We start from the raw sequence: 57671 nt of genomic DNA on the forward strand, positions 1-57671 counted from the left end.
ATTTCCCAGTATGTAAGACCCCTTGTAGACGACGAGGTTGATAGGTTCGAGGTGGAAGTGCAGCAATGCATGCAGCTGACGAATACTAATCGGTCGAGGGCTTAACCAAAACAATCCCAAGCAAGTGAAGCAGAAGCTGACGAAGCGATTGCCGAATACTTGATTGGAAGCCAGAACAAAACTGGAATACCAAATACCCACTTTACGCAAGTTTCGTATCTAGTTTTCAGGGTGCAACAACATGCACTTTGACTGTTTGGTGATGATGGCGGAGGGGACCCACGCGTTCCCATCTCGAACACGACCGTTAAGCCCTCCAGCGTCGATGGTACTTGAACCGCAGGGTTCTGGGAGAGTAGAACGTTGCCAAGCACTATGAAAAGCCTTTTTGAGAGCAATCTCAGGAAGGCTTTTTGTCTGTTTACTAGAAAATGTTGAGAACTGATTTAAAGAAAACAACCAAGAGATCGATAATTATTTGTGATATTCACAAAAAATAGCGTAGAATCGAAAAAGACAATCGAAAATATGAGACAATTAGCATAGTTAAATTTTCAGGGTGCCAATGGGCGTAGGAACCTAGCAGCAAGTTGATGTTACAGAGACTGGAGTGGGAATATGGGAAATGCATATGCTCAAATAGGGGCTGCGATGTTTCGGACGGGGATTTTAGGGTATGGGGGAGGTCCTTCGATTGTGCCATTAATCCGCTATGAAGCAGTGACGCGGTTTCAATGGATGACAGACGAGGAGTTCGTTGAGGTTCTGGCGATTGCGAATGCGCTGCCTGGACCGATTGCGACGAAGCTGGCTGGGTATCTGGGTTATCGGTTAAAAGGGACGTGGGGGGCGGCGCTTGGCGTCTTCGCGCACATAGCTCCGACGTGCATAGCCATGGTGGGATTGTTCTCCTTTATTCAGTTTTTCAGCACCTCGTTGGTGATTAAGGGGATGATAGCGGCGGTTGTACCGGTGGTTGCCGTTATGCTCGGAGTAATGGCCTATGAGTTCGGGGAAAAGGCGATCAAAGGATTGGGCTGGTATGCCGGGATTGCTTTTTTCATAATCGCGTTCCTGCTGCTACAAACATTTTCGGTACATCCGGCAATTGTGATTTTTCTTTTCCTGCTATACGGGGCTTTCGATCATAAAATGAGGATCAAATGGAAGGGCAGGCAGCAAAAGAAAGGTGAGGGCGCATGATGGAGTGGTTGCAATTACTCATCAGTTTCTTTTTGTCGAATGTGTTTGGTTATGGGGGTGGTCCATCCTCTATCCCGCTTATGTATCAGGAAATTGTTCCGAACCATGCTTGGATGACAAGCAGCGGTTTCTCCAATATGTTGGCGCTCGGGAATGCTTTACCGGGCCCTATTGCCACTAAAATAGCCGCTTATGTCGGATACCAGGTAGCTGGTTGGGTTGGCGTCTTGGTCGCAGTAATGGCCACGGTGGTTCCTTCGATTGTTGCACTGATTATCTTGCTTAACATTTTGCAAAAGTATAAGCAATCGCCCGTCATTAAAGGCATGACGCTGCTTGTACAGCCTGTCATTGCAATGATGATGGTTCTGGTTACTTGGAGCAGTGTTGTGGAATCGACAAAGGCGATTGGCTATTTGCAGTTCATTGGCATTGCAGCTGTGGCCTTTTATTTGATACAAAAGCGGAAGATTCACCCTGCTTTTGTTATTGTGGCTGCTTTTATATATGGTGGTGTGTTTCTATCGTAGTATAAAGCGTGAGATAGCCGCATATAACGGAAGAAGGAACCGTGATGAGTGAGCTTTCAATCATGGCGGAGGGGAGCAGGGAATACGCCGTTTGGCGCTTTGTTGGCGGGGCCGAACGTGGGGCGTGTTGTCTCCGGCATTTCAGGGAAATTGTTAGCCGCGTTGACCGGGAATGATGAGCAGAATCCGAGATTGGATCTGCCGTGTCGTGAAGTTTTTGCAAGAGGGAACAAGGCGATTGAAGTGATCGGCCCTTTCCCGGAGGTGGAAGCGGAGGCTGTGGCCGCGCACGCCGGATTTTGGTCTTAAGTGCTCGATAAGAACCGTCAGGATGATATCCTGGCGGTTTTTTTGCCCTTAGGGTACCCATTCGTTAATGTCAAGGTGCAAGGTTACAAAAATAGGAGTTCATGTTATGAAAGTTTACAAATATACTACATATAAATTGACCCTTAGCGGGGACGGATTTACAATGAAACAAATTCTTACTAAGAAATTGGATGGAAGCAGGGGTGGCATGTCAATGAAACTGACATTTCAAGAAGTAAACAAACTGGATCAGGGTGGTTTTGTTTCGGTTTTCGGCCCTCTTTTTGAGCATTCGCCTTGGATCGCGGAGCGTGCATGGCAAGGGAAGCCATTTGCGGTTCGTCAAGATGTGATAAGCGCTTTGGAACGAGAAGTTTGGAGTGCCAGCAGGGATGAGCAGTTAGCGCTGCTTCGGGCGCATCCTGATTTGGGTACACGGGTGCGAATGACGGAGCACTCGGTGCAGGAGCAGTCGGGAGCGGGGCTCGATCAGTTGTCAGCTGAAGAATATGAGCAGTTTCTCGCATTGAACCAAGCTTATACGGAGAAGTTCAAGTTTCCTTTTATCATGGCTGTAAAAGGGCAGACGAAAGATACGATTCGCGAAGCGATTCAGCTTCGGATCGGGCGGGATGTTGAAGATGAGTTGGGAAAAGCGCTGCAGGAAGTATGCAAAATTGGACGTTTTCGTTTGGAATCTATACTACCCCATGGAGCGGAGGAAAGAGCGATGAACAAAGTGAACAGCTCAGAAAGAATCATGTACTACGGGAAAGGTGATGTATGGGTGTACCGCTCCTATGCGAAGCCGCTGACGAATCTAACTTTAATTCCGGAATCTGGTTTTACGGGACGAGATAATATTCTTTTTGGGATGAACATCAAGGTTGCCGTGAGTGGCGAAAAGTTTTTCACTTCGTTCTCGGAAGGCGATAACTCATTAGTTGTGGCGACGGATTCTATGAAGAATTTCATCCTGCGTAAAGCGGGCGAATATGAAGGGGCGACAGCAGAAGGGTTCCTGGAATTCGCGGCGCGCAAGTTTCTGGAGACGTACCCGCAGATGACGGGCGTGAAAATGACGGCGGATCAAGTCTCTTTCGAGGTGCTGCCGGTGCCGGGGGAAACAGGTTTTCAGAATGGGGAGCTTGTGTACCGGTATTCGCAAAATGAACATCCGACGGCTTTGGTTGAAGTAGTTCGGACAGAGAATGGGATCTCTGTTATGGAACATGCTGGCGGTGTTGCCGACTTGAAGCTTATTAAAGTGAAAGGGAGTTCTTTCTCCGGCTTTGTCCGTGATGCGTATACGACGCTGCCGGAAACTTCTGATCGTCCTTTATTTATTTTCCTGGATATTGCTTGGAGCTATGAAGAGGTGGCAGACGCGCTTGATTCCGATCTTGGACGTTATGTGGCAGCTGAGCAAATTCGCGATATTGCGCATACCGTATTCAATGAACAGCATTCGCCGTCTATTCAAAATCTAATCTTCAGAATCGGTCAGCGCTCGCTTACGCGTTTCCCGCAATTGAAGGAAATTCGCTTTGAGTCGAACAACCGCACATGGGAAACGATTCTGGAGGAAGTCTCAACAGGAGAAGGGAAAGTATTTACAGAGCCGCGTCCGCCTTATGGATTCCAAGGATTTTCCATGACGAAGCGTGATCTGGAGGGGCTATGAGCGCAGGATTGACGACGCATGTACTCGATATAAGCAACGGGAGTCCGGCAAGCGGCGTGCGCATTGAGCTATTTCGTCTTCAGGATGCGGGGGCGGAATTGCTAAGAACAACTTATACGAATGCAGACGGGCGTGTTGCAGAGGCGATACTGAGCGGAGAAGCTTTCAAGACCGGCGTTTATGAGCTTGTCTTCCATGTAGGCGATTATTTCAAGCAGCGTGGGATTGATCTGGCGGAGCCCGCATTTTTGGATCAGGTGCCGATCCGCTTTGGTATTTCGAATAGAGAGGCGCATTATCATGTGCCGTTGTTGATAGCGCCTTGGGGATATAACACGTATCGGGGCAGTTAGCGCGGAGGAGGGTTTTTCGTGAATAATCAGTTTGACTTGGTTATCAAAAAAGGAATGGTTGTCCTGAAGGATCAAGTATGCCGGTTAGACGTGGGGATTCTGGGCGGCAAGATTGCCGCGCTGGGCGAGAACCTGATTGTCTCCGAGCAAACGACTATCTATGATGCGGAAAACCTGCATATCATGCCTGGCATGGTCGATGCGCACGTTCATTTCAATGAGCCGGCGCTTGGTCACTGGGAAGGCTTCGCTTCCGGTTCATCTTCGCTGGCAGCCGGCGGCTGCACGACGTACATCGATATGCCGCTGAACGGTGTGCCGCCGACAGTTCGATTGCGCGCGTTAGAGATGAAGCTGGAGGCGGCCGAAGGTGCTTCGGTTGTAGACTATGCGCTATGGGGCGGACTCGTTCCCGGCAACATAGCCGAGCTGCAGGCGCTTGCGGAAGCAGGCGTTATCGGCTTCAAAGCGTTCATGTCTTGTCCGGGCGGAGAGGGCGATGATATTTTCGCTGAGGTGGACGACCTGACCTTGTATGAAGGGATGAAAGAGATAGCCCGCTTGGGCAAGGTGCTGGCCCTTCATGCGGAAAGCGAAGCGATCGTGTCCAAGCTTGCTGCACAGGCGATAGCTGAGGGTAAACGGGGGGCGCTCGACTTTGTGGCGACCAGACCCATTTTAGCTGAGTTAGAAGCTGTGAACCGTGCGCTCTTCTATGCATGGCAAACGGGCTGCAAGCTGCATTTCGTGCACATTAGCAGTGCGGAAGCGGTGCAGATCATCGCGGAAGCGAAGGCCCAAGGAATGGACGTCACGGTAGAGACGTGCCCGCATTATTTGGCGCTTACTTCAGAGGATCTGGAAGAGCTCGGCGCGGTTGCAAAATGCGCTCCGCCTCTTCGCGGGGCAGAAGACCAAAAGCGCCTATGGCGGAAGGTGGCGGAAGGCGCGCTGGATGTGATCGCATCTGACCATTCACCCTGTCCGGCTGATCTAAAGGCGGGATCATTCTTCGATGCTTGGGGGGGCATTTCGGGCGCGCAAAGCTCCCTTGAGCTCATGCTGAGCGAGGGGTACCTGCGCAGAGGGATTCCGCTGCCGCAATTAACGCGCATGCTTTCGTTAGAGCCTGCGAAACGCTTCGGATTGCACCCGCGAAAAGGTGAAATTGCGATTGGCGCAGACGCCGATCTGGCACTCGTCGATATGGAGCAAGCTTACATGCTGGAACAGAGCGATCTTTTATATCGGCATAAGATTAGTCCCTATGTGGGCAGAACCTTTGACTGTCGCGTGAAGGCGACCTTTTTGAGGGGAAGCAAGGTTTATGAGCTTGGAGAAGGAGTTGGGAAGGCAGCGAATGGCGAATGGGTTCGTCATGTAGAATCGGTTTCTGTCTTCTCGGCAGTAGCCGCTGCTTCTGGTCAAGGAGGCGATGCAGATGAATAAAGCGGCACCGGACGCTTTGGGACTTCTTTCACAATTTTCACAGCAAGTGCCTGATATGTTGGAGTGGCTCGGAGCGATTGGCGCCGACTCAGGAGGCGGGGTGACTCGGTTGCTCTATACAGATGTGTGGCTGCAAGCACAGCAAGCTTTGGCAGAGCGGATGCAGCATTTGGGGCTTGCGCCGCGTTTTGATGAGGTTGGCAATCTGTATGGGAAATTGCAAGGGATTCAGGCTGAGTTGAAGCCAGTGCTTACAGGCTCGCATGTGGACACTGTAAAAAACGGCGGGAAATATGATGGCGCATACGGTGTGATCGCTAGTATGTTAGCTTTGGGTTATTTAAAAGCGGCTTACGGTGCGCCGAAGAGGACGTTAGAGGTGGTGTCCTTTTGTGAAGAAGAGGGAAGCCGGTTCCCGTTGGCCTACTGGGGTTCCGGGCATGTAACCGGTGTCCGGACTATGGAGCAGGCGACTCATGTAGCGGAACCCAATGGCCTGACATTGCTAGAGGCCATGCAGCAAGCGGGTTTTGGCGAAGATAACCGTCATCTTGTTAGCGCCAGACGCAATGATATAGGGGCATATGTAGAGATTCATATTGAACAAGGGTCTGTGCTTGAATACAAAAAGAAACAAATTGGCGTAGTGACGGCGATTGTTGGTCAAATCAGGCGGACGATCCGTGTGCTTGGCATGGCGAATCATGCCGGGACGACCCCGATGACGATGCGTAAGGACGCTCTTGCGGGGGCTGCGGAAATGGTGGCGCTGACGGAACAGTTGGCGCTGGAAGAAGGCGATCCCCTCGTAGCGACTGTAGGGAGACTTCAAGTGATACAAGGAACATCGAATGTGGTGCCTGGAGAAGTTGAGTTCACGCTGGACATCCGGCATACAGATGAAGTCAGGATGAATGAATTTTGCGCAAAATTGCTTACAAGGCTCGAAGAAATCGCGCAGCGAAGAGGGCTTCATATACAATCGATTGAAAATTTATATGTTTCACCTGTAGCAATGGATAACGGGATTTCGGGAGAAATTGAGCGAATTTGCGCATGCAGCGGTTTTCCCAGCATGAATCTTCCGAGCGGGGCCGGGCATGATGCGCAGTTGTTCGGGGCGATAGGCAAGGCGGCGCTTATTTTTGTACCGAGTCGTGCGGGAATCAGCCACAATCCGGAAGAGTTTACGTCTTCGGAGGACCTTATAGCCGGGTTCCAGACGCTGGTGCAGTTGTTATATCAATACGGGTATGGGGGAAAAGCGGATGAAACCCTATAAAGACTTATCGCCATCGCTGCGCACCATTATGACCCCGGGGCCTGTAGAGGTCGATCCGCGGGTGCTGCGGGCGATGTCCTATCCGATACTCGGTCAGTTCGACCCGGAGTTTACAACGCTTATGAATGAGACGATGGAGATGCTTCGCGACATTTTTCAAACGAAAAATGAGTGGTGCTTTCCCGTCGATGGCACTTCCCGTTCCGGTATTGAAGCGGTGCTGGTGAGCGTAATCGAGCCGGGGGACAAAGTATTTGTTCCCATCTTTGGTCGTTTCGGTCATCTGCTCGTAGAAATTGCTGAACGTTGCGGGGCTGAGGTTGTTATGTTAGAGAGAGACTGGGGAACTGTGTTCGAGCCCGAGGAAATTATCGAAGTGATTCACCGCGAGAAGCCGCAAATCGTCGCTATGGTGCATGGCGAGACCTCGACAGGCTGTATTCAGCCATTCGGAGGGATTGGCGCTGCATGCCGTGAAGTAGACGCTTTGCTGGTCGTAGACGCAGTGGCGACGATCGGCGGTGTATCGGTGGAAACCGATGCGTGGCAGCTCGATGCCGTGATTGGAGGCACGCAGAAGTGTCTGTCCGTTCCTTCCGGGATGTCGCCGATCACGTACAATGAACGCGTGGAAGCGAAGGTGCTGCGGCGCAAGACGATTGAGCGGGGCCTTCGCGAGAAGGGAGCTTCGGCGCCCCTTGGTCGGACGGTCGCGAGCAATTATTTTGACCTGGGTCAGCTGCAGGATTATTGGAGCCCGAAGCGGCTCAATCATCATACAGAGGCGACCTCGATGCTGTACGCACTGCGCGAGGGGCTCCGAATCGTGCTGCAGGAAGGTTTGGAAGAGCGATTCACGAGGCATAAGCGTCATGAGGCAGCGTTAGTCGCCGGATTGTGTGCGATGGGATTGTCGCTCTATGGCGACCCGGATTGCAAGCTGCCGGTGGTGACGTGTATAAGGATTCCAAGCGGTGTGGACGGTGAGTCGGTTCGCGCCATGCTGCTGAACAGCTTTGGTATTGAGATTGCCAGCTCATTTGGACCGCTGAAAGGACAAATCTGGCGGATTGGAACGATGGGTTTTAGCTGCAATCAGAAAAATGTGCTGCATGTGCTCGGCGCGCTTGAAGCTGTACTGCTGTGGCATGGCGTGGATATTTCGAGCGGCAAAGCGCTGCAGGCGGCCTTGGCCTTTTATGCCCATAAAGAGGAGGAGCTGCCATGTTGAACATTATGCCGCGAGCGGAGCGAGCGATGATAGCAACGCCTCATTATTTGGCCAGCAGTGTAGGAAGCGTTATTCTTCAACAGGGTGGAAATGCTTTCGATGCCGCCGTTGCGATCAGCGCTGCTCTTGGCGTTGTATATCCGCATATGACGGGGCTTGGCGGGGATGCCTTTTTCCTCATGCACCATCCGGCAACGGGGGAATTTATTGGTTTTAACGGAAGCGGAAAGTCTGCTGCGAAGGCTGTTCCTGGTTTTTATCAATCATTAGGGATGGAGGCAATTCCGCAAAGAGGAGTTCTTAGCGCCATTACGGTGCCCGGCATGGTAGATGCATGGTGGCAGGTTTGGAAGAAGTACGGCAGGTTGCCTTGGGAAAAGCTGCTGGCTCCAGCTATTGCTTATGCGGAGAATGGCTTTCCGATTTCGCGGAATTTAGCTTTTTGGATGCGCAAGGATGAAACTTATATTCGGGCGTCTTCTCCGCTAAGCGCTTTGTTCATGGCGGATGGCGAGCTTTTGAAAGAAGGCGATCGTCTTGTTCAGAAAAATATGGCTCAGACGCTACGCATCATTCAGCAAGAGGGTAGAGAAGCTTTTTACGACGGTTCTGTGATGCAAGAGATTGTGGCAAGCGTTGAGCGGGATGGCGGTTTGCTGCAGGGAGAAGATTTCCGGACATTTACGGGAGAATGGGTAACTCCGCTCTCGACGACGTATCGTGGGTATGAAATTTACCAGATGCCTCCTAACTCGCAAGGGTTCACGGCGCTTCTGATGATGAATATGCTGGAAAATATAGAGGTAAGCGCGGTGCCGAGGGCGTCGGCGAACTTTTATCATTTGATGACCGAAGTGATTAAGAAGGCGTTTCGCGATCGTGATCTTTACTTGACGGACCCCCGATTCCGGGAAATTCCGCTGGATCGTCTGCTGTCCAAGGAATATGCGAAGCAACTGTGGGATGACATTCAGGCTGAGCCTTTGAAGGCGAGCCCGCACTTATCTCCCGCCATCGGACAGGACACGGCTTATGCGGCTGTTGTTGACGAAGAAGGCAATTCCGTTTCGTTTATACAAAGCTTGTATTTTGACTTTGGCGCAGCCTATGTGCCCGGGAATACAGGCGTCATTTTGCAAAATAGAGGCTCGTTTTTCTCGCTAGACCCGGAGTGCGCTAACGTGTTGGAGGCGGGAAAACGATCCTTCCATACCTTAATACCGGCAATGGTGGCCAAAGAGGGCAAGCCTTACATGCTGTTCGGCACGCAAGGCGGGGAAGGTCAGCCGCAAACGCAGCTTTCCATCATGACGGGAGTGCTGGACTACGGATTGTCGATTCAAGAGGCGCTTTCGCTTCCGCGCTGGGTCTATGGGCGTACGTGGGGGGAAGATGGCGATGCGCTAAAGATGGAACATCGGCTGGACGCTGACGTATACGCCTGTTTGAAGAAGTGGGGGCATCGTGTAGAACTCGTAAATGGCTGGGATGGCATCATGGGGCAAGCGCAGGGCATCGTCATTGATGATAAGGGCATTATGAGCGGCGCTGCCGATCCGCGCGGGGATGGTTTGGCGATAGGTTGGTAAATTTGTTAATGATATTAAATTTATATAAGTGAGGTGCGATAAGTGATGGAGGCTTATGACATTTTGGCGGCAGTGGAAGAAGGCATTCAGGATGCGGTGTTGGTGACGGTCATTTATGTGGAAGGCCACGCTTATCGCAAACAAGGGGCAATGATGCTCCTCATGGAAGATGGCTGTTCACTCGGCAGCATTAGTCCGGGCTGCTTGGAAGCCGATTTGGCTGAGTACGGGGCGGCGGTAAGGGGGTCTGGAAAGCCACAGATGGTGGAATATGATATGAGGCCGTCTGACGATTTTGGTTGGGGGGAAACGATTGGCTGTGGCGGATTGCTGCGAATCTTACTGGAGCCGGTCGCAGGTGCGCTGAAGGATAAGCTGCTGTCGGTAAAGGCGGGAGTGGACAATGGAGCAGCTGTGGGGCTTGCTCGTTCATTTGCTGACTCCTATGCGACGATTCGGTATGAGCTGTTTAGCGTAAAGGAAGCTGGCTCTTCGGCTGATTCGACTGATTCGACTCGTCTGACAGAGTTATCCACATATACTTCGTATTTTAAGCCTAAGCCGAGAGTCGTTGTGTTTGGGGCGAATCAGGATGCAATGCCGCTCGTTCAGCTGGCGCTCCATGCAGGATTCCGGGTTATTGTTGCCGATTGGCGGGAAACGCTTTGTACACCGGAGCGTTTCCCTGGCGCTCAGTTGGCGGTTGCGTTTCCGGATTGCTTGTTCGATGAGCTGAACCTTAATGAGCGTGACTATGTGGTGGTGATGAGCCATCAATATCAGAAGGATGCGGCATTCGTTCAAAGAGCGCTGACTTCGAAATTGCGTTATCTCGGTATCATGGGTTCAACGGAAAGAACGGAGAACATGCTCGAAGGGTTGGAGCGTCCGACATGGCTTCATTATCCGGTTGGCTTAAGAATTGGTTCGGAAGGTCCGATCGAGAATGCGATTAGCATCGTTGCGGAGCTGATTAGTATTCGGAGAGCCGCTTCTGCTTCTGCAAGCGGGGAATGGTGTTCAGCAGCTAGGGGCGGCGATGTCCATCGTTTGGGTGTGGGGAGTTCGAAGTTCGATAAGTGAATAACGTTTCTATTTGTGGTTAGAGAAGCCGGATTAAGGGTAGTGGTAACTGGAAAACCTGCTGTTAATTGTACGCATATCAGGGTGTGTGGAACAATATAACTGGATTTTCTGTTGCTAATCCGGGTTGTTTTCGGTGAAAGTCCCGAAATCGTTGATTTAGCAGGAGGAAATCCATTTAAATTTGCAAATGGGGAAAAAGTAGCTCGATTAACGGGAGGAAATCCATTTAAATGGGGAAACCGAGTGTGGATTTCATTTGATGTTGGGCGTGTGGGTGCGGGGAGTTCGATAAGTGAATAACGTTTCTATTTGTGGTTAGAGAAGCCGGATTAAGGGTAGTGGCAACTGGAAAACCTGCTGTTAATTGTACGTATGCCAGGGCGTGTGGAACAATATAACTGGATTTTCTGTTGCTAATCCGGGTTGTTTTCGGTGAAAGTCCCGAAATCGTTGATTTAGCAGGAGGAATTCCATGTAAATGTGCAAACGGGGAAAAAGTAGCTTGATTAACGGGAGGAAATCCATTTAAATGGGGAACCGAGTGTGGATTTCATTTTAGTGGATGGATAGTTACTTGAAATATAAATCGTTCTACTTGAAGTAGGTGATCGTAGTGGAGCTGACTAGGCTTAAAAACTCGGTGGGGTTCGGTGGGCTTGAAGGGGTTGATGGAACCGAAAGGGTTGAAAGAGCCGAAAGAGCCGAAAGAGCCGAAAGAGCCGAAGGAATCGAGGGGATCGAAGAAACCCCGGGAGCTGAAGTAGTCAAAAGAACTGAAAGAACCGAAAGAGCCGAAGGAGTCGAGGGGACCGCAGAAACCGCAGAAACCGTAGAAACCCCAGAAACCCCAGGAGCTGAAGTAGTCAAAAGAACCGAAAGAGCCGAAGGAATCGCACGAGTCGAATGAGCTGAAAGAACTGAAGGAACCAAAAGAACCAAAAGAACCAAAAGAACCAAAAGAACCAAAAGAACGAAAAGAACAAGAGGATCCAGAAGTGGAAGGGTCGCGTAATCTATTGAATCGGAAGGAGTCAAAGAGCCGGATGGAATCCACGAAGGTGAAGATCGTCGGCGTTTATTTGGCGGCGGGCAGCAGTAAGCGAATGGGGACATCAAAGCTGTCACTCGAACTGGCGGCAGGTATGCGCTTGGGCGGCATAGCGTTGCTGCAAGCACTGCGTTCCGATTTGGATGCTATCGTGATCGTTACGAATGAAGCTAACTCTCTGGATTGGTTGCCAGAGGAAGCACATCTGCATCTTCAAAAGGGGAGATGCCGGATCGAGGTCTGTGAGGACGCGGCGCTTGGCATGGCGCTGTCGCTTCGCAAAGGCATTCATGCAGCTAAAGCGTTAGGGGCAGAGGCGGTGCTTGTGATGCTCGCGGATCAGCCGTTTGTGACAACAGAAATGTTGGCTGGGCTCGTGGATAGGTATCGCCGGGAAGCGGGTTGCGATTACATGGCGTACGGGGATGAGGGTGTGCCGAAGCCTCCAGTTGTTCTAGGAAGCGGGATGTGGGCCCATGCTGCTTCATTGGAGGGAGATGCCGGAGCGCGCTCCTTGTTCCGATTGCCTGAATTCAGAGGTCGCGTCATCAAGGAATCTAATAAAGTGCGTTTTATGGATGTGGACACTCCAGAGCTTTATGAGGAGGCGAAAAAGCAGTTCGCGCACTTTTTGTGTCAATTTAAATAACATAATCCAAAGAGAAAGTGCATTTTCACTAATGATGCGCTGTTTTTTATATGAAAATCTGAAATTATGTTAATTAAGTTGACATAAATTTGACGTGTGATTATAGTGAAGCTAATTATTTGATTATAAGCAGGTTTGGAAAATGTACGGATAGATCATGGAGAACAGCATGAAAACAGCATGAAAAGAACATTCAAGCACCAAAAGAGGAGGGTTGTCCATGTCGCTTCCGATGCAGCAGATGCCTCAGCAACAGCCTTCGGTATGGCTGCCTACCAGCGTGGCAGAAGCTTGGCAATTAAAACATAAGTGGGGAAATGAAGCTGTGTTTGTCGCCGGGGGAACTTGGCTGCGCACGCGCTGGGAGAACGGGCAGTCACAGATGCCTGATCATTTGATCAGTCTTGGACGAATCCCTGCCTTATCCGGAATAACGATGGATACGAGCGGCCATATTCACATAGGTCCGGCCTTGAATTTAGCGGATCTCATGCAGAACCCCCTTGTTCGGCAATCATGCGAACTGCTGATAAGGGCCTCCGCAGAAATAGCAGCGCCATCTGTGCGGAATTTAGCTACCATCGGAGGCAATGTCATGACTCGAACGGGGGACTTGATTCCAGCGCTGCTTGTGATGGACGCGCAGGTACGAGGTTCGGACGGCAGCACGGATCGTCTCTTATCGCTAGCTGAGTGGTTGAGTAGTCCGGCAGCGCCGCATGAAGTGATGACAGGAATCGTCATCCCGAAGGTGAATGGGGAGGAGCAGCCCGTTTCTACACAATTTTACCATAAGGTAGGACGCCGGGAGGCCTTCACCCCTTCGGTAGTTACGGTGGCGGGACGCCTTTCATTGAACAAAGACCGCACCATTAGCTCTCTCGCGCTTGCGGCAGGCGGGGGAACCGCAATCCCTGCAAGGTTTAAGGAGATTGAGGCTGCAGCTGTCGGCCAGCCCTTATCCAAGGCACTGCTGCAATCGCTGCACGCAGGCGTGTTAGCTCAGTTTCGCGCAGTGGGTGACGACTATGCAGGAGTCTCTTATCGCAAACAAACAGCGGCTAATTTAATCGTCTCGGAATTATATAAAGCTTGGCGCAAAGGAGGCGGTGCAGATGCTGTTAAACCGTGAAACTTATGCGAAGAAATGGATTGTAAGGCCTGATGGCGAAGAAAAAGTAAACGGCAAGCTGAAATATTTAACGGACTTAACGAGTCCGGGCATGCTGCACGGCAAAGTGCTGCGAAGCCAATATCCCCATGCTTGGGTGCTATCTATCGATACAAGCAAAGCGAAGCTTGTTCCCGGCGTGCGTGCCGTGTTGACGGCGGAAGATGTGCCAGGGATGAATTTGTTCGGCATTGCTTTTCCACATCAGCCTGTATTTTGCAGCGACCGCGTCCGTTACATCGGTGATGCGGTAGCGGCTGTGGCGGCGGACACGGAGGAGATCGCCGAGCATGCGCTGAGCTTGATCGAGGTGGTCTACGAGCCGCTGCCGGTCGTGGACGATCCTGAGACTGCGCTGGATGAAGGGACAGTGAAGCTGCATCCGGAGGGCAATTTGCTGCACCGAACATGCATAGCACGTGGGGACGCGGAATCAGCCTTCGCGGAATGCGTGCACATCGTTGAGGAGACTTATTCGACACCGCGCCAAATGCATACTTATATGGAGACGGAAGGCGGTCTATTCATTCCTGAAGAGGATGGGAGATTGACTGTCTGCTCGCCGACTCAGCATGGATATAAGGACCGCATGCAGCTTTCGCGCATTTTGGCGATTCCGGAGGAGCGAATTCGCGTTGTATCCAGTCCGATCGGCGGATCGTTCGGCGGGAAGGATGAACTTAATGTGCAGCCTTTCGGCGCGCTGCTGGCGCTTACGACTGGAGCGCCGATCAAAATGCACAATTCGCGCCGGGAGTCGGTCATTTCTGGCATTAAGCGCCATCCAATGCGCATTACAATGAAGACGGGCGTCGATGCGGAAGGACATCTTCTGGCGCATCAAGTCCGTATTCTTGCGGATACAGGCGCTTATGCGACACTTGGATGCGAGGTGCTGAATTTCGCAACCGAGCATGCGACGGGACCTTATGTCATCCCGAATGTGGATATCCAAGGCACGAGTGTATACACAAATAACGGAGTCTCCGGCGAGTTCCGTGGCTTCGGCGGCAATCAGGTCATATTTGCGGTGGAAAGCCAAATCGAGCGCTTGGCCGATAAACTCGGCATGGACGCATGGGCGTTCCGCAAGCTGAATATGCGCGCTCCCGGTGACCCGGGTCCGATGGGACAGCTTATCGTCGCGACCGATGGCGCAGAACAAGTGTGGCACAAAGCGATGGAGTCGCCCCTCTGGGCGAAACGGGGAAGCGTGGCGCAAGGCGAAGAACCATGGATCCGCCGAGGTGTTGGCGCAGCGATGGTGATGCATGGCGCCGGTCTCGGCTTCGGCATCCCTGATCACTCGGGCGGCCGTATCGAACTGACCGCTGATGGCAAGATCCAGGCCTCCTTCGGCTTCGAGGAGTTCGGCCAAGGCTTGTACGCAGCATTAACGTTAATGCTGCAAGATGTTTTCGGCTGCACCGCAGGCGATATCCGCATCGTCATCGGCGATACGGACCGCGTTCCGGTCAGCGGCTCCAGCACGGCTTCGCGTGCAACGACGATGATGTGGCGCGCGCTGCAGCGCCTGAAGCCGTCGTTCGTGCAGGCGCTGCTGGAGCGGGCAGCGCAGCTGACCGGCATTCCAGCGGGGGAGCTCGCGACTGGCGAAGGCGGCATCCGCCGGCGTGAAAACGGCAGATTGGCGGCGACGTACGAGCAGGTCGCCGCAGCAGCGGAGACGGCTGCCCAGCCGATCAGCGCGCAGACGGAATTTGATTACCCGACGACGCCGGAAGGCCTGGTCGGCGCACATTATTTGTATTCTTACGCATCGGTCATCGTCGAGGTGGAAGTAAACCTCCTCACGGGCCGTGTGAAGGTGATGCAAACGGATCATTGCATCGCCGCAGGGCCTGTGGTTAATCCGATGGGCTTCCTCGGTCAGATTGAGGGCGGAAGCGTAATGGCGCTAGGGTTTACACTAACCGAAGACGCTGTGATGCAAGAGAGTCGTTACCTTCGGCATAATTTGGACACGTATCTCGTTCCCACCTTCAAGGACAGTCCGCAAACCATTCGCGTTGAGGCGATTGAGGCACTGCCTGATGGGGATACGTTTGGCCCGCGAGGTGTGGGTGAAATTGGCTCCGTGGGGCAGGCTCCGGCGATTACCGCAGCGGTGAAGCACGCAACCGGCATCTGGGTGAATTCTCTCCCGATTTCACCGGAGGACATCGTGCAGTCCATCGACTGGTTGGAAGGGGTGGAGACAGAATGATACAGACGTCATTTATGCTGCAATGCACGATCAACGGTAAGGCTATTGCAATGCCTGTCCCGGCATCCAAACGGATGTCTGATATTCTACGTGATGACTTACAGCTAACGGGAACGAAAGTGTCGTGTGAAATCGGACGATGCGGCGCTTGTATGGTGCTTCTTGACGGTAAACCGGTTAATTCCTGTCTGCTCATGGCTTATCAAGCCGCTGGGAAAGAAGTAACAACGATCGAAGGCATATCTTCAGGAGAAGAGCTGCATCCGGTTCAGAAAGCAATGTTGGAGGAAGGCGGGCTGCAATGCGGATATTGTACAGCAGGCATGGTGGTCTCTCTAACTGCGTTGTGGGCGAATAATCCCTGTCCAACGAGAACGGAAGCGGAAGAGGCGCTTTGCGGCAATATTTGCCGCTGCACGGGTTATGAAGGTATTTTCAGGGCTGTAGAGAAATGTGGTTTTGTCCGCAAAGAATAAAAAACCGGCTCCGCGCAACAAGTGCGGAGTCGGTCCCTAGTTTCGTTCAGCAATTATTATTGATTTGTCTAGTGTAACATCCAAGCCTCTGCGGTCATGCTTGAATAAACTATGGATGCATTGACTAACCTTTTTCGAGCAGCCTTCTGTTGTTGGGGGCTGTTTTTTTTATTTCTACCCGGCGTCGATAGTCAGTCATGGCATATAGACAGTTTTTAAATGATGGATATTCCAGATCTGTTTGTTTCCGTCCGCAATGATAAGCTCCATGAATTGGCTGTTCGCCTTTTGAAGCAAGCCTATCTTATTAGGATTGTCGCCTGAGTCAAATACAACTAGATTCCCTTCCAGTCTTTTACACTGCTCAGCAAATGTACGGGATAGAGAGATGTTGGTAGGAGACAGGAATTGGGTGGCGAGAGAATAAGGCGTTGCGTCGGAACTATAGGGAACCAACCATTTCACATGGTTCATGGAGATGAACATAGCTTTATAGAGCGGAGAGTAAAAGACGAAGTAGTCATTCATAATACTGGTTAGATAGCCATGGATCGTTTTATTTCCAGTGATATAAATCTCAACAAAACTGCCTTTCGCATGCTGTAATATTTTCCGGAAAGAGAGGCTGTCTGTTTGAAAATCAATAGGAACTTCGGGAGGAAGGCCGATATCTTCATCGGACTGAAGTGTTTTTAGATTCTGTACATGGACTAAGGGGATATAAAAGAATCGCTGTTCATGAGAGAGGACCATCACATCCGAACCCGTATCAATGAATGTTCCGGTATACATATTATTTCCTGAAAGAGTTACTTCTACTTGTTTACCTATAAAGGGGTGAAGATCACTCATCGAATATAACCTCCAATTTGTCAGTTTAATGAACTAAAATAACCAGGATACCCAGTATGACAATATAATTAATGTGAAAATGACGGTGATCGGGATCACGATAGAAGTCACTTTCAAGTAGTCGCCCCAAGTGATTTTGACCTTGCCTTTCTTCAAAATGTGCATCCACATTAAGGTGGCAAGCGTTCCGATGGGCAGAAGCAAGGAACCGACATCACTACCTATAACACTTGCCAGGTAAGAGATTTTTAGCGTAAGAGGATCGAGTCCCATGTTCGTTAAAGTAAGAGTTCCTACCATTAGAGCAGGATGATTATTGAACAAGTTGGATAGGACGGAGACGAGGATGCCCATCATGACACTCGCATGAAGCAAGTCGCCGGATATAATCGGTTGGAAAAAGTAGATAAGCAATTGGGTCAGGCCGATATTGTGGAGTCCATAAATAATGACGTACATACTGAAGGCAAACACGAGGATATACCAAGGCGTCTTCTTCAACATATCGGCGGGAGATATTTTTAGATAAATCCAACGCCAAGCGAGCAAGAAGATAGAGCCGATTACAGCCATTAGCGGAACGGGGAAGTGGATGTAGGAAGCTGCGAATAGACTGATCCGTACACAAAATACAAAGATCAGGATATTGCGCATGAACTTGGTTTGGTTCTCTTTAGGAATGAGAGGGACGGATTCTTTTAGAGGATGTTTCCCCTTTTCGTGGAAATGACCGGTTAATCCTAGCCTAGGCGGAGGGAGTTTGCGCGGCAATATTCGATAGAAGCAAGCAAACAAGAGGATTGAAAGGAGACCAAGTCCGAGTGAAGCGGGAATGAACATCATCGCCGTGTGCATGTACAGATCCATATGAACAATTTTTAAGGCAATTAAATTGACGATATTGCTAACTCCGATAGGGGCGCTGGAAGCTGTTGCGACTAAGGCCCCTGATAGCAAATAAGGAATTTTCTGATGGTTTTTGAGCCCCAGGTTATGAAGCAGCATTAATAGAATAGGTGTTGTTATTAAGATGCTGCCATCGTTGTTAACGAAGAGCGTCATTAGAAAACAAAGGAGATTCGTGTACCAGTAAAGGCGGATCCCGGATCCCTTTGCCTTTTTCACCAATATTTCGGCGGTCCAATTGAAGAATCCAAAGCTTTCTAATACGATAGCCATGACAATTGTTGCTATGATGGTGACGGCTGCGCCCCCTATCGTTTCGGTAATGACGCCTAAATCCTTTATCGAAACGCTGCCGCTAAGAAAAACGAATATCGCACCTACCGTAGCCGGTATAGCCTCGTTCACATGGGGACGCCAGAAAATGAAAGTGATGGTGCATAAAAAGGCAGCAATCGTGAGAAGTATCATTACATCATGCATTTGACTTCAGCCTCTCTTCGAATGGATAATCTACTCTCTGTTTTCTCTAGTAATTGAGTGACTCTACTTCCGTAAGTCATAATACGAAACTACGCATAGTTGTCATCCTCCCTCTTTACTTGTCCTGTGTACTCATTTGTATTGTATGTATACGTAACCTAGCAGGAACTAAACGATAGTCCTATTTCTATCAATTTCAACTAACAGCTATCATTGATAGATATCATGAATAGCTAACTATCATTGGTAGCCACATATCCTCGTTGTTTGCCTGAAATCGGGAAAGAAAGAATTGACAATCATTATCATTTAAAATAAAATAAATACTATATAATAATAATTATAAATAAATATTTATAATAAAAAGGAGAATAATTATGTCCCATCATCATTTAACTACGAATCAAGGAGCGCCTGTTGGCGACAATCAACACTCACGGACAGCCGGGCAGCATGGCCCGACGCTTCTGGAAGACTATCATTTGCTGGAGAAGATCGCCCATTTTGATCGGGAGCGCATTCCGGAGCGGGTCGTACATGCGCGCGGGGCGGGCGCTTTCGGTACGTTCACGGTAGAAAACGCAATGAAACGCTACACGAAGGCGGCATTTCTTAGCGAAGCGGGGAAAGAAACGCCGGTATTTGTTCGGTTTTCCACAGTCATTCATGGCCAAGGTTCCCCCGAAACAGCACGCGATCCGCGCGGCTTCGCCGTAAAGTTTTATACGGAAGAGGGCAATTATGATGTAGTCGGCAATCATCTTCCTGTGTTTTTTATTCGCGATGCGATGAAGTTTCCTGATATGGTGCATTCGCTCAAGCCAGCTCCGGATACGAATGTTCAGACGCCTGACCGTTACTGGGATTTCATGTCACTGACACCGGAATCGACGCATATGCTGACTTGGGTGTTCTCGGATTACGGGACGCCGGCCAATTACCGAGAAATGAACGGATTTGGCGTGCATGCCTTTAAGTGGATTAACCATACCGGCAACTATGTGTATGTCAAATATCAATGGAAGCCTCAACAGGGCGTTCGTAATTTGAGCAAAGCTGAAGCGAAGGCCGTTCAAGGCGAAGATTTTAGCCATGCGACAAGAGATTTGTACGATCACATCGCCAGCGGGGACTTCCCGAAGTGGGATCTCTATGTACAGCTGCTGCAGCCTGAGGATTTGGATGCTTATGACTTCGATCCGCTTGACCCGACGAAAGTGTGGCCGGAGGGGCTTATTCCTCTGCACAAAGTTGGCACGATGACGCTAAACCGCAATCCTCAGAACTTTTTCGCGGAGGTGGAGCAGGCGGCTTTTGCCCCTAGTGTTCTCGTGAACGGTATCGAACCTTCTGAAGATAAATTGCTGCAAGGCCGCCTATTCTCTTATCCGGATACGCAAAGATACCGCTTGGGCGCGAATTACTTGCAGATTCCTGTGAACTGCCCGTATGCAACGGTGCAGAACAATCAACGGGATGGGGCTATGCAGATGAAACAGCAGCCATCCAGTGTAAATTATGAACCAACCCGGCACGCGGATGCGCCGAAAGAAGCGCCTGAATATCGCGATAGCAGTGTGCCGCTGCAAGGTTCGGCCGGTAGACAAAAAATCGCTAAAACCAATGATTTCGCACAGGCAGGGGATACATTCCGCAGCTTCAGCGAACAGGAACAGGCGAATTTGATTTCCAATCTGATCGGCGACCTCGCTTCTGTTCACGAGAAATCGCAGCTGATGGCGATATGTAACTTCTATAGAGCGGATGCTGGGCTGGGTGAGCGGCTTGCGGACGGTTTAGGGGTAGATATTTCGGGATATGTGCAGCCGAAAAAAAGCAATTAACCAGACGAGGAGGTTTTTGGTATGGCGCAAACGGATTTGAATCAAGCGCTGCAGCGGATTCGATCCAAAAATATTACCCTGACTCCGCAGCGATATGCGCTGCTGGAATACTTGTATTCACAAGGAAGTTATACAACCGTGAGAGGCATGTGCGACGCGCTGTCTGCCAAATATCCGCATATCAATCCGACATCGGTCTACTCTACGATGCGTGTGTTTAAGCAGTTAGGATTAGTTAGAGAGCTGGCCGTTATCGATGATTCCAACCGGTATGAAGCCGCAATTGGATCGTAAAGCGACAAATAAATCCCCTTCAAGTCGACTTTTCTCAGAAATACTGAGAAGGTGCGTCGTTGAGGGGGTTTTTGCGTTCCAAACGCGCGATCGATGCCAGTAGATTCCAGAAGTGCAGCAGAAGCTTTGAAATATGACCAAAAAGCGAACTATTAGAATACGGATAGGTAAAAACGTTCGTTTTTTAAAATTGACACGATGCGTGAGTTGGTAGTAAACTAGGAAGGCGGGAAAACGGCCCGTCTTAATTGAAAATGTCGAATCAACTCGTATAAAGTCAGGGATAAGGCCTGAAAGTATCTACCCAAAAACCATGAATTTTTGGACTACGAGGAAGCGAATGAGGGGAACCATAGGAAGAGGATGGTCTTTTTGCATTCGGTTCTTTTGCTGTCCAGCGTATAGAATCGTGTATTCTAGATCTGGGCGTTTTTTTTGGTTTGAAGGGCAGATGAGAGTGCGTCTTGTTAAAAGCCTTTTGCGGCTCTTATCTATGTAATAAAAAGGAGTCAATCCCCAATAAGAGGCTCTGGGGACTCTTGTTTTAGACGAATTCACCATATTTCGGTTAAAAACTAAGATGAAGAGCCTCTAGAGACTTCTATTTTTTCGAATTAACGATTTTCTTCCTAAATAAGAGTCCCAAGAGACCTTTATTTTGGAGTGGTAATAGATGAAGTGCAGATGCGGATATTAATCGAAAAGAAAGTGGGTTTGAAATGACGGTACGTGTTGGTGTTATAATGGGAAGCCAGTCGGACTGGGAAACGATGAAGCACGCATGCGAGATGCTGGAAGAGCTGGGAGTGCCTTATGAGAAAAAGGTTGTCTCCGCGCACAGAACGCCGGATCTCATGTTTGAATATGCGGCATCAGCTGCAAGTAGGGGCATCCAAGTGATTATTGCCGGAGCAGGCGGTGCGGCGCATCTACCAGGCATGGTAGCGGCCAAAACGGAGCTACCGGTTATTGGCGTTCCCGTGAAAACGTCTACGCTGAACGGTATGGACTCGCTGCTCTCCATCGTGCAAATGCCGGGCGGCATTCCTGTCGCGACTGTGGCGATCGGGCATGCAGGCGCGACGAATGCGGGTCTCCTGGCCGCGCAAATTCTTGGCGCATTCGAGCCTGAGCTGCAAGCGAAGGTGAAAGCTCGCCGCGAGCGCATCGCGCAAACGGTAATTGAAAGCAGTGATCTCCTATGACAGAAGCGGGCGGTAAAGTCATCAAGCCCGGCGGCACCATCGGCATCTTGGGCGGCGGGCAATTAGGCCGCATGCTGGCTTTGGCCGGTCGCAACATGGGCTACCGCTTCATCACGCTGGATCCGACGGAGGATGCGCCATGCGGTCAAGTGGCCGATGAGCAAATCAAGGCGAACTTCGATGATGTCGAAGCGGCAAGAAAGCTGGCTGCCCGGTCGGACGTGATCACGTATGAGTTTGAAAACGTCGACGCCCACGTAACGGACATATTAATGAAAGAGTCCTATGTTCCCCAAGGGAGCGGACTTTTATATACAACTCAACATCGTCTTCGTGAAAAAAGAGCGATCGAGGCGGCAGGCGTGCCTGTTGCGCCTTACGCGGAGATTGGGAGCAGCGCAGAGCTGCGCAAAGCCGTAGAACGCTTCGGAACACCGTGTGTGCTCAAAACGGCAACCGGCGGCTACGACGGCAAAGGGCAATGGGTGATCCGCTCTTTGGATGAGGTAGAGGAAGCCTATGAGACTCTTAGCCGCGCGAATACAGAGCTAGTGCTCGAACAATTTATTCATTTCGACAAAGAATTATCTGTCATTGCTGCAAGAAGTCCCCGCGGTGAGGTGAAAGCTTTCCCTGCTGCGGAAAACATACATGTACATAACATCCTGCATCAATCCATCGTACCGGCGCGCATTGCTAAGGACGTGCAGCAGGAGGCTGAGAAACTGGCGATTCGCATCGCCGATTCGCTCGGCGTGATCGGATTGATCGCCGTAGAGCTGTTCCTGACCAAGGACGGTCAGCTCTATGTCAACGAGCTTGCGCCGCGTCCGCACAACTCCGGCCACTACACGATGGAAGCGTGCCGTACGTCGCAATTTGAGCAGCATATTCGTGCCATTTGCAACCTGCCGCTCGGCTCGACAGAGCTGATGTCGCCCGTTGTTATGGTCAATTTGCTGGGTGAGCATATCGAACCGCTCCAGCAGCAAGTTGATCAACCGGGCTTCCTGGAAAGCGAAGAGCTTGGGGTGAGTGCGAAGGTTCATCTGTACGGCAAGCTGGAAGCGAAAGAGAAACGCAAAATGGGACACATCAACGTACTCACAGACGATGTCACGAAAGCACTAACTTGGATAGAACGCACAGACATTTGGGAAAGTAAGTAAATCAGATAAAACGGAGGAACGGCAAAATGATCGAACGTTACACACGCCCCGAAATGGCGCGCATTTGGACAGAGGAAAATAAATTCCAGGCATGGCTCGAAGTTGAAATTCTTTCCTGCGAAGCTTGGTCCGAGCTCGGCGTTATTCCTAAGGAAGATGTAAAGGTGCTTCGCGAGAATGCAAGCTTCAACATCGACCGCATTTACGAAATCGAGCAGGAAACTCGTCATGACGTGATCGCCTTCACAAGAGCCGTGTCCGAGACACTTGGCGCTGAACGCAAATGGGTTCATTACGGCCTGACTTCGACGGACGTTGTGGATACAGCTCTGGGTTACTTACTTCGCCAAGCGAATGAAATTTTAGACAAAGACATCCAGAATTTCATTGAAATTCTTAGAAATAAAGCGATTGAACATAAAGATACAGCCATGATGGGCAGAACGCATGGCGTGCATGCGGAACCGACCACATTCGGTTTGAAAATGGCGCTTTGGTATGAAGAAATGAAGCGTAACCTGGAACGTTTCCGTTTTGCAGCCGCTGGCGTGCAGTTCGGTAAAATCTCCGGTGCGGTAGGTACTTACGCGAACATCGATCCGTTCGTTGAGCAATATGTCTGCGGCAAGCTTGGCACAGCGCCAGCTCCGATCTCGACGCAAACGCTGCAGCGTGACCGTCACGCGGAATACATGGCGACGCTGGCGCTAGTCGCTACATCGCTGGATAAGTTCGCGACGGAAATTCGCGCGCTGCAAAAGAGTGAGTTCCGCGAGGTGGAAGAGCCGTTTGCCAAAGGGCAAAAAGGTTCCTCCGCGATGCCGCATAAGCGCAACCCGATTGGTTGCGAGAGCATCTCCGGCTTGTCGCGCGTCATTCGCGGGCATATGATTTCTGCTTACGAGAACGTAACGCTGTGGCATGAGCGCGATATTTCGCACTCTTCCGTTGAGCGTGTAATCCTGCCGGATGCAACGCAGCTGCTGAACTACATGCTGAACCGTCTCGGCAACATCATTAAGAACTTGACTGTATTCCCTGAAAATATGAAACGTAACATGCGCAGCACGTACGATGTGCCGTTCTCCGGACGCGTTCTGACAAAGCTGATCGACAAAGGCTTCTCCCGCGAGCAAGCTTACGATACGGTACAGCCGAGAGCGATGCAAGCATGGGAAGAACAGCGTTCGTTCCGCGACATCGTGGAGAACGCAGAAGTCATCACTGGGGCGCTAAGCGCAGAAGAAATTGCAGATTGCTTCGATCCTAGCTGGCATTTGAAACACGTTGACACGATCTTCGACCGTTTAGGTTTGAAATCATAAGGTTCATTAAACAGGAAGGAAGTGTTGTTCGTGGCAAGTCAACTACTTGATTCGGCTGCAGGGCTGGTTAAAGCGTCTTTGGTGCACAAAGGCAAGGTGCGCGAGCTGTATGATCTCGGTGAAACCTTCCTCATTGTTGTGACCGACCGGATTTCCGCTTTTGATTACATTTTGAAGCCAGGCGTACCCGACAAAGGGTACGTGCTGAACGCACTTAGCAAGTACTGGTTCGACGTAACGAGCGGTTATATGAACAACCACATTGTGCATACGGACGTGGAACAATTGCAGGATGTGATTCCGGATAGCGAGGCTAGAGAGCTGCTGAAGGATCGTATTATCGTAGCCAAAAAAGCGGAGCGCATCTCCATTGAGTGCGTCGTTCGCGGCTACATCACGGGGAACGGCTGGAGACAGTACGAGCAAACCGGCGAGATTAACGGCCTTAAGCTCCCTGAAGGCTTGCGCAAAAATCAGCGGCTGGAAACGCCTATTTTCACACCGGCTGCGAAAAATGATGTCGGTCATGATGAAGACATCTCTGTAGAGCGTATGTGCGAGCTTGTTGGCGAAGAGCTGACGTATGAGCTGCAGGAGAAAAGCATTATGCTGTACACGATGGCGCATGCGATCTGCGAAAAGAAGGGCATCATTTTGGCGGACACGAAGTTTGAATTCGGCATCTACGCAGGTGAACTTATAATCATTGATGAAATTTTCACGCCGGATTCCTCGCGTTACTGGCCGCAAGAAAAGTATGCCTTGGATATCGAGATCGAGTCGATGGACAAAGAACCTGTCCGCACGTATTTGGCGGGATCGGGTTGGGACAAAAATAGCGAGCCGGACGAGCTTCCTGCATCGGTTGTGGAAGAGACGGCCAGAAGATATAGAGACATTCTTCACCGCCTGGTGGATTAGGGGAATGGTTGCGGGGCAATAAGAGCCTCTAGGGGGCTTTATTTTCATGAGATGTGCAGAAATTTGGGGAATAAGAGTCTTTAGGGCCTCTTATTTTCAAGATTTTTGGTAAAATGTCTATTTTCCCAGTGGATAAGCGTCTTTGGAGGCTTCTATCCCCTGAATTTAGGATGAGAAGTAAGAAATAAGAGCTTTTCAGGACTTCTAATAGACCTGGAAAACTAAGTAATCAAATCTAAAGCATAATCAAGGAGGAGAGATTAGAAATGAAAGCAACGGTTTACGTAACGATCAAGCAAAATGTATTGGACGTACAAGGGACTGCGGTGCAAGGCGCGCTTCATTCGATGGGTTTTGAGGAAGTTGGGAAGGTTCGCATCGGCAAGTATTTGGAGCTGGAGCTGGGCACAACGGATAAAGCAGAAGCAGAAGCACGTGTGAAGGCGATGTGCGAGAAACTTCTTGCGAACACGGTTATCGAAGACTACCGCTACGAGTTGGCGTAATATACCACGAAGGGAGAGAGCGTCATGAATTTTGCGGTTCTTGTGTTTCCGGGATCGAACTGCGATATCGATTGCTACAAAGCAATTGAAGATACAATCGGCCAGCCGGTTGACTATGTATGGCATACGGCTGACGATTTGTCCAAATACGACTGCATCCTCGTACCAGGTGGATTCTCTTACGGAGACTATCTGCGTTGCGGCGCGATTGCCCAGTTCGCTAACGTTATGAAAGCTGTTGTACAAGCAGCGGAAGAAGGCAAATACATTCTAGGTATTTGCAATGGATTCCAAGTGCTGACAGAGGCTCGGCTGCTGCCAGGAGCATTGCTCCGCAATAATGGCATGAAGTTCCGCTGCCACCAAACGATTCTGAAAGTGGAGAACAACACGACGCCGTTTACGCGTGATTATGCGGAAGGCGAGCTGATCGAAATTCCGATCGCGCACGGTGAAGGCAATTACTACTGTGACGAGGCTACGCTGAAGGAATTGCAAGAAAATAAACAAATCGTATTCCGTTATGAAGCGGGCAACAACCCGAACGGATCGCTTGACGATATTGCCGGTATTTCTAATAAAGCCGGAAATGTAGTAGGTATGATGCCCCATCCGGAGCGCGCCATTCATGAGATTCTGGGCTCCGCAGACGGTAAAAAAATGTTCACATCAATTCTAAGCGCTTGGAGGGAAAAACATGACGCAGCAGCTATCCGCTAAGGAACCATCCGCCGAGCAAATCGCGGAGCAGAAAATTTACAAGCAAATGGGCGTAACGGACGATGAATATGCCAAAATTTGCGGCTTCCTCGGACGCAACCCGAACTATGTGGAGATCGGCGTATTCAGCGTTATGTGGTCCGAGCACTGTTCTTACAAAAATTCCAAACCCGTGCTTCGCAAATTCCCTGTCACAGGACCTCGCGTTCTGATGGGACCCGGCGAAGGCGCAGGGATTGTAGATATCGGCGACAACCAAGCCGTTGTTTTCAAAATTGAAAGTCATAACCACCCGTCAGCCATTGAGCCTTACCAAGGCGCGGCGACAGGTGTGGGCGGGATTATCCGCGATATTTTCTCCATGGGCGCTCGCCCAGTGGCGCTGATGAATTCGCTCCGCTTCGGCAAGTTGCAAAACGACCGCGTGAAGTACTTGTTCGAGCACGTTGTTTCCGGGATTGCCGGATACGGTAACTGTATCGGCATTCCGACGGTCGGCGGCGAAGTGATGTTCGACGAGAGCTACGAGGGGAACCCGCTCGTTAACGCGATGTGCGTCGGTCTCATCGACCACGACAAGATCCAACGCGGTGTTGCCAAGGGTGTTGGCAACCCAGTGTTCTACGTCGGTCCGGCGACGGGCCGCGACGGGATTCACGGTGCGACTTTCGCGTCCGAGGAGCTGACGGCCGAGTCCGAAGCGAAGCGCCCGGCGGTGCAAGTGGGCGATCCGTTCATGGAGAAGCTCGTGCTGGAAGCGTGCTTAGAGCTGATCAATTCCGGCATCGTGCTCGGGATTCAAGATATGGGCGCTGCGGGGCTTACGTGCTCCAGCGCGGAAATGGCAAGTAAAGCGGGCAACGGCATGGAGCTTTACCTTGATGAGGTGCCGCAGCGCGAAGTGGGCATGACGGCATATGAAATGATGCTGTCGGAGTCGCAGGAGCGGATGCTTTTCGTTGTTGAGCCGAAGGATGAGGCGCAAGCGAAGGGGATTTTCGAGCGCTGGGGCCTCCACTGCGCGAAAGTCGGCAAGGTAACCGATGACGGTTACCTGAAGTTGATCCACCACGGCGAGGTCGTGGGGAACATGCCTGTAGGGGCACTCGTCGACGAGTGCCCGGTCTACAATAAGCCGAGCAAAGTTCCGGCTTATTACGAAGCGAACGCATCCATTGACACAACTCGTTACCCTGAGGTAACGAAACTGACGGATGCGCTGAAATCGGTGCTCGCGTCCCCAACGGTAGCGAGCAAAGAGTGGGTGTACAACCAGTATGACTACATGGTTCGTACGGATACGGCAGTGCGCCCGGGTTCGGACGCAGCGGTCGTAACGATTCGCGGCACCCGCAAGGGGCTGGCGATGACGACCGACTGCAACGGGCGCTATGTGTACCTGGATCCGGAAGTTGGCGGACGGATCGCTGTTTCTGAAGCAGCGCGCAACGTCGTCTGCTCCGGCGCAGAGCCGCTGGCGGTTACGGACAACCTGAACTTCGGTTCGCCGGACAAGCCAGAGATTTTCTGGCAGTTGGAGAAAGCGACAGACGGTATGGCAGAAGCTTGCCGCGTGCTGGACGCTCCGGTCATTGGCGGAAACGTGTCGCTTTACAACGAGAATGCCAAAGGCGCGATTTACCCGACGCCAGTTATCGGCATGGTCGGTCTTGTTCATGACATCGACCACATTACAACGCAAAGTTTCAAAAAAGAAGGCGACATCATTATCCTGCTCGGCGAGACGAAAGCTGAACTCGGCGGCAGCGAATTCCAATATGTTGTACACGGCGTTACCGAAGGTCGCCCTCCAGCGCTTGATCTGGCAGTTGAGAAACGCCTGCAAGCTACAGTTTTGAAGGCGATCCAAGAGGGTCTGGTTGCATCGGCGCATGATTTGTCCGAAGGCGGTCTGGCTGTAGCACTCGCAGAAAGCTGCATCAGCGGCCGTGTTGGCGCGGCTATCAACGTGGCTTCCGAGCTTCGTCCGGACTTCACGCTGTTCAGCGAAAGCCAATCCCGCATCCTGCTGAGCGCAACGCCAGACAAAGCGGACGCTTTGAAACACTGGGTTGCTTCGCAAGGAGTCCCTTATCAAGAAATCGGAACAGTCACAGGTACAGACCTAACCGTTAAAGTGAATAACGAACAGCGTCTCCAGTCTCCGGTAAGTGAGCTGGCGAAAGTCTGGAAGGATGCGATTCCATGTCTAATGGCGTAAAACAAGCCCAAGCTCTCAAGCTTCCTGCTGCTCCCCGGATTGAACTGGGTAACAAGCAGCATGAGCTTTGGACAGGTGCGTATTACAACGAAGGTATTGGCGGTCATGGCGGATTGTTTGACAAATTAAATGAAGAGTGCGGCGTGTTCGGGGTATATGGTCATCCTGACGCCTCTTCACTTTGCTATTACGGGCTCCATGCCCTGCAGCATCGCGGACAGGAAAGCGCAGGGATTTGTACCGTGGAGGATGGAAAGTTCAATTACTATCGCGGTATGGGTCTTGCGAAAGAAGTATTTACCAGCGAGACATTGCCTCCTTTAAAAGGTTCTACGGCAGTTGCTCACGTGCGGTATTCCACAGCAGGCGAAAGCAAGCTGGCGAATGCGCAGCCGCTCGTTTTCAAATATCGTGAGGGCGATCTTGCGATCGCAACGAACGGAAACCTCGACAATGCGAACATCATCAAGCGCGAGCTGGAGCGGAAGGGTTCGATCTTCCAAACGACGAGTGACACCGAAGTGCTGGCGCATCTGATCGCCCGCTCGGAGCATGACGATATCGTAGATGCCGTCAAGGATGCTTTGAAACAAGTGATCGGCGGCTTTGCCTTCCTGATCATCACGAAGGATAAACTGATCGCTGCGCTCGATCCGAACGGACTGCGTCCGTTCATGATCGGCCGTCTCGGCGAGGCGTACTTGTTCGCCTCCGAGTCGTGCGCCTTCGATGCCGTCGGCGCGACGTATTTCCGCGATGTGCAGCCGGGTGAGCTGATCGTGCTTGATCGCGATGGTTTCCATACCGAGCAATTTGCCGAAAGCGGAAAGCGTGCGATTTGCGCGATGGAGTATATTTACTTCGCGCGTCCGGACAGCGACATCGATACGGTCAACATTCACTCCGCACGTAAGCGGATGGGTAAAAGGCTCGCGATGGAAGCATTCGTGGACGCGGATGTGGTAACCGGCGTGCCGGATTCCAGTATTTCAGCAGCTATTGGTTTTGCAGAGCAGACGGGTATTCCTTATGAACTGGGCTTGATCAAGAATCGTTACACGGGACGGACGTTCATTCAACCGAGCCAAGAGCTTCGTGAGCAGGGTGTCAAAATGAAGCTTAGCGCGGTTCGCAAAGTTGTCGAAGGCAAGCGCGTTGTCATGATCGATGATTCCATCGTTCGCGGAACAACCTCGCTTCGCATCGTCAATTTGCTGCGCGAGGCGGGTGCAACGGAAGTACATGTGCGAATTTCATCGCCGCCTTTCATGAATCCGTGTTACTACGGGATCGATACGCCGGATCGCAAAGAGCTGATCGCTGCGATGAATTCCATTGAGGAAATTCGCAAAGCGATTAACGCGGATTCCTTGCACTTCCTCACGCAAGAGGGGCTGCTGGATTCGATCGGGCATGGCTCCGCCGGCAAGGAAAGCGGCTATTGTATGGCTTGTTTCAACAATAATTATCCGACGGAAATCGTGGATATCGGCAAAGTGGGTTGTGCTTGCGACTAGATATCTGCATAGCGTGAATGACCCTGTGAAGATGAACAGAACAGTAGCAGGAAAACCTCCTGTTCATTGTGCGTGTATCTAGAACGATCATCGGAGTGAACAGAACGAGCGTGGGGTTTGACCGCCGCCATACGCCGGCGAAGCAACGCGCGCCCAGGATTCGCGCGCGTTGGGAATGATTTGCGGGGATACGGAACGAGCATCTGAGTGAACAGAACGTTGATTCGTAGGCATGAGCGGAACTACAATCCACTATTGTGGGGGAATCGTGTCTAAACTCTAAGGTAGCGGAACTATAGGGCGTTATTTCGAGGAAACAGGGCTTTTTGGAGACAAAAACAACGATTTAACGAATCGTAGTTCCTCTACTAGACGAAATTGGCTGTACTTGGAATAAATAACGTACTCAGGTTCCGCTAGTTTTGTTCATATACGTCTAGCTAACGGGAATACAAAGCTGCTTGAGGAACAAGTTTAAACGGGATGTGTGGGACAAGTACAAGGAAGCGGGAGCGCGATTTGCAGGTGTCGTTTCTCTTCTTTTGTACTCGGTCCGCTCTCCCGATACATAGACAATTTAAGGAGTGAAGCGAAGTGTCGGATGCTTACAAAAAGGCTGGAGTCGATATCGCGGCAGGGAACGAAGCCGTAGAACGGATGAAAAAGCACGTTAAACGGACATTCCGTCCTGAAGTGTTGACGGATCTTGGCGGTTTTGGCGGGCTGTTTGGTCTGAACAAGGATAAGTACGAGGAGCCTGTGCTCGTGTCCGGTACGGACGGTGTAGGCACGAAGCTGAAGATCGCTTTTGCAATGGACAAGCACGATACGATTGGGATCGATGCGGTAGCCATGTGCGTGAACGATATTATCGTTCAAGGTGCGGAGCCGCTTTTTTTCCTCGACTATTTGGCTTGCGATAGAGTTGTTCCTGAGAAAATTGAGGCTATTGTCAAAGGGATCGCTGATGGTTGTTCACAGTCAGGCTGTGCGCTAATCGGTGGCGAAACGGCGGAAATGCCCGGCATGTATGCGTCAGGGGAGTATGACATTGCTGGCTTTACGGTTGGAATTGTCGACAAGAAAAAAATCATCGACGGCACCACAATCCGTCCCGGAGATGTCGTGTTAGGTCTGGCTTCAAGCGGCGTGCACAGCAACGGGTTTTCACTTGTGCGCAAGCTTTTGCTGGAGGATAAAGGGTATACGCTTCAAGGCCATGTGGAAGAGCTTGGCGATAAGCTTGGCAATGTGCTGCTGGAGCCTACGAAACTGTATGTGAAGCCAGTGCTTGGGATGCTGGACGAAGTAGCGATTAAAGGCATGGCGCATATTACGGGCGGCGGCTTTATCGAAAATATTCCGCGTGTCCTGCCGGACAGCGTTAATGTTCAGATTGAATATGGCTCATGGCCGATATTGCCGATTTTTGAATTGATGCAGCGTGAGGGCGGTATTAGCAATAACGATATGTTCCGTACGTTTAACATGGGAATCGGGATGGTTATTATCGTAAGCGCGGACGATGCGGAGAAAGCGATTGCGGCCGCAGAGGCACAAGGCGAGAAAGCATACCGTCTTGGCGTCGTTACCGAAGGCGAGCGTGTGGTTACGTTCCAAGGAGCCGAGGTGTAGCTCATGGAGCCTTACCGGATTGCCATATTTGCTTCAGGCAGCGGTTCAAATTTTGGCGCGATTGTCGATCAGGTACAGAAGGGGAAGCTTGATGTCAGCATCGAGCTTCTTGTCTGTGATCGGCCAGAGGCCTTCGTGGTGGAACGGGCGAAAGAGGCGAAAGTGCCTGTTTTCGCATTCCGCCCTAAGGAATATGAGAGCAGAGAAGCTTACGAGGCTTTGATTTTGCAAGAGCTGCAGGAGCGTCAGGTTGATCTGATCGTGATGGCCGGGTACATGCGGATTATCACCAATGTGCTGGTTGTGCCGTATTACGGGCGGATGATCAACATTCATCCGTCGCTGCTGCCGTCTTTCCCGGGTGTGCGCGCGATTGAGCAGGCCGTCGAGTACGGCGTGAAGCAAACGGGCGTCACCGTACATTTCGTGGACGGCGGGCTGGATTCGGGGCCGATTATCGCCCAACGCAGCGTGGAGATTCACGAGCACGAGACGGCGGACTCGCTTGCCGAGCGCATTCATGCGGCAGAGCATGTACTGCTGCCGCAGGTGGTCCGCTGGCTCCGTGAGGACCGGGTCCGTATTGATGGCCGCAGGGTTAGCGTGCGGCTGTAGCGGTTTGGCAGTAGGATTCGCGGCTGGGACTGCGCGAGGTGTAAGGGCCCGAAGGGCCTTACAGCGCGTCGGTCGAGCCGTGTGCAGGCTGTAAGAGCCAGAATGGCTCTTACAGAGAAGGCGGCCCGCGGCGAGGCGCAAGAATGCGAGCTGTAAGGGCCCGGAAGGGCCTTACAGCGCGTCGGTCGAGCGCGTCAGCAGCCTGTAAGAGCCAGAATGGCCCTTACGGAGAATGCAGCCCGCGGCGAGGCACAAGCCTGCGAGCTGTAAGGACCCGGAAGGGCCTTACAGAGAAGGCAGCCTGCGGCGTGGCCCAAGATTGCGAGCTGTAAGGGCCCGGAAGGGCCTTACAGAGAAGGCAGCCCGCGGCGAGGCGCAAGAATGCGAGCTGTAAGGGCCCGGAAGGGCCTTACAGCGCGTCGTCCGAGCGCGTCAGCAGGCTGTAAGGGCCCGAACGGGCCTTACGGAGAACGGAGAATGCAGTCCGCGGCGAGGCGCAAGAATGCGAGGTGTAAAGGCCCGGAAGGGCCTTACAGCGCGTCGGCCAAGCGCGTCAGCAGGCTGTAAGGGCCTGAACGGGCCTTACGGAGAATGCAGCCCGCGGCGTGGCGCAAGCTTGCGAGCTGTAAGGACCCGGAAGGGCCTTACAGCGCGTCGGCCGAGCGCGTCAGCAGCCTGTAAGGGGCAGAATGGCTCTTACAGAGAAGGCGGCCCGCGGCGAGGCGCAAGCTTGCGAGCTGTAAGGACCCGGAAGGGCCTTACAGCGCGTCGGCCAAGCGCGTCAGCAGCCGGTAAGGGCCCGAACGGGCCTTACAGAGAATGTATCCCGCGGCGAGGCGCAGAATGCGAGCTGTAAGGACCCGGAAGGGCCTTACAGCGCACCGGCCGAGCGCATCAGCCCCGTAAGGGCCTAAATGGCCCTTACGGGGCCGTCCAGCAGGCCCGAAACATCAATCATTCATTTTGACATAAATAAATCAAATATCTGGGAGGAAGCATAGTGGCAATCAAAAGAGCACTGATCAGCGTGTCCGACAAAACGGGCATCGTTGAATTCGCGAGCGAGCTTGCGAAGCTGGGCGTTGAGATCATTTCTACAGGCGGTACGCAAAGTTTGTTGAAGGATAAAGGAGTACCGGTCATCGGTATTTCCGAGGTTACAGGCTTTCCGGAAATTATGGATGGCCGCGTGAAGACGCTGCACCCTGCTGTGCACAGCGGTCTGCTGGCGGTACGCGACAACGAAGAGCATCAAGCGAGCATGAAGAAGCTCGGCCTTGAGTATATTGATCTGGTTGTTGTGAACCTGTATCCATTTGCTGAGACAATTGCGAAGCCGGATGTGACTTACGAAGACGCGATCGAGAATATCGATATTGGCGGACCGACAATGCTTCGTTCAGCGGCCAAAAACCACGCGTTCGTATCCGTCATTGTGGATGCTGCCGACTATGCGAAGGTGCTGGAGGAAGTGCAGGAGAACGGCGATACGACGCTTGAAACGCGCAAACGCCTTGCAGCGAAAGTGTTCCGCCACACAGGTTCTTACGATGCCTTGATTTCCGACTACTTGTCCAAGCAGGTGGGCGAGCCGTACCCAGAGCGTTACACGGTAACCTATGAGAAAATGCAGGAGCTCCGTTATGGAGAGAACCCGCATCAAAGCGCGGCATTTTACCGTAAGCCGAATGCAGCGGCTGGCAACATCACGACGGCTGAACAGTTACATGGCAAAGAATTATCGTACAATAATATTAACGATGCAAATACAGCGCTTCAGATCGTTAAGGAATTCAGCGAGCCAGCTGTCGTAGCGGTTAAGCACATGAATCCTTGCGGCGTAGGGATCGGCACGAATGTTCTCGAAGCTTATCAAAAAGCGTACGCCGCTGATCCTACGTCCATCTTCGGCGGCATCGTGGCTGCGAACCGTACGGTTGATGGAGCAACAGCACAACTGCTGCATGAGATTTTCCTGGAAATCGTCATCGCGCCTGACTTCACGCCGGAAGCGCTAGCGATCCTTGAGAAAAAGAAAAATATCCGTCTGCTCAAAGTAAGCGGCTTAGATACGGTAGCTGGCCGCAAAGCGGAGCCAGTGATCACAACAGTTGAAGGCGGTATGCTCGTTCAAGACAGCGATGCTTATCAGCTTACGGAAGCTGATTTGAAAGTAGTCTCCGAGCGTCAGCCGACGGAAGAAGAGTTGAAGCAATTACTTTTCGCATGGAAAGTAGTTAAGCACGTGAAATCCAATGCGATTGTGCTCGTCGCAGACGATATGACAGTCGGCGTAGGCGCCGGCCAAATGAACCGCGTAGGCGCAGCGAAAATCGCCATTGAGCAAGCGGGCGACAAAGCGAAGGGCTCCGTTCTTTCCTCCGACGCTTTCTTCCCGATGGGAGATACGCTCGAGATGGCGGCGCAAGCAGGCATCACGGCTGTTATTCAACCAGGCGGTTCGATCAAGGACGAGGAGTCCATCCGTGTTGCCAACGAAAACGGCATCGCAATGGTGATGACTGGCGTTCGTCACTTCAAACACTAGTATAAATTGAGAATGCTCACGATCGGTCACACCTGACGGATTGTGGGCATTCCCCATGAGAGAGGAACGGATGACCGATGCGTATTTTAGTTATTGGCCGAGGCGGGCGTGAACACGGAATCGTGTGGGCTCTTAGCAAAAGCCCGAAGGTGAGCAAGCTGTTTTGCGCGCCTGGTAATGGCGGTATCGCTGCGCTGGCCGAGTGCGTACCGATTACAGAGCTTCAGTTCGAAGAGATCAGCACGTTCGCGAAGGAACAGCAGATCGACCTTGTTATGGTGGCGCCGGATGATCCGCTTGCAGCGGGTCTGGTCGACCATCTGGAATCGAAAGGCATCGTGGCATTCGGGCCGCGTGCCAACGCAGCCATTATTGAAGGCAGCAAAGTGTTCATGAAGGAACTTTTGAAGAAGTATCAAATCCCTACAGCGACTTACGAATCGTTCGACGCTTACGAGCCGGCGCTTGCGTATCTGCGCAGCCAAACGGTACCGATTGTCATTAAAGCCGATGGCTTAGCGGCGGGTAAAGGTGTAACGGTCGCTTACACGATGGAGGAAGCCGAAGCGGCGCTTCGCGAAATCATGGTGGATCAGGTGTTTGGAGAATCCGGCGCCAGTGTCGTCATCGAAGAGTTCCTGACAGGACAAGAGATGTCACTGCTTGCTTTTGTCGACGGTTCCGTTGTTCGTCCAATGGTGCCCTCGCAGGATCATAAGCCGATCTTCGATAATGACAAGGGACCGAATACCGGCGGTATGGGCACTTATTCTCCGCTGCCGCATATCCCGCAGTCGATTGTGCAGGAAGCGCTTGACACGATCGTGCAGCCTACGGCAGATGCAATGGTGAAAGAAGGAAGACCGTTCAAAGGCGTGCTGTACGCAGGTCTGATTTTGACTCCGAACGGCGTGAAGACGATCGAGTTCAACGCGCGTTTCGGCGACCCGGAGACGCAGGTTATTTTGCCTCGGTTGAAGACGGATTTGCTTGATATTTTCATGGCTATCATTAACGGCACGTTGGAAGATCAGCCTATCGAGTGGAGCGACGAAGCGGCGGTCTGCGTCATTGTGGCTTCTGAGGGATACCCGGGACCGTATCCGAAAGGGCTGCCGATCACGGGACTGGATCAAGTCCAGGATTCTATCGTGTTCCACGCGGGGACGTCTCTGGAAGACGGACAAGTTGTCACGAATGGCGGACGCGTTCTGGGCATCACCGCGGTTGGCAAAGACATTGCGGAGGCCCGCCGGAAGGCGTATGCCGATGCGGAGCGCATTCATTTTGACGGGAAGCATTACCGCACGGACATTGCGATGAAAGCTTTGATATAGCTGGAAACACAAAGAGCACACCCTTTTTGGAAGTCAAGGGGTGTGTTTTTTTGTGCAGGGAGTCATGTTGAAAAATAAAGGAATTTGTCGAAAAATAATCGAAAAAAATAAGATGACTAGCAGCTTTATTTGCTGTCGTTTTTATCCATTAGCTTATCTTTGTGTTTATAAACATACCATATGGCTGCAAGAGCCCCGACAATCAAAGCAATAGATAACCAATAGGGAGAGAGCGTGCTCCAGAGGGTGTTCATGCATGCGCCTCCTTCTATGTGTGTGGCCTGTCAGACTATTCTGGCGGCTTCATCCTTTGAGGGTAGTTTTGGCAGGTGGAGGCGGTTTCATGCATAGACTTGAAAGTTAGATATGGTTGTGAGACACATAGAGCCTAATCATAGGTGAAATTCATGGTAAGATGAATGCATGACCGGAGGGGGGAACAGCGATGCTGCCATCTATTTTTATCGCACACGGAGCGCCTAGCTTAGCTATCGAACAGCATGCCTATACGGAGTTTCTGCGGAAGTTGTCGGTCAGGCTTCCAAGACCCAAAGCGATTGTGCTATTCAGCGCTCATTGGGAGAGTCCTGTGCAGCAGATAGGCTCAGCTGTTCAGCTTGAAACTCTGTACGATTTCTCCGGATTTCCCCATGCCTTGTATGAGATTAACTATCCTGCCAAAGGCGATTTGACGCTTAGTTTGCATATTCAGCACCTTCTTATGAACGAAGGCATTGATTGTGAGCTGGATGATCAACGGGGGTTGGACCATGGCGCCTGGGGACCGCTGTATTTGATGGTTCCAGACGCATCCATTCCGGTTGTTGCTATGTCCATTAATCCGCGGCTTGCCCCGGAGGAGCACTACCGCATCGGTGCAGCGCTATCTTCGCTAAGAGAGAAGCAGGTTCTGATCATTGGAAGCGGAGGGACCGTCCACAATTTGCGGCGGCTGGATCGTCGTTATCCTGCGCCTCAAACATGGGCGTTGAAGTTCGATGAATGGCTGGCGGAGCAACTGGAAACGTGGCATTTAGATGCCTTGTTCAGCTATGAGCAGCGTGCCCCCTTCGTTCGGGAGGCCGTACCGACACCCGAGCATTTCGCACCCTTACTCCTTGCCTTAGGCGCGGCTGACACGGCTCGTCGAGCAAAAATGCTGCATCATAGCTTCCAAATGGGGACGCTCAGCTTAAGCTGTTGGATGTTCGGGGCAGAAACGAAATAAACAGAGCCGCAGGGTCGATCTGTTCTGTTGTTACATGAGCTGGATTCTCCTTACTTTGCAGGGAAAGGGTGAAAGGTATGCAGTTGGCAGGTTTACTGCGCAATAAAAAGCTACGCATCATCTTAATCATTGCTGCTTTATTCTTGTTGATTAGCACGGCATACCACCTTTACTTGCTTCTGGGACCCAGGCAAGCCCATTATCCATTAGCTTTGAGCCAATCGCTGGCACGCGAACGAGTGGGAGGCATAATGTTAGGACAGAGCATTAAAAGCATAATGCCTCCGCCCACGCTAAGACCAGATAAGGTCATTTATGACTATTACGATGCAGGCAAAGGGATCATTGTAGTTACGCCGCATGGCAAGGACGTTATTATCCGTATTATTTTATCGGCGAATGCGGATCCTGCGCGCACAACAGCAAGGGGAATTGGCATTAACGGCTCGTTGGATCAGATCACAAAGCTGTATGGAAATTCCTGTTACCGCCGGAACGAGCAGGGCGCAACGATCCTAGGTTTCATTGATAAAACGGCGATGCAAACGTTGGAGTTCTGGTTATTCGATGATCGGGTGACGATGATCAGGCTGGATTTGGCCGATATGAGCTAACCTCATCTTAGTTGTCCAGGAATCTCATCTTGAACTCAGGTTTCGGCAGCATGCAGTGCTCGGCTTGGCCGAACCAGCGGTAACGATTGCGCGCGACGAAAGCATAAACCGCATTCCGCCATGCGGCGGGAATGAGGATAGCGGCATAGGACGCTGGCCAAGCACCGCGCAGCCGCCGCGCTATGCGCAGCGCCGCTGTGGATTGCGTGTAGGAGCGTCCTGCCTCGATCAGGACGATGGTGTTCATTTGCTGGACTGGCAAATGATGCTGTCGGAGCAGCTCCTGTCCAACCGTAGATTGCAATGAAGCAAAGTGAAAATGACCCTTCGGGTCGTTGCGAAGAATGAATTGCACAGCCCCATTACATAGATTGCATACCCCGTCGAACAGGACGATTGCCCCCACTTCACTTGGATTTGCCATGGAACACCCCTCTCACTATCCTATATCCATATCATTCATGTAATTAGCCTGTAATTGGTACTTGCCCACACTTTCGCTGTAAGGAAGGCATATCTTGATTCTAAATTGCGCGAAATATTCATGTGAGGTGAAGTCATTGATAAAAAAGTCAACGAGTTCAAACCGGGGGGATATCTGGGATATTAAAACCCTGAAACATCTCATGCAGCTAAAACCTAAAATGCTGCACAGAAGCAAAAGCCGTTATCAAAATATTGTTTTGCTGGAGAAGAAAGATATCCGCTTGTACCTGGATAAACAGCTGCAGTTCAGTTCCTTGGATGAACGGATGTATCATGAAGCGCTTGTTCTGCCGGCCATGACGATGTCCCCCAGTCGCAGCCATGTTCTCATTTTAGGCGGCGGCGATGGGTTTGCCTTACGGGAAGTGCTTAAATATAAGGACGTTAAAACAGTTGATCTTGTTGAACTGGATCCGAAAATCATTCAATTAGCCAAAAAGAAACCTTTGTCCACTTTAAACCGGGGCTCAATGTTTGATAAACGCGTTAAAATTCACATTAAGGATGCCAGAACCTTCTTTCCCGCGTCTTCAAAAAAAAATGCCAAGTCCTACAATGTGATCATTGTAGATTTCCCGGATCCTTCAGACAAAGTGATTAGCAAGCTGTACACCAAAGAATTTTTCCAACGTGTCTCCAAATCGCTTGCTCCTGGCGGGATTATCGTCATCCAGTCGAATTCCACCGAAGATATGCCGCGTGTGTATTGGAGTATTCACCAGACATTAAAAAGCGTGGGTATGTTCACGAAAAGCTACTTTGTTTATGTACCTTCGTTCGGCGACTGGGGCTTCCAAATCGCTTCGTTTAGAAACTTCACCCCAGGCAAAAAGAAGGTTGCTGTCCCGCATCAGACGCTTCCGAACAATCTTGCCTCGCTATTCAAATTGCCGAGGGAAGTGCTTATAGAGAAAAGAGGAACATTGCCTAACACGTTGAAAAATCTCAGGCTATTTAAATATTACCATGCCGATCAGCGGAGCGCGATCATGCGTTAATGGGTGGAGAAGAGGGCTGCATGAGCCCTCTTTCTTTTTCCCAAAAAGCTGCTTAGAATTCAGGGTCATCATAAGGATGAGCGACCCATGCTGCTGCATCAATAAACAATCGGACGGCTACTACGCGTCGGTTCTCCACCAAAGTGAAGAAATGAGGGGTATCTACCGGCACCGAGATCACATCTCCAGGCTCTAATTCAACATCAAAGTATCCGGTATCCGCGCTTCCTTTAATCGTAAAAATCCCGTTTCCTGCCGTGATCGCACGCACTTCATCTTCGGTATGCACATGGATCTTCTGAAATTTTTTCAAAAGCTCATCCAGATTAGGCGTAGCGTCGGAAAGAGCGACAATGTCCCAGTTTTGATAACCGCGCCTTTGGGCAAGCGATTGGATATCCGCTTCAAACGTTGCAAGAATAGTTTCTTTATCCTCATCCGATAAAATGAATTTCTCCCGAAGCTCTTCTGGTAGTTTCCGGGTATCCCAGTGTTCATACAGCACGCCTTGTGAATCCAGGAACTGGTATACGTTCTCCTCGCCTGTAATTCTATCCTTTGTTTTTCGAAGTACAATTGTCGCCATGGTCATTTCTCCTTTTTGTCATTTATGAAAGATTAGTCCTATCACTTAATCCGCTACTGAAACTATATGCTAGGGAAATAGAATGGTTTGTACATATCTTTCTTATTAAAAAAACGGTCGGTTGTCCCGCAATCACTAACCTAAATATGCAGTCTGTATGACTATTTTCGTTGTTTCACTAACACCAAATCTCCTTTCTCGGCTTATTAATAGAGTAGAAATCTGTTTTTCAATAGAGGAGGAAGGAAGGATATGGTACGCTACCAAGCCCTAAGCGAACAAGGGGCTCTGATGTATGCCCGAAAGCTGACAAATTTGTTCGCGGAACACGCGCAGCTGGAAAGCAGAGAAATTGGAGATGGCAATTTGAATCTCGTTTTTCATATTGCGGATCTGAGTACAGGAAAAAGCATAATTTTGAAGCAAGCGCTGTCCTATGCACGGGTGGTTGGGGAATCTTGGCCATTAACGCTCGATCGGGCGCGAATTGAAAGTCAGGCGCTCGTGATTCAATCTGCCCATTGTCCTGGCATGGTGCCTAGGGTCTACCATTATGATGAAAGGCTAGCGTTGACGGTCATGGAAGATTTGTCGACCCACCTCATTATGCGTAAAGGCTTAGTTGCCCGGGAGCGTTATCCGCATTTTGCGCGTCACATGGGTATCTTCTTGGCTCGAACGTTGTATCGTACATCGGATTTGGCGTTACCCCCGCAAGAAAAGAAGAGAAAAGCAGTTCAATTCTCGAACCCGGACATGTGCAAAATCTCGGAAGATCTTATTTTTACAGATCCCTATGTCGATTCGGAAAGAAATCATTGGAATCCACGGATTGCGGACGAGGTGTATCTAATCTGGCGAAGCACTCTCTTGAAGCTGGAGGCCGCCAAATTAAAGGGAGATTTCCTTACGCGCACTCAGGCGCTCATTCATGGGGACCTTCATACCGGAAGCATCATGGTGACGGATGAGGATACGAAAGTGATCGATCCGGAATTCGCCTTTTATGGACCTATGGGATTCGATATCGGCGCCTTATTCGGCAATCTGTTGTTGAATGCCGCTTCGCATGAGGGACATACGATGGACCTGTGGGAACGAGAGAGCTATCAAGCGTATCTGCTTACGATGATTGAACAAATATGGTCTTATTTTGAAAGTGAGTTTAGGCTGTTGTGGGACAAAGAGTCAAAGGAACGAATGGCGGCCGTCCCAGGTTATGTTGACGCGTATTTGCGAGGCATTCTGGAGGATACGGCAGGGTACGCAGGCTGTGAAATGATACGCCGAGTCATCGGTCTCGCGCATGTCGCGGACCTGGAAAGTATACAAGATCCCGTTCTGCGGGCAAAAGGGGAGCGACTAGCGCTTCGGATTGGGCAAAAGTTGGTGCTTGGCAGGAAGCAGATCCACGAGGCCAAAGACTTAACTTCGCTGGTCGGGCAAGTAACAGGTTGGGCTTGAGCGACATGAGCCAAGGGGTACGTTGACTATCATTTAGGAGGAATTTTGCGTATGACTATTAAAAAAAGCAACCGTCTGTTTACGTCTGAATCTGTGACGGAAGGTCACCCGGATAAGCTGTGCGATCAAATATCCGACGGCATTTTAGATGCCATTTATGCGAAGGATCCGTATGCGCGAGTTGGCTGCGAGTGCTGCGCGGGCCGAGGCTTTGTGCTTGTTACGGGAGAGATTACCGCAAGTGTGTCCATCGATTATCAAAAGGTTGTACGGCAAACGATTCGCAATATCGGGTATACGCAAGCTGAGTTCGGTCTAGATGCTGATTCTTGTGCGGTTCTCATTGCCATCAATGAACAATCGCCGGATATCGCGATGGGGGTCAATCAGGCTTTAGAGATTCGCGAGGGTCAGCCAGGCGCAGGCGAGAACGAAGAGACTGGCGCAGGCGACCAAGGGCTGATCTTCGGTTTTGCCTGCAAAGAGACAGAGGAATTAATGCCGCTGCCGATCGCTTTATCTCATAAATTGGCTTACCAATTGGCTGAAGTTCGCAAAAATGGCACAGTGCCTTATTTGCGTCCTGACGGCAAAGTGCAAGTGAGCGTGGAGTATGAAGGCGATCAGCCCAAACGGATCGATACCATCGTCATATCCGCCCAGCATGATCCTGAAGTGTCCCAGGAGCAAATTAAACAAGATATGCATGCCTATGTCATTGCGCCTGTCATTTCGGCTGATTTGATCGATGAGCAAACCAAATACTTTATTAATCCCACTGGCCGATTTGCCATTGGCGGTCCAGAGGGGGATGCAGGACTCACAGGCCGTAAAATTATCGCCGATACGTATGGCGGTTACGCACGTCATGGCGGCGGGGCGTTTTCAGGGAAAGATCCGACGAAGGTGGACCGTTCGGCTGCTTATGCGGCGCGCTATGTAGCGAAAAATATCGTTGCAGCGGGGTTAGCTGACAAATGCGAGGTCCAGATCGCTTATGCCATTGGGGTGGCGCATCCGGTTAGCATCGCCGTCGAAACCTTCGGTACCGGGACTATCGATGATGAGCGCCTCATTCAACTGGTGCGCAGCCATTTTGATCTCCGTCCGGCAGGGATTATTAAGATGTTGAATCTCCGCGCTCCGATTTATCAGCAAACGGCTGCTTATGGGCACTTTGGCCGCACGGATGTCGAGTTGCCTTGGGAACAGACGGATAAAGCCGATTTGTTAAAAAAGGAAGCAGCAGGATGGGAATAACCAACAACCAGTCGATGATTCGGGATATTCACTTGGCGCCTCAAGGCAGAACGAAATTGGACTGGGTGAAAGCCCATATGCCGCTTTTGAATCATATTGAGGAACAATTTAAGCAAGAGTTGCCGTTCAAAGGCCTTCGTGTCTCGATTTGCTTGCACTTGGAAGCGAAAACGGGGTATCTGGCACAAGTTATACAAGCAGGCGGCGGGGAAGTCGCCGTTTGCGGCAGCAATCCGCTCTCGACGCAGGATGACGTAGTTGCAGCGCTTGTTGAAAGCGGGATTACCGCTTATGCCTGGCATGATGTGACAGATGAAGAATATCTCGTTCATGTGAATCGGGTGCTGGACTTTGGGCCTAACGCGATTATTGATGACGGGGGAGATTTGGTTAGCCTTTTGCATAGTCAGCGTTTGGAGCAGGCGAAGGGCATCATCGGCGGTTGCGAAGAAACGACAACGGGGATTGTCCGTTTGAAAGCATTAGAGAAGAGCGGCAACCTGCAATTTCCGATGATGGCGGTGAATGATGCTTATTGCAAGTATCTTTTTGATAATCGCTATGGCACCGGGCAATCGGTATGGGATGGGATTAACCGGACGACGAATCTTGTCGTAGCGGGCAAAACGGTTGTCGTCGTCGGGTACGGCTGGTGCGGCAAAGGCGTAGCGATGCGGGCCAAAGGGCTGGGAGCCAAAGTCATCGTGACGGAGATCGATCCCATTAAAGCGATAGAAGCGTATATGGACGGCTTTGAAGTGATGTCTCTGCTGAAGGCGGCCAAGCAGGGCGACTTCTTCGTTACCGTAACAGGCAATCGCGATGTGATTACAGGCGGTCATTTCGATGTTATGAAAAATGGGGCGATTCTGTGCAACGCCGGTCATTTTGACGTTGAAATTAATAAGGAAGAGCTGGCTGCACGGGCCGCGCAGGTTCGTGAAGTTCGAAAGAACATTGATGAGTATGCGTTGAAGGACGGACGCAAGGTTTATTTGCTGGCGGAAGGCCGCCTGGTGAACCTCGCCGCTGGAGATGGCCATCCTGTCGAGGTGATGGATCTTACGTTTGCGCTGCAAGCTCTATCTCTTCGGCATGTCGTTCAGCGTGGCAAGTCGCTTCCAGCCAAGGTGCACGCGGTCCCTGCTGAATTGGACCAGTATGTGGCGAATCTGCGGCTGGGTACACTCGGCATCGGCATCGATGCACTGACGAAGGAGCAGGCCGAGTATTTGGACTCCTGGGCGGAGTGAGCTATATCCCGTTGGAATGGCATGCGGGTGTGAAAAAAGAACCTCTGGGATGCAAATCCTAGCGGTTCTTTTCGCGCATTTGCTAATAGGAGGGAAGAGGATGCGTTCCTTTAACTTACCGCCGTTCCTTGCTGGCGTACGCTGCTAGCCGCTGATTGCTCCCCACTGATTGCTCCCCACTGATTGCTCCTCACTGATTGCTCCTCCCCTCTTGTTGGCGGAACGTGAGTTCCTTATTCTCAGTAATTGGAGCTTTTCTGACACTTCCGCGGAATGTCAGTGTCTTATTTGCACAAAACTAGTGTATTTATGCTCGAATCTGGCAAAATAGCGCACTGTAGTTCCACAACTCGGGGATGGTAGGCGATATTCCAGAAAATAGCGCACCATAGTTCCGCCAAGCTTGAGCGGTCAGAGCTAAACTTGAAGATGAGCCTCCCGAGCTCAAGGCCCAACCCCAACCCCGACCCGAACCCCGAACCGAACCCCGAACCCGAACCCGAACCCGAACCCGAACCCGAACCCGAACCCGAACCCGACCCCGACCCCGACCCCGACCCCGACCCCGACCCCGACCCCGACCCGGACCCCGACCCCGACCCCGACCCCGAACCCGAACCCCGAACCCCGACCCCCAACCCCATCTCCTCACTCGATTGAATGGTTACGTTTGGAGCATGTACGTCCGAATCCGCTCCTGACCGCCCATCGCAAGTAGTAGTTGCTTATTGACCAAACTGTGCAGCAGTGTTGGCGTATCTTGTGCTGATTTTAAGGTGAGCTGACAATTCGCTGGGTGGAAAAGGACGAAGCAGCCTGCGGGCAAAGCGAAGAGTTTCGCATTCCAGATATGTCAGCTCTTCCTGAACATCCATCGATACGAACTTGCCAATGAACGATAAGATGAGCTGCTGGCAATGTTTTGGAGTTTCTGTAATGGAGGAGTAGGCTATCGGCATAATGACCCATCCATCAAGCGCGAGATGACAGTGACGCATGCAAAGATCCTTAAATCTCCACGCCTCTATGTCGCGTGCATGGGAGCCATAGCCCTGAACTTCTATAACGCCTTTGGAGCCGCCAGGCATGTAGGCAAGATCCAAATAACGATATCCATTAGAAAAGTCCCGAACCTCCCACTCGGGATAAAGGTGCTCGAAATGTCCAACAACCGGATACCAAATCGTACGCAGAAATTCAGTTTCTCCGTGCCCAAGCCCTTTCTCTAATCGTTCACGTCTTCTTCCATTCGTTTCATTAGCGATTTGTGCTTGCATAAATTGTTCGAATGCTTGTTCGAATTTCACGCTGTTACCCCCTTCAACTCGGAAAAAAAGAAACGCCGCCCTTATCGCATGCGATCAGTCAGTCTTGACTGGCGCAATTCGATAAGAGCAGCGTATGCTTTACGACCGTATTAATGTCTAGTATAGCGTAAAAGGTCATATCGCGAAAGGTGATTGAAGATAATGATGACACAACCATTTCGCACACCTTGAGATCCTTTCATTGAGACGGAACGTGAGTGCGTTATCTCAAGCAACAGTTGCTAATTTGGCGATTTCGCGGAACGTCAGTGCCTTAAGTATGCGAAATTGGGGGCCTGAAGCTCAAATATAACGAAATAGAGCACTGTAGTTCCGCACCAACCCGGAAAATGGGACTATAGCCAGATTTAGCGCACTGTAGTTCCGCGAAGATCTGTTTAGCGCAAAGTTAGGTCAGTTTGAAACAAAACGGCGACCTGCCCACGCACCTCTAAACTGTCAGGCGCCTAGCCGCACGCCGCCCATTGTCCCGCATCGGTCCTGTGCCTATCGGCGCAAAATCCATCGCCCATCGGCCCCGAAACCTGCGCGCCCTCCAGTGGGGGCTTGGCCAGGCACCAGGCACCCTCCCGCTGTCGTCTCCCAACTGCACACGCTCAGTGATCCAGTCCCAACCACGCCCTCACCCCAACCGTGAAAAAAACGCATCCTGCTTGATTTTTTCCTCCAGCTCCAGGCAGGTGTTCTCCTTAGACTCGATGGTCCAGCCTGCCACTTTGGTGCCGCAAATGACGGCATCCTTCAAAGACAACCCCTTCACCAGTCCCATGACGGTACCGGAAAAGAAAGCGTCGCCTGCGCCGCTCGTGTCCACGAGTTGGACAGGGAAGACGGGCTGATACCCAACCTCCCCAGTTCGGGGATTGTAGTAGACAGCCCCTTCTTTGCCCAAGGTAACCACCATGGCGCCCACTCCGACGCGATCGACAAATTGCATCAAAGCAGCTTGCTTCTGAGTGATCGGCAAACTCGTGAAGTCCAGCTCTAGAAACAGATCGGCTTCGAAATTGTTGCAGATAAAGCAATCTAAATGCGCTAACAGCTCTTTATGAGACAGAATTACGTCCAAATTGCCGGGGACGCCGTAGACCGGCTTGTTCCCTTCGACAGCAAGCTGGATGACGCTGCGGGCAATCCTCAAGTTGAGATCCAGCTCAAGGGCAACATGTGTGGACTGCGCCACCATTTCTTTCCCTTTGTCCGAGATCAGCGCCTCCAGAAGTGCAAGATCCGGCATTTGAGAAATCGATCCGGACAGATTCCCGTGCTCGTCCAGAATCGCCAGCCACATGCCCATTCCACGTTGTTCGGACCGGGCAAGATAGGTAGTTGTGACAGTTGCCCGCTGGAGTCTTTCGATCACTTCGATTCCGATGGCAGTGTTATCGACGGAGGAGACGAAGCAAGCAGGTACTTGCAGATGAGCTAGATTTTCGGCCACATTTCGCCCTACACCGCCATGGACAAACTGAATGTTGCCCAGATTTCTCGTAGATGGCTGATAGTTCTGATTGGCGAACCCTTTGCAATCTATGAAAACCGTTCCTATGACTAACACCGAAGGAGGCAAACTCATACGATCAACTCCCTGAACTTTTTGGCATGTGTACTACAATATTTATATTCTCGTACTATGAATTGCGTTATATATATAATACCAAATTTTGTAGATTTAGGCATCTTCATAGCTACATATCCATACCATTTCGTTTCTATCACATAGAATAGAGTAATTTAAATAGAATAGAGGTGTGAGAATGAAGAAAAGTTCAGATCCGCCTAGACTAAAGACATTACCGGAGATGGTTCAGGAGCAAACGACCATTATTGTGGAATTAGATCCGCCAAGAGATCTGGATTACTCTCCTTTTTTAGAAGGCGCCGCAGCGCTGAAAGAGTCTGGCGCCGATGCGGTGACTATGGCTGACAACTCGCTTGCGATGACCCGCATCAGCAATGTCGCGATGGGGACAATCGTGAAGGAGCGGGTTGGGATTCGCCCTCTCCTCCACGTGACTTGCCGTGACAGGAATTTGATTGCCCAGCAATCCCATTTAATGGGGCTTCATGCCCTGGGTATCGATCATGTGCTCACGGTAACGGGAGACCCGCCGCGATACGGCGATCTTCCGCGTGCGGCTTCCGTCTACGATACATCTTCCATGGAACTGATTCGCTTGATTAAACAATTGAACGAAGGCATCTCATTCTCGGGTCGGCCCCTTAAGGCAGGCACGGCTTTTACCGTTGGTGCAGCTTTCAATCCCCATACGCGCCATGTAAACAAAGCTGTAGAAAGGCTGGAGAGCAAAATGGCGGCAGGAGCAGACTACGCCATGAGTCAACCGCTCTTTTGCCCTAGGCAAATCGAACAGATTGCTCAAGCAACGCAGCATGTGCCGATTCCGATTTTTATGGGCGTCATGCCGTTAACCAGCTCTCGAAATGCCAGATACCTCCAGGATCATGTCCCTGGCATACAGCTTCCGGATGACGTCTTAGCCAAAATGGATCGCTTCCAGGGGGAGGACGCCAGAAAACAAGGTATGGAAATCGCGATGGAGCTCGTGGATAGCGTTTGCCGTTATTTTAAAGGCATTTATCTGATCACTCCTTTTATGCGATATGACATGACGGCACAGTTGACGAGGTATGTGAAGAGTAAATAAGACGGGGGAATGCTGGATGACGGCAGTCGTAGTGGTAGGTTCACAGTGGGGAGATGAAGGAAAGGGAAAGATTACCGATTATTTAGCGGAAAAAGCAGATGTGGTCGCGCGTTACCAAGGCGGTAATAATGCCGGGCACACGATTGTGTTCGCGGAGAACAAATTTAAGCTGCATCTGATTCCTTCCGGCATTTTTTATAAAGATAAAATTTGTGCGATTGGCAATGGCGTGGTCATTGATCCTAAAGCGCTTGTTCAAGAAATCGCCTACCTCCACAGTCACCAAGTGAGTACGGATCATTTACGGATCAGTGATCGGGCGCATCTCATTCTACCCTATCATCTTCAATTAGACGCTCTGGAAGAAGAGGCGAAAGGCGCAAATAAGATTGGCACCACGCGTAGGGGAATTGGCCCTGCCTATACCGATAAATTTGCCCGAATGGGCATTCGAATAGCGGATCTGATGGATGCTGGCGAGTTTGAACGAAAGTTAAGGCATAATCTGAAGGAAAAAAATCAGTTGCTGGACAAAGTGTATGCCGTAAAAAGCTTCGCTATAGATGACCTTCTGAGTGAATACCTGGCCATAGCCGAAACCCTCCGTCCTTATGTGACGGATACATCGGTGCTGCTTAACGACGCGATTGATGCGGGGAAAAAAGTACTGTTCGAAGGCGCGCAGGGTGTCATGCTCGATATCGATCAAGGCACGTATCCCTTCGTCACTTCGTCCAATCCGATCGCTGGCGGCGTTTGTATCGGCGCAGGCATTGGGCCTACGAAGATTCAGCAAGTGATAGGAGTAGCCAAAGCGTATACAACACGCGTAGGCGACGGACCGTTTCCGACTGAATTAGTGAATGAAATCGGCGACCGCATTCGTGAGGTCGGTCATGAATACGGCACAACGACAGGCCGTCCGAGGCGTGTGGGATGGTTCGACAGCGTGGTGGTTCGCCATGCCCGCCGGGTAAGCGGATTAACAGGGCTTTCGCTGCATTCGATCGATGTTCTGACGGGCATTGATTCCCTGAAAATTTGCACGGCGTACCGTTATCAAGGCGAAGTGATGGCGTCATTCCCCGCGAGCCTTAACGTATTGGCAGCCTGTGAGCCTATTTATGAAGAGCTCCCTGGCTGGTCAGAGGACATTACAGGCGTCCAATCGCTAGCGGAGCTGCCTGCGAATGCCCGTCATTTCTTGGAGAGAATCCATGTGTTAACAGGGATTCCGATTGCTATTTTCTCAGTTGGACCCGACCGCGGGCAGACGATCGTTGTGACCCCTATTTTTCAACCCTAGAGGAGGATATTCATGATTTATAAAAAAGCGCGACTAATATCCGGCAATAAAACGAATATGGCACTGATTAAAGCAAGAGCATTTTCCCTGCGCGACTATATTTCGGAGGATGATGAGCCTGATGGGAAATACCGCATTTTGCGCCGAATTAAGACGCGTTTTCAGAAAGTTGCGGTAGTCCGGCTGGCGAATGGCAAGGTGCTGATCTATGGGGACGGCTACGTCATGTTCGGCACGACAGAGGATGACAACATGTGGGCCGAATCGTTGGTTCATATTCCTATGGCCGTTGCCAAACAGCATCAACATGTTCTGATGATCGGAGGCGGCGGCGGCATCACAACGCGTGAGGTGCTCCGTTATCGCGGGGTAAAATCGGTCACCGTCGTTGACATCGACGCAGTCATGATAAAATTAGGGAAAACGTTGAGGTCGCTGGTTAACTTCAATAGAGGGTCTTTGAACAATCCCAAGGTGCGAACAGTCGTGCAGGACGGCAGACGATTCGTAGAGAGGACGGATAGGAAGTGGGATCTCATCGTTATCGACATTCCGGAGCCTAGCTATGGCGCTCCTGGACTTGGCCGTCTTTTCAGCAGAGAATTTTATAGTCTCCTCAGAAAACGGCTCGCGCCAGGAGGAGCTATTACGATCGCAGGCTCCTTGCTGTCAGAGATGCCGGAGTATGGCTTCAGCATCGTGGCAACGCTCAGGGCTGCTGGTTTCCATGTCGCGCCTTATCATTATGATGTGATGAAAAGATATGGGGAGGACTGGTTCTTTTGCCTAGCGGCAACCCGGCCGATCTCGCGGGCAGACATTAAAGTCGCGCTATCCACCCGCCATTTGACCACAGCCAGACTCAATCATATGTTCCAAATTCCACGCAGATATTTGCGCAAATGGGGTCAGAGAAAAATCCAGACCGACAGCAATAGGGTGCTGGCTGACATCCATGAACGGCATTAATAAATAGACAATAAAAAAACCGGCTCTGTTCGCATCGTTAGCGAAGGAGCCGTTTCTATTTGACTGACTTTAATCGATGACGTGTATGTCATGTAAACCGCGAATAAGCGTTTTTCTATACATCTTCTCCGGTTTTAATATATCAAGTAAATAATCGATTGCGAGACTAGGATCCACGTCCTTTCCGCAGGTGTAACAATCGATTGCTGCGAAATCTTCATCCGGATACGTATGGATGGAAAGATGGCTTTCCGATAGAAGAACTAGGATCGTACAGCCGCTGGGTTCAAATTTCTTATAACTGACGGACAACACCTGCGCGCCGCTCTCCTTGGCTGCTTTAACCAGAATGAGCCGCAAAAAATCGATGTCATCTAAAATGGCATGGTCAACCCCCCAAACGTCAAGCGCAATATGCCTTCCATAGGTTGAGTATTTCATAGCTTATCCCCCCTTCTAGTTGGTTGAAGATGAAAGAGTAGGATGGGGTGGTAGACTTTCAACTTCACTAGATATGATATGAGAATAGCTAGAAAATGCGCTAGTAAAGTATCTAGTTTTTGTAATTATGTTGTAAAATTGGTAGAGGAATCTTCTAAATTATTTCTTCTTGCATATAGATTACTAGATGACTGATAAACGAGGTGCAACCCTATGAAACAATTGAAAACGTCTGTAAAAAGAAAGTCGCTTGCTTGGCTCGTTGCAGGATGCTCAGTGATAGCTATATCCGGATGCAGCGGCACAACCGAACCTTCGGCTTCGCCGAGTGCGAGCACCAAGCCGGCCGAAACGACCGCAGCTTCTCCAGCCGCTAATCCAGCTTCCGTTGCGGTGGATACGGAGGCTCCCTTCAAGTTCCCGCTAACGGGACTGCCAAGCGCCGTAGAGGTGAAGAGCAGGCCGTTCATGGTCATGGTCGAGAACGCCCCGCAAGCCAGGCCCCAGACAGGACTCGATCAAGCGGACATTGTCTATGAGATTCTGGCAGAGGGCGAGATTACCCGATTCGTTTCCGTTTTTCAAAGCCATGAGGCGAAAACCATTGGCCCTGTGCGAAGCATTCGGCCTTATTTTGTAGAAATCGGCGATTCGCTGGATGCGGTTATCGTCCATGCCGGCTGGAGCCAGGACGCGATGAACATCATGGCAGGGCGCAAACTGGCCCATCTGGATGAGGTTTACGGCGACGGAGCGTACTACTGGCGTGCTGAGGATCGCAAAGCGCCGCATAATCTCTATACCTCTGTGGATAAAATGAAGCGAGGCGCTGAGGCGCGCAAATTCCGTTCCGAATGGAACGGCCCGCTGCTCACTTTCGCCAAGGATGGGCAAAGCAAGCTGACTGGCGCCGCCGCATCGCACATTCAAATTCCGTATATTCAAGGATACTTCGTTTCGTATGAATACAACGCTGCTGAAGGCGTGTACAAGCGCAGTATGGAAGGCAAACCGCATTTGGATAAAGAGACCGGCAAACAGCTGCAAACGACGAACCTGCTCGTGCTGGAGAGCAAGCATAAGATTTTGGATAAGGAGGGGCGCCGTACCGTGGATGTGTTTGGGCCTGGGAAAGGGCTTATCCTACAGCAGGGCAAGTCCCAGCCGATTACATGGGAACGCAAAAACGGGATGATTCGAGCTTTCGCAGATGGGAAGGAAGTGCCGCTCTTGCCGGGGAATACATGGGTGCAAATCGTGCCGGAAGGGACGGCAGTGAAGCTGGAGTAGCTGAAGAATAACGCGAAGAAGCCGCGCTGCTGGTTCGGGAGAACAACTAAGCAGGGCGGCTATTCATAAGAAAAGCTAGTTTCCCCATAGGAGAAAATGAGCCTTCATTCAGGTTATCTCATCTGCGTTTACGTTTGATGGATGCGCTTTTACCGGTTTTTCTGCGGCTGGTAGCCGATTTCTTGCGGCGTTTGCGCTTGCTTGGCAGAACAGCCTCGATATCCGAGCTCTTTACCTTGCCTTTGCCGAAGGAACCCAAGAGCACCTTCACCATCGGCGCCATTTGTTGAAAGCTGCTCATGAACTTCTGGACTTTCCCCATCGTTCCGATGATCCCGTCAATGCCGCCCATGCGCTCTACGAAGCCTGAAATTTGCTTCATATTTAGACCGCTTAACGCATTGGATCCGCCGCCAGCACCGCCACCGCCGCCTAATAGTCCGCCAAGCACGCCACCGCCGCCACTCCCGCCGCCGAAAAATCCACCGCCACCCCCAGCACTTCCCCCGCCGAAGAACCCGCCGCCGGCATTACCGGCTCCGCCGCCGAAGAAGTCGCCACCGCCTTCAAAAGGAACAGGAAAGCCGCCGCCTTGAGGGAACCCGCCGCCGATGCCAGGGAATTGGCCGAATTCGCCGATTTGCGGGGCTCCCGTTAAACTGCGTGTATGCACCTGAGGAACATTGCCGCCATTGCCAATCGTTTGTCTGTGGTTAGTCACTTGGATTCACGACCCTTTTATCAGATTTGTCTCCTACAGGATATGTCACTTGCCTACTGATGGTATGGACGAATGTCACGGGTCTAGTAATTTGTCACAATTTAATCCTTTAACGCATAGAAATTTTAACGTTTCGCAAACCTAAAGGAAGGAATTAATGGAGACGTGTCGAAACATACAACAGAGCTTACTGTACGCGCATGAGCTACGATGACGTTTTACCTTAGGAGTTGATACCGTATGCAGCTGAAAAAATTAAATGATAAAGCCATAGACCAGCTTTTTGAAGCCATCCTTACGCTTAAAGATATGGAAGAATGTTACGTTTTCTTTGATGATTTATGTACGGTGAATGAGATCCAATCGCTTTCCCAACGCCTTGAAGTGGCACGCATGCTGCGCAAAGGTTGTACGTATAACCAGATTGAAGCCGAGACAGGCGCCAGTACGGCGACGATATCGCGCGTCAAACGCTGCTTGAACTATGGCAATGACGGCTATGTGCTGACACTTGACCGACTAGGCCGTTAAAAGGAAGACGGCTTGATATAAGCGTGAAGATCCTGCCTTACTTTGTGTAAAGCGGGATTTTTCATGTTGATTTGTTGTTCAACCCTTGTTCAATTGACATGCAGGAACACATTCGTTAGCATAGGGTTTACATGGTATTGTTTGGAACGGGTGGGATGAGCAGAATGAGCACATACGGTGTATTAGTGATTAGTCATGGGTCACGCGATGAGGGCTGGGTCAAGCTTGTCGATCAAGCGGTAGCAGCCGTGGAGATGCCTGCGGGAATGCCCATTTTTTCCTCCTATCTGGAGCTTGTTGAAGGAAGGCTCATTCAAGACGGCATTTACAGTCTGGAGGCGCAAGGGGTCACGGATATCATCGTCGTTCCGCTCTTCGTGTCCTCTGGGAGTACACATATTGATGAGATCAGCTATGCGCTTGGCGTCATTCCAGAACCGGTCCTGGAGACAGATCTGGAACGCTTCGATATCAAGGCGCGCATTCATTTCACATCGCCAATTGATGACGATCCTGTCATAGCCGAAATTATTTATGAGAAAATAAAAGAGCTGTCAGACGCGCCCAGTCAGGAAATCGTCCTGTTGATCGGACACGGCAGCGTGGAAAAGGGCTTCCACTTGAAGTGGCGCGAAGGCCTGGAACAGCTTGCACAGCGGTTAAAAGCTTTAGGCGGGTACGACGAAGCGGACGTGGCTATGCTTTTGCCTGACCAAGTGAAACGGAAGATGTTGTGGTGGGCTAAACACAAGCCGGAGCATGCCATTGTGGTGGCGCCGCTTTTTTTGAGCGAAGGGTATTTTACGAACAAAGTCATTCCTTCCCGCATGGAAGGATTTCAATATCGATATAATGGACAGGCGCTGCTGCCAAGTCCGCTAATTTCCAAATGGATCGAGAAGCAGATCGCTTCACAGATTACTACTGCGAACAGGTGATGAAAACGCGATGGCCAAGAGAGCAAGACTGATCTATAACCCGACGTCCGGACGGGAGGAAATGAGAAAGCGACTGCCGGAAATCCTCCAGCGCTTAGAGCGGGGCGGATTCGAGACTTCCGCGCACGCGACGATTGGCGAAGGCGATGCGACACTCGCTGCTGCCGCTGCGGTGGAGCGAGGCTTCGATCTGATCATCTCGGCAGGCGGCGACGGCACGCTGTGCGAAGTCGTGAACGGCATGGCAGAGAAAGAGAACCGGCCGCCGCTTGGCATTTTGCCGCTTGGCACGACCAACGATTTCGCCCGCGCCTTGAACATCCCCAAGAACTGGGAGCAGGCATGCGACCTGATCGTACAGCAGTACACCCGGGACATCGACGTAGGCAAAATCAACAACCGCTACTTCATTAATATCGCTGGCGGAGGCTCCATGACCGAGCTGACCTACGAAGTCCCCAGCAAGCTGAAAACCATGATCGGCCAGTTGGCCTATTATATGAAGGGTTTGGAAAAATTGCCTCGCCTGCGGCCCATCGAGCTGTTCGTCAAAGCCGGCGATACCGAGTTCCATGAGGAAGTCATGCTCTTCCTCGTCGGCAATTCCAACTCCGTCGGCGGCTTCGAGAAGCTCGCGCCGGATGCGAGCATGAATGACGGTTTGTTCGATGTTCTGATATTGCGCAAGTGTAACCTTGCGGAGTTCATTCGCGTGGTAACGCTTGCGCTGCGCGGCGAGCATTTGAACGATCCGAACGTGATCTACTTTCAGACGGATCATATCGAGATCAATTCGCCGGATTACGTCCAGCTCAATCTCGATGGCGAGTTCGGCGGCACGCTGCCTTGCGTCATGACGAATTTGCGCAGCCATTTGCAGATCATTGTGGATGAATCTGGGCAGTCGATTTATAAGAAGACGCTTTTTGACACGTTGACGACCCCGTTTCAGTTGAAGGGGAATGTGGGTAGTGATGAGGAGATGGAGCGGGAGTAGGGGATGGGGGATTGGCTGCGCAAACTCTGATGCGTTACCTTACTTCAAGCGTCCTTCCTTATAGCAAGTAATTAGCGGATTGATCTGGTGATGGTCATATACTTAGCGTGACCTAGTGGAGATTACTAGTAGCTGGAAAACCTCCCGTTAATTGCGCTAATATGTGGACGTTGAATCATATAGCGGGAATTTCTACTGTAAATAGAGGCCGGTTTTGGCGAAAGTCCGGAAATGGTTGCTTTAGCTGGAGAAATTCCATGTAAATGGCGGATCTCAACACGAATTTTGAAACAAATATTTTGAAACAAATACGAGTGGCATGGATATCCTTATGCAATTGGAATAAAGTGAGGTTTTTATGAAAAAGAATGGTTCCGGTTTTCGGCCGGGTAAAGATAAAGATCGGAATGGCGGGGCGAAGGCTCCGGGTGCAGGAAGAGCGGCGGCTGCCGGAAGAGGGGCAAATGCTGGGAAGGCTGCACCAGCATGGATGGCGAATTTGCCGGTGAAGATCGGGCAGCAATATGAGGCTGCGATCATCGGGATCAGCCATGACGGAGAAGGGGTAGGCCGTGTGAACGGCTTTACCCTTTTTGTTGGTGGTGCGCTGCCTGGTGAGCGTGCGCTCGTGCGGGTGGAGCACCTCAAGAAGCAGTACGGCTATGCCGAGCTGCTGCAGGTGCTTGAGGCGAGTCCGGATCGGGTTGATCCGGACTGCGGGATTTACGAGCAGTGTGGCGGCTGCCAGCTGCAGCACCTCGGCTATGAGGCACAGCTGCGCGTAAAGCGCCAGCAGGTCGTGGACAATCTGCAGCGGATTGGGAAGCTGCAGGTGTTGGGGGAGACCGTGATTGGGCGTGGATCGCATCAACAGGTGGAACGTACTGGTGAAAGTGAAGCGGGAGAAGAAGCGACTCGTGCGAAAAAGGACGTAGTGGCAGATCGTACTGATGCGAGCGTAGAGACTGAAGAAGTAGGCCCAACCGTGATTCGCGATCAAGAAAACTTGATTGCGAGTGAAGGGATTATTGTTCACCCCACACTGGGGATGACGGATCCTTGGCGGTACCGCAACAAAGCGCAGGTTCCTTTTGGCGAAGAGCAGGGCGGCCTCATCGGGGGCTTTTATGCGCAGGGGAGCCATCGCATCATCGATATGGATGAGTGCCTGATCCAACACGAGTCCAACGACGAAGTCGTTGCTCGGGTGAAAGAGATCGGGACGCGTCTAGGCATCCGCGCTTACCGGGAGGAATCGAATGCCGGACTGCTGCGCCACGTCGTCGTCAAAGTTGGCTACCGCACGGGCGAGATCATGGTCGTCTTGGTGACCAATGGAGACATTATTCCGCGTATGGATGAGTGGATCGCAGGCATTCGCGAAGCTCTGCCTTCTGTTGCAAGTATCTGTCATAACATTAATGTGAAGCAGACGAATGTTATTTTTGGAGACGAGACTCGCGTCCTCTGGGGTAGCGAGGTCATCTATGACTATATCGGCGATGTGAAATTTGCCATTTCCGCGCGCTCGTTCTTTCAAGTGAACCCCGTACAAACGGAAGTGCTGTACGGGAAGGCTTTGGAGTACGCCGCATTAACCGGCGATGAAGTTGTTGTCGATGCCTATTGCGGCATCGGAACGATTTCCCTGTTCCTCGCGCAGCGCGCGGGACAGGTGTACGGGGTCGAGATCGTCGAGGAGGCGATCGCGGATGCACGGAAGAATGCCGCGTTAAACGGCATGACGAACGTGCACTTCGAGGCAGGCCCGGCCGAGGTGATCCTGCCCGAGTGGACACGTCAGGGCGTTCGGCCTGACGTGGTCGTGGTGGACCCGCCGCGCAAGGGCTGCGATCCGGCGCTGCTGGCGACGATCCTGGAGCTGCAGCCGCGGCGCGTCGTCTATGTGTCGTGCAGCGCATCGACACTTGCGCGCGATTTGCGCGTGCTGGTGGATGGCGGGTACGGCGTCGCGGAGGTGACGCCGGTGGATATGTTTCCGCATACGACACATATTGAAAATGTCGTGCTACTTGTGAGGACTGATACAGATACCAAAACCCCTTGATTTAAAAGGGGTTTTGGGCTAGTACAGTATTTTGAAAATTGGTATAACAGGGTCGCTTTTGGTAGGTTGTCGTAAAATTGCCGTAATACTGCAAGATAGACCAAAATAAAAGAGCAGAAGAGATAGGACGTTGGGAGAAATA

Annotated in this window: 52 protein-coding genes, 2 rRNA genes and 1 riboswitch; of the genes, 45 read left to right on the top strand and 9 right to left on the bottom strand. The window is 51.2% G+C overall.

Annotated features, from left to right (window positions below; all coding sequences use genetic code 11):
* The 17 genes from ABRS97_RS22795 to ABRS97_RS22875 form a co-directional block, all read left to right on the top strand.
* Positions 1 to 109, top strand: a 23S ribosomal RNA gene (locus ABRS97_RS22795); the annotation flags it as partial.
* A 146-nt stretch (positions 110 to 255) separates the two neighbouring features.
* A 5S ribosomal RNA gene (gene rrf, locus ABRS97_RS22800) occupies positions 256 to 372 on the top strand.
* Between the two features lie 246 nt (positions 373 to 618).
* Positions 619 to 1203, top strand: coding sequence for a chromate efflux transporter ChrB (chrB, locus tag ABRS97_RS22805; protein WP_367817638.1), 585 nt, complete (start codon positions 619 to 621; stop codon positions 1201 to 1203).
* The gene (gene chrA / locus ABRS97_RS22810) at positions 1200 to 1733 is read left to right on the top strand and encodes a chromate efflux transporter ChrA (protein ID WP_367817639.1); all 534 of its coding nucleotides are present in this window, start codon (positions 1200 to 1202) and stop codon (positions 1731 to 1733) included. Before chrB ends, chrA begins: the two co-directional genes overlap by 4 nt.
* 48 nt (positions 1734 to 1781) lie before the next feature.
* Positions 1782 to 2042 carry a hypothetical protein gene (locus tag ABRS97_RS22815; RefSeq protein WP_367817641.1) on the top strand — a complete coding sequence of 87 codons (261 nt, stop codon included), beginning with the start codon at positions 1782 to 1784 and terminating at the stop codon, positions 2040 to 2042.
* Positions 2043 to 2148: 106 nt separating this feature from the next.
* Positions 2149 to 3726 (top strand): factor-independent urate hydroxylase, encoded by a 1578-nt coding sequence (pucL, locus tag ABRS97_RS22820; RefSeq protein WP_367817643.1) that lies wholly within the window; start codon positions 2149 to 2151, stop codon positions 3724 to 3726.
* Complete coding sequence (gene uraH / locus ABRS97_RS22825) at positions 3723 to 4079, top strand: hydroxyisourate hydrolase (RefSeq protein WP_367817644.1); 357 nt, start codon at positions 3723 to 3725, stop codon at positions 4077 to 4079. The genes pucL and uraH overlap by 4 nt, the downstream gene beginning before the upstream one ends.
* Positions 4080 to 4097: 18 nt before the next feature.
* The gene (locus ABRS97_RS22830; protein ID WP_367817646.1) at positions 4098 to 5528 is read left to right on the top strand and encodes an allantoinase; all 1431 of its coding nucleotides are present in this window, start codon (positions 4098 to 4100) and stop codon (positions 5526 to 5528) included.
* Positions 5521 to 6810, top strand: coding sequence for a M20 family metallo-hydrolase (locus tag ABRS97_RS22835; RefSeq protein ID WP_367817648.1), 1290 nt, complete (start codon positions 5521 to 5523; stop codon positions 6808 to 6810). The genes ABRS97_RS22830 and ABRS97_RS22835 overlap by 8 nt, the downstream gene beginning before the upstream one ends.
* Positions 6797 to 8041, top strand: coding sequence for a pyridoxal-phosphate-dependent aminotransferase family protein (locus tag ABRS97_RS22840; RefSeq protein ID WP_367817650.1), 1245 nt, complete (start codon positions 6797 to 6799; stop codon positions 8039 to 8041). The genes ABRS97_RS22835 and ABRS97_RS22840 overlap by 14 nt, the downstream gene beginning before the upstream one ends.
* Entirely contained in the window at positions 8035 to 9630 is a 1596-nt protein-coding gene (gene ggt / locus ABRS97_RS22845; RefSeq protein WP_367817652.1) for a gamma-glutamyltransferase, read from the top strand. The genes ABRS97_RS22840 and ggt overlap by 7 nt, the downstream gene beginning before the upstream one ends.
* A gap of 45 nt (positions 9631 to 9675) precedes the next feature.
* Positions 9676 to 10713, top strand: a complete 1038-nt coding sequence (locus tag ABRS97_RS22850) for an XdhC family protein (protein ID WP_367817654.1) — start codon at positions 9676 to 9678, stop codon at positions 10711 to 10713.
* Positions 10714 to 11329: 616 nt separating this feature from the next.
* Positions 11330 to 11623, top strand: coding sequence for a hypothetical protein (locus tag ABRS97_RS22855; protein WP_367817656.1), 294 nt, complete (start codon positions 11330 to 11332; stop codon positions 11621 to 11623).
* A 136-nt stretch (positions 11624 to 11759) separates the two neighbouring features.
* The gene (locus ABRS97_RS22860) at positions 11760 to 12413 is read left to right on the top strand and encodes a nucleotidyltransferase family protein (protein WP_367817658.1); all 654 of its coding nucleotides are present in this window, start codon (positions 11760 to 11762) and stop codon (positions 12411 to 12413) included.
* A gap of 220 nt (positions 12414 to 12633) precedes the next feature.
* Complete coding sequence (locus ABRS97_RS22865) at positions 12634 to 13545, top strand: FAD binding domain-containing protein (RefSeq protein WP_367817660.1); 912 nt, start codon at positions 12634 to 12636, stop codon at positions 13543 to 13545.
* The gene (gene pucD / locus ABRS97_RS22870) at positions 13529 to 15811 is read left to right on the top strand and encodes a xanthine dehydrogenase subunit D (RefSeq protein ID WP_367817662.1); all 2283 of its coding nucleotides are present in this window, start codon (positions 13529 to 13531) and stop codon (positions 15809 to 15811) included. Before ABRS97_RS22865 ends, pucD begins: the two co-directional genes overlap by 17 nt.
* The gene (locus tag ABRS97_RS22875; RefSeq protein WP_367817664.1) at positions 15808 to 16287 is read left to right on the top strand and encodes a (2Fe-2S)-binding protein; all 480 of its coding nucleotides are present in this window, start codon (positions 15808 to 15810) and stop codon (positions 16285 to 16287) included. The genes pucD and ABRS97_RS22875 overlap by 4 nt, the downstream gene beginning before the upstream one ends.
* Positions 16288 to 16482: 195 nt before the next feature.
* Here the strand turns inward: ABRS97_RS22875 and ABRS97_RS22880 are convergent, their stop codons facing one another.
* Complete coding sequence (locus ABRS97_RS22880) at positions 16483 to 17139, bottom strand: LSm family protein (RefSeq protein WP_367817666.1); 657 nt, start codon at positions 17137 to 17139, stop codon at positions 16483 to 16485.
* Positions 17140 to 17172: 33 nt separating this feature from the next.
* The gene (locus tag ABRS97_RS22885; protein ID WP_367817668.1) at positions 17173 to 18525 is read right to left on the bottom strand and encodes an arsenic transporter; all 1353 of its coding nucleotides are present in this window, start codon (positions 18523 to 18525) and stop codon (positions 17173 to 17175) included.
* A gap of 377 nt (positions 18526 to 18902) precedes the next feature.
* Between ABRS97_RS22885 and ABRS97_RS22890 the strand changes: the two genes are divergently transcribed.
* The 14 genes from ABRS97_RS22890 (at position 18903) to purD (ending at position 36382) form a co-directional block, all read left to right on the top strand.
* Positions 18903 to 20369, top strand: coding sequence for a catalase (locus tag ABRS97_RS22890; protein WP_483312488.1), 1467 nt, complete (start codon positions 18903 to 18905; stop codon positions 20367 to 20369).
* A 21-nt stretch (positions 20370 to 20390) separates the two neighbouring features.
* Positions 20391 to 20663 carry a Fur family transcriptional regulator gene (locus ABRS97_RS22895; protein ID WP_367817670.1) on the top strand — a complete coding sequence of 91 codons (273 nt, stop codon included), beginning with the start codon at positions 20391 to 20393 and terminating at the stop codon, positions 20661 to 20663.
* A gap of 247 nt (positions 20664 to 20910) precedes the next feature.
* A riboswitch (purine riboswitch) is annotated at positions 20911 to 21012 on the top strand.
* Positions 21013 to 21382: 370 nt separating this feature from the next.
* Entirely contained in the window at positions 21383 to 21868 is a 486-nt protein-coding gene (gene purE / locus ABRS97_RS22900) for a 5-(carboxyamino)imidazole ribonucleotide mutase (protein ID WP_367817672.1), read from the top strand.
* Positions 21865 to 23037 (top strand): 5-(carboxyamino)imidazole ribonucleotide synthase, encoded by a 1173-nt coding sequence (gene purK, locus ABRS97_RS22905; protein WP_367817674.1) that lies wholly within the window; start codon positions 21865 to 21867, stop codon positions 23035 to 23037. The genes purE and purK overlap by 4 nt, the downstream gene beginning before the upstream one ends.
* Positions 23038 to 23063: 26 nt before the next feature.
* On the top strand, positions 23064 to 24362 hold the full coding sequence (purB, locus tag ABRS97_RS22910; RefSeq protein ID WP_367817676.1) for an adenylosuccinate lyase: 1299 nt from the start codon (positions 23064 to 23066) through the stop codon (positions 24360 to 24362).
* Positions 24363 to 24392: 30 nt separating this feature from the next.
* Entirely contained in the window at positions 24393 to 25283 is an 891-nt protein-coding gene (locus ABRS97_RS22915; protein WP_367817678.1) for a phosphoribosylaminoimidazolesuccinocarboxamide synthase, read from the top strand.
* 266 nt (positions 25284 to 25549) lie between these two features.
* Positions 25550 to 25789, top strand: coding sequence for a phosphoribosylformylglycinamidine synthase subunit PurS (purS, locus tag ABRS97_RS22920; protein WP_079414612.1), 240 nt, complete (start codon positions 25550 to 25552; stop codon positions 25787 to 25789).
* Positions 25790 to 25813: 24 nt separating this feature from the next.
* Positions 25814 to 26509 carry a phosphoribosylformylglycinamidine synthase subunit PurQ gene (purQ, locus tag ABRS97_RS22925; protein WP_367817681.1) on the top strand — a complete coding sequence of 232 codons (696 nt, stop codon included), beginning with the start codon at positions 25814 to 25816 and terminating at the stop codon, positions 26507 to 26509.
* Positions 26487 to 28730: a phosphoribosylformylglycinamidine synthase subunit PurL gene (gene purL / locus ABRS97_RS22930; RefSeq protein ID WP_367817683.1), complete on the top strand. Its 2244-nt coding sequence runs from the start codon at positions 26487 to 26489 to the stop codon at positions 28728 to 28730. Before purQ ends, purL begins: the two co-directional genes overlap by 23 nt.
* A complete protein-coding gene (purF, locus tag ABRS97_RS22935; RefSeq protein ID WP_367817685.1) occupies positions 28715 to 30247 on the top strand; it encodes an amidophosphoribosyltransferase in 1533 nt (510 codons plus the stop codon). The genes purL and purF overlap by 16 nt, the downstream gene beginning before the upstream one ends.
* A gap of 594 nt (positions 30248 to 30841) precedes the next feature.
* The gene (gene purM, locus ABRS97_RS22940) at positions 30842 to 31882 is read left to right on the top strand and encodes a phosphoribosylformylglycinamidine cyclo-ligase (protein WP_367817687.1); all 1041 of its coding nucleotides are present in this window, start codon (positions 30842 to 30844) and stop codon (positions 31880 to 31882) included.
* Between the two features lie 3 nt (positions 31883 to 31885).
* Complete coding sequence (purN, locus tag ABRS97_RS22945; RefSeq protein WP_367817689.1) at positions 31886 to 32497, top strand: phosphoribosylglycinamide formyltransferase; 612 nt, start codon at positions 31886 to 31888, stop codon at positions 32495 to 32497.
* 1000 nt (positions 32498 to 33497) lie between these two features.
* On the top strand, positions 33498 to 35045 hold the full coding sequence (purH, locus tag ABRS97_RS22950; protein ID WP_367817691.1) for a bifunctional phosphoribosylaminoimidazolecarboxamide formyltransferase/IMP cyclohydrolase: 1548 nt from the start codon (positions 33498 to 33500) through the stop codon (positions 35043 to 35045).
* A gap of 77 nt (positions 35046 to 35122) precedes the next feature.
* Complete coding sequence (gene purD / locus ABRS97_RS22955) at positions 35123 to 36382, top strand: phosphoribosylamine--glycine ligase (protein ID WP_367817693.1); 1260 nt, start codon at positions 35123 to 35125, stop codon at positions 36380 to 36382.
* Between the two features lie 125 nt (positions 36383 to 36507).
* Here purD and ABRS97_RS22960 read toward each other — a convergent pair whose 3' ends face one another.
* Complete coding sequence (locus ABRS97_RS22960; RefSeq protein WP_367817695.1) at positions 36508 to 36636, bottom strand: hypothetical protein; 129 nt, start codon at positions 36634 to 36636, stop codon at positions 36508 to 36510.
* A 191-nt stretch (positions 36637 to 36827) separates the two neighbouring features.
* On the opposite strand from ABRS97_RS22960, the gene ABRS97_RS22965 reads away from it, so the two are divergent.
* Both ABRS97_RS22965 and ABRS97_RS22970 read left to right on the top strand, forming a co-directional pair.
* Entirely contained in the window at positions 36828 to 37610 is a 783-nt protein-coding gene (locus ABRS97_RS22965; RefSeq protein WP_367817697.1) for a DODA-type extradiol aromatic ring-opening family dioxygenase, read from the top strand.
* 77 nt (positions 37611 to 37687) lie between these two features.
* The gene (locus ABRS97_RS22970) at positions 37688 to 38224 is read left to right on the top strand and encodes a hypothetical protein (protein ID WP_367817699.1); all 537 of its coding nucleotides are present in this window, start codon (positions 37688 to 37690) and stop codon (positions 38222 to 38224) included.
* Between the two features lie 7 nt (positions 38225 to 38231).
* Here the strand turns inward: ABRS97_RS22970 and ABRS97_RS22975 are convergent, their stop codons facing one another.
* Positions 38232 to 38648 (bottom strand): thiol-disulfide oxidoreductase DCC family protein, encoded by a 417-nt coding sequence (locus ABRS97_RS22975; RefSeq protein ID WP_367817701.1) that lies wholly within the window; start codon positions 38646 to 38648, stop codon positions 38232 to 38234.
* Positions 38649 to 38775: 127 nt separating this feature from the next.
* Between ABRS97_RS22975 and ABRS97_RS22980 the strand changes: the two genes are divergently transcribed.
* Complete coding sequence (locus tag ABRS97_RS22980) at positions 38776 to 39708, top strand: fused MFS/spermidine synthase (protein WP_483312491.1); 933 nt, start codon at positions 38776 to 38778, stop codon at positions 39706 to 39708.
* Positions 39709 to 39760: 52 nt separating this feature from the next.
* Here ABRS97_RS22980 and ABRS97_RS22985 read toward each other — a convergent pair whose 3' ends face one another.
* Complete coding sequence (locus tag ABRS97_RS22985) at positions 39761 to 40294, bottom strand: acireductone dioxygenase (protein WP_367817705.1); 534 nt, start codon at positions 40292 to 40294, stop codon at positions 39761 to 39763.
* Positions 40295 to 40546: 252 nt separating this feature from the next.
* Between ABRS97_RS22985 and mtnK the strand changes: the two genes are divergently transcribed.
* Genes mtnK through ABRS97_RS23000 form a run of 3 tightly spaced genes read left to right on the top strand, consistent with a single transcriptional unit; the run spans position 40547 to position 44271 of the window.
* Positions 40547 to 41758, top strand: a complete 1212-nt coding sequence (mtnK, locus tag ABRS97_RS22990; protein WP_367817707.1) for an S-methyl-5-thioribose kinase — start codon at positions 40547 to 40549, stop codon at positions 41756 to 41758.
* Between the two features lie 57 nt (positions 41759 to 41815).
* The gene (metK, locus tag ABRS97_RS22995) at positions 41816 to 43018 is read left to right on the top strand and encodes a methionine adenosyltransferase (protein ID WP_367817830.1); all 1203 of its coding nucleotides are present in this window, start codon (positions 41816 to 41818) and stop codon (positions 43016 to 43018) included.
* Complete coding sequence (locus ABRS97_RS23000) at positions 43009 to 44271, top strand: adenosylhomocysteinase (RefSeq protein WP_367817709.1); 1263 nt, start codon at positions 43009 to 43011, stop codon at positions 44269 to 44271. Before metK ends, ABRS97_RS23000 begins: the two co-directional genes overlap by 10 nt.
* A gap of 725 nt (positions 44272 to 44996) precedes the next feature.
* Here ABRS97_RS23000 and ABRS97_RS23005 read toward each other — a convergent pair.
* Together ABRS97_RS23005 and ABRS97_RS23010 are read right to left on the bottom strand one after the other, a co-directional pair.
* Positions 44997 to 45578 (bottom strand): transcriptional regulator, encoded by a 582-nt coding sequence (locus tag ABRS97_RS23005; RefSeq protein WP_367817711.1) that lies wholly within the window; start codon positions 45576 to 45578, stop codon positions 44997 to 44999.
* A 643-nt stretch (positions 45579 to 46221) separates the two neighbouring features.
* Positions 46222 to 47175: a carbohydrate kinase family protein gene (locus ABRS97_RS23010; protein WP_367817713.1), complete on the bottom strand. Its 954-nt coding sequence runs from the start codon at positions 47173 to 47175 to the stop codon at positions 46222 to 46224.
* Positions 47176 to 47356: 181 nt separating this feature from the next.
* Here ABRS97_RS23010 and ABRS97_RS23015 point away from each other — a divergent pair, with 181 nt between their 5' ends.
* The 3 genes from ABRS97_RS23015 to ABRS97_RS23025 are packed head-to-tail and all read left to right on the top strand — an operon-like array spanning position 47357 to position 50543.
* Positions 47357 to 48268 (top strand): methylenetetrahydrofolate reductase, encoded by a 912-nt coding sequence (locus ABRS97_RS23015; protein WP_367817715.1) that lies wholly within the window; start codon positions 47357 to 47359, stop codon positions 48266 to 48268.
* A 16-nt stretch (positions 48269 to 48284) separates the two neighbouring features.
* The gene (locus ABRS97_RS23020) at positions 48285 to 49574 is read left to right on the top strand and encodes an adenylosuccinate synthase (protein ID WP_367817717.1); all 1290 of its coding nucleotides are present in this window, start codon (positions 48285 to 48287) and stop codon (positions 49572 to 49574) included.
* A 12-nt stretch (positions 49575 to 49586) separates the two neighbouring features.
* Positions 49587 to 50543, top strand: coding sequence for a spermine/spermidine synthase domain-containing protein (locus tag ABRS97_RS23025; RefSeq protein WP_367817719.1), 957 nt, complete (start codon positions 49587 to 49589; stop codon positions 50541 to 50543).
* A gap of 69 nt (positions 50544 to 50612) precedes the next feature.
* On the opposite strand, the gene speD is transcribed toward ABRS97_RS23025, so the two are convergent.
* Entirely contained in the window at positions 50613 to 50984 is a 372-nt protein-coding gene (gene speD / locus ABRS97_RS23030; RefSeq protein ID WP_367817721.1) for an adenosylmethionine decarboxylase, read from the bottom strand.
* 213 nt (positions 50985 to 51197) lie between these two features.
* Between speD and ABRS97_RS23035 the strand changes: the two genes are divergently transcribed.
* Positions 51198 to 52274 (top strand): DUF3048 domain-containing protein, encoded by a 1077-nt coding sequence (locus ABRS97_RS23035; RefSeq protein WP_367817723.1) that lies wholly within the window; start codon positions 51198 to 51200, stop codon positions 52272 to 52274.
* A 118-nt stretch (positions 52275 to 52392) separates the two neighbouring features.
* On the opposite strand, the gene ABRS97_RS23040 is transcribed toward ABRS97_RS23035, so the two are convergent.
* On the bottom strand, positions 52393 to 52995 hold the full coding sequence (locus ABRS97_RS23040; RefSeq protein WP_367817725.1) for an aminotransferase: 603 nt from the start codon (positions 52993 to 52995) through the stop codon (positions 52393 to 52395).
* Between the two features lie 240 nt (positions 52996 to 53235).
* On the opposite strand from ABRS97_RS23040, the gene ABRS97_RS23045 reads away from it, so the two are divergent.
* The 4 genes from ABRS97_RS23045 to rlmD all read left to right on the top strand — a co-directional run bounded on the left by ABRS97_RS23045 (position 53236) and on the right by rlmD (position 57529).
* Positions 53236 to 53526, top strand: coding sequence for a YerC/YecD family TrpR-related protein (locus ABRS97_RS23045; protein WP_235119022.1), 291 nt, complete (start codon positions 53236 to 53238; stop codon positions 53524 to 53526).
* Between the two features lie 164 nt (positions 53527 to 53690).
* Positions 53691 to 54464 (top strand): sirohydrochlorin chelatase, encoded by a 774-nt coding sequence (locus tag ABRS97_RS23050; protein ID WP_367817727.1) that lies wholly within the window; start codon positions 53691 to 53693, stop codon positions 54462 to 54464.
* Between the two features lie 10 nt (positions 54465 to 54474).
* Entirely contained in the window at positions 54475 to 55461 is a 987-nt protein-coding gene (locus ABRS97_RS23055) for a diacylglycerol kinase (RefSeq protein ID WP_367817729.1), read from the top strand.
* Between the two features lie 358 nt (positions 55462 to 55819).
* Positions 55820 to 57529 (top strand): 23S rRNA (uracil(1939)-C(5))-methyltransferase RlmD, encoded by a 1710-nt coding sequence (gene rlmD, locus ABRS97_RS23060; protein ID WP_483312489.1) that lies wholly within the window; start codon positions 55820 to 55822, stop codon positions 57527 to 57529.
* The last annotated feature ends 142 nt before the right edge of the window (positions 57530 to 57671 follow it).

It is taken from the genome of Paenibacillus tabacirhizosphaerae (assembly GCF_040812395.1).
Classification (GTDB): domain Bacteria; phylum Bacillota; class Bacilli; order Paenibacillales; family NBRC-103111; genus Paenibacillus_E.

What these genes read in the sequence shown, in the direction of transcription:
- chrB (WP_367817638.1), top strand. Translation starts at nt 619, where the DNA reads ATGGGAAATGCATATGCTCAAATAGGGGCTGCGATGTTTCGGACGGGG.
- chrA (WP_367817639.1), top strand. Translation starts at nt 1,200, where the DNA reads ATGATGGAGTGGTTGCAATTACTCATCAGTTTCTTTTTGTCGAATGTG.
- pucL (WP_367817643.1), top strand. Translation starts at nt 2,149, where the DNA reads ATGAAAGTTTACAAATATACTACATATAAATTGACCCTTAGCGGGGAC.
- uraH (WP_367817644.1), top strand. Translation starts at nt 3,723, where the DNA reads ATGAGCGCAGGATTGACGACGCATGTACTCGATATAAGCAACGGGAGT.
- ABRS97_RS22835 (WP_367817648.1), top strand. Translation starts at nt 5,521, where the DNA reads ATGAATAAAGCGGCACCGGACGCTTTGGGACTTCTTTCACAATTTTCA.
- ABRS97_RS22840 (WP_367817650.1), top strand. Translation starts at nt 6,797, where the DNA reads ATGAAACCCTATAAAGACTTATCGCCATCGCTGCGCACCATTATGACC.
- ggt (WP_367817652.1), top strand. Translation starts at nt 8,035, where the DNA reads ATGTTGAACATTATGCCGCGAGCGGAGCGAGCGATGATAGCAACGCCT.
- ABRS97_RS22850 (WP_367817654.1), top strand. Translation starts at nt 9,676, where the DNA reads ATGGAGGCTTATGACATTTTGGCGGCAGTGGAAGAAGGCATTCAGGAT.
- ABRS97_RS22860 (WP_367817658.1), top strand. Translation starts at nt 11,760, where the DNA reads ATGGAATCCACGAAGGTGAAGATCGTCGGCGTTTATTTGGCGGCGGGC.
- ABRS97_RS22865 (WP_367817660.1), top strand. Translation starts at nt 12,634, where the DNA reads ATGTCGCTTCCGATGCAGCAGATGCCTCAGCAACAGCCTTCGGTATGG.
- pucD (WP_367817662.1), top strand. Translation starts at nt 13,529, where the DNA reads ATGCTGTTAAACCGTGAAACTTATGCGAAGAAATGGATTGTAAGGCCT.
- ABRS97_RS22875 (WP_367817664.1), top strand. Translation starts at nt 15,808, where the DNA reads ATGATACAGACGTCATTTATGCTGCAATGCACGATCAACGGTAAGGCT.
- ABRS97_RS22880 (WP_367817666.1), bottom strand. Translation starts at nt 17,139, where the DNA reads ATGAGTGATCTTCACCCCTTTATAGGTAAACAAGTAGAAGTAACTCTT.
- ABRS97_RS22885 (WP_367817668.1), bottom strand. Translation starts at nt 18,525, where the DNA reads ATGCATGATGTAATGATACTTCTCACGATTGCTGCCTTTTTATGCACC.
- ABRS97_RS22890 (WP_483312488.1), top strand. Translation starts at nt 18,903, where the DNA reads ATGTCCCATCATCATTTAACTACGAATCAAGGAGCGCCTGTTGGCGAC.
- ABRS97_RS22895 (WP_367817670.1), top strand. Translation starts at nt 20,391, where the DNA reads ATGGCGCAAACGGATTTGAATCAAGCGCTGCAGCGGATTCGATCCAAA.
- purE (WP_367817672.1), top strand. Translation starts at nt 21,383, where the DNA reads ATGACGGTACGTGTTGGTGTTATAATGGGAAGCCAGTCGGACTGGGAA.
- purK (WP_367817674.1), top strand. Translation starts at nt 21,865, where the DNA reads ATGACAGAAGCGGGCGGTAAAGTCATCAAGCCCGGCGGCACCATCGGC.
- purB (WP_367817676.1), top strand. Translation starts at nt 23,064, where the DNA reads ATGATCGAACGTTACACACGCCCCGAAATGGCGCGCATTTGGACAGAG.
- purS (WP_079414612.1), top strand. Translation starts at nt 25,550, where the DNA reads ATGAAAGCAACGGTTTACGTAACGATCAAGCAAAATGTATTGGACGTA.
- purQ (WP_367817681.1), top strand. Translation starts at nt 25,814, where the DNA reads ATGAATTTTGCGGTTCTTGTGTTTCCGGGATCGAACTGCGATATCGAT.
- purL (WP_367817683.1), top strand. Translation starts at nt 26,487, where the DNA reads ATGACGCAGCAGCTATCCGCTAAGGAACCATCCGCCGAGCAAATCGCG.
- purF (WP_367817685.1), top strand. Translation starts at nt 28,715, where the DNA reads ATGTCTAATGGCGTAAAACAAGCCCAAGCTCTCAAGCTTCCTGCTGCT.
- purN (WP_367817689.1), top strand. Translation starts at nt 31,886, where the DNA reads ATGGAGCCTTACCGGATTGCCATATTTGCTTCAGGCAGCGGTTCAAAT.
- purD (WP_367817693.1), top strand. Translation starts at nt 35,123, where the DNA reads ATGCGTATTTTAGTTATTGGCCGAGGCGGGCGTGAACACGGAATCGTG.
- ABRS97_RS22960 (WP_367817695.1), bottom strand. Translation starts at nt 36,636, where the DNA reads ATGAACACCCTCTGGAGCACGCTCTCTCCCTATTGGTTATCTATTGCT.
- ABRS97_RS22965 (WP_367817697.1), top strand. Translation starts at nt 36,828, where the DNA reads ATGCTGCCATCTATTTTTATCGCACACGGAGCGCCTAGCTTAGCTATC.
- ABRS97_RS22970 (WP_367817699.1), top strand. Translation starts at nt 37,688, where the DNA reads ATGCAGTTGGCAGGTTTACTGCGCAATAAAAAGCTACGCATCATCTTA.
- ABRS97_RS22975 (WP_367817701.1), bottom strand. Translation starts at nt 38,648, where the DNA reads ATGGCAAATCCAAGTGAAGTGGGGGCAATCGTCCTGTTCGACGGGGTA.
- ABRS97_RS22985 (WP_367817705.1), bottom strand. Translation starts at nt 40,294, where the DNA reads ATGGCGACAATTGTACTTCGAAAAACAAAGGATAGAATTACAGGCGAG.
- mtnK (WP_367817707.1), top strand. Translation starts at nt 40,547, where the DNA reads ATGGTACGCTACCAAGCCCTAAGCGAACAAGGGGCTCTGATGTATGCC.
- ABRS97_RS23000 (WP_367817709.1), top strand. Translation starts at nt 43,009, where the DNA reads ATGGGAATAACCAACAACCAGTCGATGATTCGGGATATTCACTTGGCG.
- ABRS97_RS23010 (WP_367817713.1), bottom strand. Translation starts at nt 47,175, where the DNA reads ATGAGTTTGCCTCCTTCGGTGTTAGTCATAGGAACGGTTTTCATAGAT.
- ABRS97_RS23015 (WP_367817715.1), top strand. Translation starts at nt 47,357, where the DNA reads ATGAAGAAAAGTTCAGATCCGCCTAGACTAAAGACATTACCGGAGATG.
- ABRS97_RS23020 (WP_367817717.1), top strand. Translation starts at nt 48,285, where the DNA reads ATGACGGCAGTCGTAGTGGTAGGTTCACAGTGGGGAGATGAAGGAAAG.
- ABRS97_RS23025 (WP_367817719.1), top strand. Translation starts at nt 49,587, where the DNA reads ATGATTTATAAAAAAGCGCGACTAATATCCGGCAATAAAACGAATATG.
- speD (WP_367817721.1), bottom strand. Translation starts at nt 50,984, where the DNA reads ATGAAATACTCAACCTATGGAAGGCATATTGCGCTTGACGTTTGGGGG.
- ABRS97_RS23035 (WP_367817723.1), top strand. Translation starts at nt 51,198, where the DNA reads ATGAAACAATTGAAAACGTCTGTAAAAAGAAAGTCGCTTGCTTGGCTC.
- ABRS97_RS23045 (WP_235119022.1), top strand. Translation starts at nt 53,236, where the DNA reads ATGCAGCTGAAAAAATTAAATGATAAAGCCATAGACCAGCTTTTTGAA.
- ABRS97_RS23050 (WP_367817727.1), top strand. Translation starts at nt 53,691, where the DNA reads ATGAGCACATACGGTGTATTAGTGATTAGTCATGGGTCACGCGATGAG.
- ABRS97_RS23055 (WP_367817729.1), top strand. Translation starts at nt 54,475, where the DNA reads ATGGCCAAGAGAGCAAGACTGATCTATAACCCGACGTCCGGACGGGAG.
- rlmD (WP_483312489.1), top strand. Translation starts at nt 55,820, where the DNA reads ATGAAAAAGAATGGTTCCGGTTTTCGGCCGGGTAAAGATAAAGATCGG.